This is a genomic window from Thalassobacillus devorans MSP14, assembly GCF_000496835.1.
Classification (GTDB): domain Bacteria; phylum Bacillota; class Bacilli; order Bacillales; family Halobacillaceae; genus Thalassobacillus; species Thalassobacillus devorans_B.
Genome location: NZ_KI543236.1, coordinates 158052 through 215590, shown reverse-complemented (window position 1 = coordinate 215590; position 57539 = coordinate 158052). Strand labels below are relative to the sequence as shown.

Here is a 57539-nt window from a genome sequence, read left to right as displayed (position 1 = left end):
TTATTAACTAAGTGAAATAAATCACACCAAACAGGATTATTGGTTAAAAATGTTTCTACTGTAACAAAGTTGTCAAACTTATCAAGCTGCCACCATCTTTTTGTACACGTAAAAAAGCCTGGATTTTATTAATCCAGGCGTGAAAATTTCATTCACCTGTGGTTCTTAAAGCCACAGACAACATACTCCGTTATTTCCATACACAATTATGGGTTTAAAAACACGGCTGATTTAATTTTGTATTTAAACCTATCCTTCTCAAATGAAAATATCAGATGTCACTTGATACTAACAATCTTTTTTTGCCCCCAGGGAGCCACAACCACTTCAACTACCATATCGTCTCTTTGCTGCTCATATTTTCCCCCGGTATTTTCCTCGACATAATAACGATTGATGCCGTAGGTTACCTGATGGACAGACTGGCCTTCATTATGCCATTGGTACTTCCCCCTCATGCGGACCTGATCAGCCTCTGTTTCCATTTTATCGCGGGAAGCAGTCACAACTTGAAAGACACCATTATCCGATTCTTCTAAAAGAATATAGACTGCCTCGCCATATTCCGGAATGCCTCCAGACCATTTTTCTTCATCTATTCTTTCGATTTCATAGTTCAAAATGACATAGTCCCCATAAAATATATCCCTTGGATCGACAGGAGCAGTTTCCAGCTTGATTGTCTGACCAAATGCATCCATAGCGTAATAAGAGATTGACATGCCTGTTAAAAACAGAACTTGTAGTAACACGACTCCGTAAAAGGCGAAACGCTTCATACGATCCGCCCCCTTTTTGATAGATTTCGGCGCTTTCTTTCCAGGAAGAAGCTTAAGAGGAACAGCAAAATGCCACCGATGAAGAAAAATAATGACTTATCCATGAAATCCCAGGCAAGCTGGGCATAAGCGACAACAGTACTGATAACAAACGCCACCGTGCCTTTGGTGACAATACCTGAGTTCTCAGATTGATAGCCCCGAAGCAGCCATCCCAGCGAATAGATGAACAGGAGAATTAATGCGACCATAGAACCTGTCTCAAGGTAAAATACCGGGAGGAACAAAACCAGATTAAGCAGAAAAATCAAATGATTTCTTTTCCATAACAGAACCATAACACTTAACGATAACACCACCCAGATAGTCAGGAAGAAGAACTCCCCGCCAAGCGATTCCGTAAAGAACTCCATATCTAAAAAGAAGACTTGCCAGATTACCAGTATAAACATAGTGGCGATACTAAGTTTTGTAAATGGTATCTTAAGTGCCTGCTTAGATACCAGGATGCCGAGAAGGTATAATGCCAGAAAATAAACCAGGAGCCAATGGTAAGAATGATGTTCCACAAAGGCCAGGATGACAGCCTGTAGTATATAACTGAGTGTAAACAATGTCGCATACAGCCAATCAGCACGATGGTAGACATAGTAGCTGAATCCGGACACGAATAACAACCCCAGCAGCAGGTTGAATTCAGAAAAATTGCCGGCACTATAGACTTGACCAATGGTGGTAATTACTATCGCTGCCACGAATAAAGTTCGCTCATCATAAATCGCAAAAACCAGCAAAGCAGCCAGTGCCCATACGAAGAACGGAAAGGCGCTGAACGAGGTGTAATTGTACATCTGTCCTGTCAGGAAAATACCAGACCCGAAAATCAAAACTGCGATGAGCAGCAGACTAATCCCGACCGTTTCTGAACGTGTCCGGTACACCTTATCTCCCGCAAAGTAAAAGCTGGTCATAGCTATAATGATAATAGCCATGCGGGCAATATCCGGAATTACTCCCCAATTGGAAGCGATGAAGCTTAAAAAACCGAGCCCGATAAAAATTGCCGCCAACGTCAACAGAATCGGCTTTTGACTTCGTTTTGGATACAGTGCCATAATGTCATCCAATTGCTGACGCTCAATGATCCCTTTTTCCACCCACTTGCTTCCTTCATTTTTAAGTTGATGCCGGTTCATACTTATCCCTCCTGCCTTCTCCGTATCGACTGCTTTTTACCATAGGTCAATGTCCGCCACAGCCATTCTAGCGGACCGAACTGGTAAGTGTTCAGCCACCATTTACTGAGGCTGATTTGTACAATGTAAAAGAATATTACAATTATCACGCTCCAGAGCGGCGGCACTTGCCCATACAGCCCGAAACCTATTGAATAAAACAGCAAGAATGAAAACAGCGATTGCAGAATGTAGTTGGATAGGGACAATCTTCCGACATAACTAAGCCCGTGCAGCGCCCTTTTTCCAAAAGAACGTTGATAAAGCAACGTCACACTGACAACATAGAAGATAGCTGAAGCGCTCCCCCCGATATTATCCTGCATCATTTGGAACCAGGCCGGGTTGTCAAAGAAATACGGTACCGCCTTGAATCCTAAAAATAAAAGTAATGTAACGACCCAAAGCGAAAATAAAGCAGCCTGGTGTGCTGCCGGCTGATGGAGCCATTTTTTCCGGGCAACATACATGCCGAACAAAAACATCGGCAACAGGCTCATAATCAGAAATGGCCAGTTCATCGGCGCATTGGTGTAATACCAGTCATTCCAGTTCTGTGACCAAATATCAAGAAGCGACCCACCGCCATAGTTTGCTTTCGCCTGTTCGATTGCAGACTCATTGACCCAGCCGCCGTAGTCAGGTCCCATACTATATAAGCTGAAAGTAAAAAAGCTGGTGAAAAATAAAAGCAGGGCGAATCCCCAGGCCAGCAATGTTTTACTGCTTCGATTCAAGAAGAATAATAACAATAACCCGATCAGCCCATATGATAGTAATATATCGCCGTGCCATATCAGGAAAGCATGAATGAGACCGAAGCCGATCAATATCATCAGTCTGCGTCCGATCACTCGTTTTTCATTAAATCCTTTAACAGCCAGGCGCTCTCTCATCATTTCTATTCCAAATCCAAATAAAAATGAAAATAAGGTATAAAAACTTGCCTGAAAAAATATATCGATGATCATCTGGATGGAGTGACTTGTGGCAGATGGCCAATAGACCTCTTCACCGCCATACAGAAAATAAGGCGCATTGAAAGCGGGGACGTTGACCATGAAAATGCCAAATATCGCTAAACCACGTGCAGCATCTATCCATTCCAAGCGCTCAGCTTCCCGTAATGGTGTTCCAGTGTCCTTCATTCATCCCCCTCCTTTATCTTTATTTTACTTGTTTGGATGAAAAGTTGATAGATGATAACGGAATAAATTAGGTACATACAAAAAAAGGAGGAAAACCATGCCAGCTCAAGTTGGAGCCGTAAAAGTAATTTCCATCTCGTCATCCAGCATTTTCAATATTGGTGATGTCTTCACCATCGCTCCCACCAGCTCGGCAAAAACGTTTGCCGGCGGAGGTTCATTCAATTCAGGTGACGGTATACGTATCGATTTAGGCCGCTCGGTCACTTATGTCAATGACAGAGATGTCACAGACCAGCCCAAGTAACAACTAGGAGGAAATAGTTATGAGCATTACTATCCATCAATCCATTTGTATCAACATGCTTAAAATTGAAGCTGTCTCCAACTCATCCGTCGTGCAAATCGGAAGCGCCGGATCGATCCAGTCGCGCTCTGAACTATACAATACCGGGGGATTCACGGAACCTGCCCCACCTGCTGAGCCCTTTGAAGGGGATATAACGACTATCGGCAAGGGCGGAGGTCCATTAGTGCCATTGTCTGCTCCCAGCTGAACGAATTACCTGAACGCTACGCACGCCTATGGGCTTTTTGCATAAAGTAGTGATATAGCCTAATTTTAACGGGGGTGAGAGGGATGAATTATTATGGTTCCTGGCAGCAATATATGGAGCAGATGATGAAGCAGCTGCAGGCACAACAACAGGAGATCAAAGCTCTTCATCAAAAACTGGAAACACTGGAACAAAACCATTCCGATCAACCCAGGACAGTGATTGAAAAAATAGAATATAATTTCGACCAATTGAAAATAGAGACCTTGGAAGGAACACTTCATATCGGCTTGACGCCACAGGAATTAAGTAAAATTGATGATGCTTCTCTGTGGGGACAGCAACAGCCTGTGCCTCCCTCCGCTCCAAAACCTGCCAACCAACAGGTTTTAGAGGAGCTTGATCACTACTTGATGAATCAGGGCGGAGCCATAATCCGAAGTCTGGCAGCTAATAATGAGGTAGCCATGGATCATCAAAAAGAACAGAGCATCATCCAGGATATCCGAAAGCAATTACCTGCCCGTATTGCCCATCATGAAAAACAGGATCCAAAACCGGATCCGGAAAAGATTGTTCACCTAATCAAGTCAGAAGTCGAACATTCTATTGCCCAATTCCTTAATCAATCTAAAGGAGAAGATGCCTGATGGCTTTTATCGTTCATAACTGGGGGCTGAACGTCGGCAATGTAGAAATCGCCGGCATAACCTCCTCGTCTGTATTTTTAATCGGGGATAATGAACAAATCCGCTTGAACTCATACTTTGACACTCCCGCTGAATCCCTTATTATCGGTCCATTCGTTCCTTTAGGTAGCAGCGTATCCGGTGACACCGCGGCGTCTGTTGTGGAGACGGACGAGGATGAATAAACGGCTTGTCACCTTGGATAACATCAAAGTTTCTGATGTGGTTTATGGATCGAGCTTTGTGATTGGAGACAGCTGGCGTGCCACACCGTTCGCAAGGGTTTTAGCCGTTCAGAAAGAAGGTGCCTGGTTTGAGGAAGGACGCTACAAATATGAGGACTATCCAATATTCACGAGACAATTCAAACGTCTTCCTTCTACTGATACTGTGGAAGATATTCATTACCACCATAACCCGACGATCAACGTGGAAAGTGTACGAATCAACGGGGTTTCCACTTCTTCTATGATTCAAGTCGGCAGCCTTGGTATCCTGGAAGCAGAATCGCGGGTCAAGCATTTCCGCATCATCCAAGACGAACAGGAAGAAGATTTCAGCATAGACTAAATGAAAGCCTATTGAAGGAGGGGTAAGATGCCATCCATTGTCGGCCCCATTAAAATAAATAGTGTTGGCGGTGGGGTCATTAATTTCGGTGATGCCTTTTACTTGGCCCCGAAAAGCTCATCCAAAACAAATGCCGGCTCCGGTGCTTTGAATACCGGGGACTTCATCAATACGAACAACGGATTCAGTTCGACTAATCCGTTTGACCCTGACGTCAACGACCAGAACGTTGCTGGTAATGCATAAAGAAAAACGCTGCAAGTACTGACTGCAGCGTCTTTCTTTTTGGTGTACCTATTAAAAGTAACGATCATTTTCCATCATGTACGAACGAAATAATATCTTTGCTCATATGAAAAGCAATTATATGACCGAGCCTCCGGCTTCATCGCTGATTTCGCCTTCGATGTGATTTCCTGGTAGTAATCTTCTTTTGGGGGTCCTGCTTTTTCACCCAGCGCAAATACTTTGCCATATCCGGATGATCTGCAAGCCGCTCCACCGTATGGTAAAATCCTGCCAGCTCTTCATTAGTGAACAGAGCATGGATCTGCCGGTGGCAGGCACTGCATAGTTGTGCCGTCGGTCCATCTGCACCTCCGTACTCTTTAGGAATCAGATGGTGCACTGTCGTCAACACCGGTGACCTTAAGCATAAATCACACATCTCATCATGGATGCGTTCATTCAATCTTCTTCTAACTCCGTTGTCAGCAGCAATGGGCCATCAAAAAAGTAAAGACACTTTTTCACAACAGCTTCTTTCCATATCTTTTCCAGCGCTGTCTGATACAAACTAAGCTGTACCTCATAGCGGCTTGCAAGCTTCTGTTTCAGCTCTTCCGTAACTTCATCGTTAATTGAATCCGTTTTATAATCGAGAATCAGCCAGCCATCATCATAGGGTACAACACAGTCGATGACCCCTTGGACGAATACTTGCTCTTCGGTTTCGCCTTCCCAATTGCGGTACACCTGATGAGCAGGAAGCGTCAGACTGAATGGCACTTCCTTTTCCAAATGTTCCGCCTGTAGTACAAACTCACCGATATTTGTATCAAAAAATGACGAGACGGCTGCTGTATCGATTACATCCGCCTCTTCGGGGCGAAGCACTTCCCGTTCTACTAAACCAAGGACAAATTCACGGACTTCTGCTTTACTATATTTCCGGGTGAACGGCAAATGCTGCATGACAGTATGCATGGCTGTACCGCGTTCAGCAGCCGTCAGCTCCTGCTCTTCCTGCATGAAACGCGGGCGCTTGATGATCGGTGCTTTGAACGGAAGCACGATATCATTACTGCTGTATTCATCCAGTTCTTCGCGCTGCCGCTTCAGCTCGGTCACCGATTGCTTAGCCCGTGAATTTGCTGCCTGGCGGTAGGCATATTGGAAATTCAATCGCTTGTCGACTCTTTCAGCTTCTTCATTGCCATCGACCTGTATCCATTGATATACGGCCTCCTGCAGCCGTTCATCACGATTTTTTTCCAATTCATCCAGCTGGTTATAGGCACTGCCGTGCTTTATTTCCACCCGCCATTCTGAATCATCCTGCCAGATCTCTTCTGACGTTTTGACTTCGACATCTGGATGGCGCAATGGTTCGGTTTTATGGTGACGGACCAGGGCAGGACCGACCCAATCTAAATAACTTTTCGATTCAAGCCGGTAATGCGGTGGAAGTACCCAGCTCGGATGCTCGAGGAACTCCAGCCACTTTTCCTGTTTTTTCTCAAATGACGCCACATTGCCGACCATGACAAGCTTCTCTTTCGCTCTCGTCAATGCTACATATAAGACGCGCATTTCTTCTGCCAGCAATTCGCGCAATTTCTCCCGCTTCAAAGCATGGTAAGCAAGCGTGGGATACATGATCCGTTTCTCGGGATTGATATACCGCGTCCCAAACCCATAGTCTTTATGGAGTAAATACTTAGAGCGGAGGTCCTGCTGATTGAATTGTTTATCCATGCCGCCAAGAATGACGACAGGAAATTCAAGTCCTTTACTTTTGTGAATCGTCATGATCCGGACGACATCCTCCTGTTCCCCGAGGGCACGGGCCGCACCGAGATCATCACCTCGTTCTTCGATCCGCTCAATGAACCGTAAGAAACGGAACAAACCGCGGAAAGAGGTAGCTTCATAGGAACGGGCACGATCATACAAAGCCCGCAAGTTAGCCTGCCTCTGTCGTCCACCTGGAATCCCGCCGACGAAGTCGTAGTAACCCGTTTCCCGGTAAATTTCCCAAATCAGCTCGGATAACGCACCCTGTCGCGCACGGACCCGCCAGGAATGCAGCTGGTCCAGGAAACGATCAATCTTCTCTTGTATTTCCTGATCGCCGCTGAATACCTTCATCGCTTCATAATAGGTAGACCGCTGTTTTGCCAGCCTGATCTGTGCCAGCTGCTCTTCATTCAGCCCGACAATCGGCGAATGGAGAACGGAAGCGAGCGGAATGTCCTGCTGGGGGTTATCGATCACTTTCAATAGACTGAGCATGATTTTAATTTCAATCGCTTCAAAATAGCCGGAGGAAAGTTCGGCATAAACCGGAATCCCCTGCTGCTTCAATTCATCGACAATGGTAGGTGCCCATGTCATGGAACGCATCAAAATCACGATATCGCGGTATTGGACAGGACGCTGGAATTCCGTCTCTTTGTCGATGACTTGCAACGGCTCCTGTTCATATTGTCCAATCCACGTTTTGATCATCTGGCCGTATGCACGCGCTTCGAGCTGGGCCTTTTCTAAATCACGATAATCCTCGCCTTCTCCTGCCGGCTGTTCTTCATCGGCTTCCCGGTCAATGACCAGTAACTCGGCATCGGTATCAGAAGAAGTGAGTTCATCATATATCGTATTACTGTAGATCAGCTCAGCGTCCGGTTCATAATTCATCTCGCCGACTTCCTCATCCAGTATCTGGCGGAAAATATAGTTCGTCGCAGCCAGTACCTGCTTCCGGCTCCTGAAGTTACGGGCCAGGTCGATCCGCTCACCGGGATGGTTGTCATATTTGAACTGCTGATACTTATTCAAAAACAACGTCGGTTCGGCATGGCGGAAACGGTAAATGCTTTGTTTCACATCACCGACCATAAACAGATTTCCTCCCCGGTCTCCGCCTGTTAAAAGCAGTAAGAGTGTTTCCTGGACCAGGTTTGTATCCTGATACTCATCAACCAGCACTTCCGAGAATTTTTCCTGAAAATCAAATGCGACATTTGATGGCACCAGGTTGTCTGCAGTCGAGGAGTCATCACGCAACACATCCAGACAATAATGTTCCAGGTCAGAAAAATCGACTATCGCTTTTTCCCGTTTCAAGCGGGTGTAGCGATCTCGGAAATCTCTAACCAATTTCACCAGTTGCACAATGACCGGGTGCAGTTCTTTCATATCATCCAGGTGACCGGTCAGTGAACGGGTGAACCATTCCCCCGCCATATCATTCCAGCGCTTCTTATAGCTATCCCGTATCGCTTTCACCTGTTCCTTCTTTGCTTCATCGCAGTCCGCTTTTTTGCCCGACAGACGTGCGAACTTGCTCGTCTGCATGAATGTTTGCAGCTCTGTCCATGAAATAGCGGCAAGTCCTTTCGCTTCCTGGACCATGGCTATATCTGCGTCGATCGTATCGGCATAGTGATATGGCCCATCCGCTTCCCTGGTAACTTCCAGCGCTTTCTCCGCTTCCACCAGTATGGCGTCTAGCTGGCTGGCTACTTCCCGCTTTAACATTCTCAGCCATGGCAGGTCTGCTTCCTCCGTGTTTTCATCTACACCATACATCTCCGCCATCTGATCCAGCCACGCTTCAGGAGATGGGTTCTGCATCGCAAAAGTATAGAGGTCAATAATCAATGATTCTACCTCGAGGTCACTGCGGTCATTAGAAAAACGATCGACGACAGCAAAAAACACATCCCTCTCTTCTCCCTCTTTGCCATACCAGTCCTCAAACAATTCTTCCAGTACTTCCTGCTGCAGGAGGTCGGCTTCGATATCATCAGCAATCCGGAAGTTAGGATCGATATCAAGCAAATAAGCATACCGGCGCACCACCTCCATACAGAAGGAGTGCAGCGTGGAAATAGATGCTGTCTGCAAAAGTGACAATTGTTTTTTCAGATGGCTGGAGCCAGGATTCTCTTCCAGCGCTTTACTTAGCGCGAGCCCGACACGGCTCCTCATTTCCTGCGCTGCCGCATTGGTGAAGGTCACGACAAGCAGCGAATCGATATCGACCGGGTCTGTCGGATGCAGTAGTTTCTGGATGATCCGTTCAACCAAAACAGCGGTCTTACCTGAGCCTGCCGCTGCTGAGACAAGGACATCCCTGCCGCTCGTATGGATTGCACGTTCTTGTTCTTTTGTCCAGCGTACCATCAGACATCCCCCTCTCTTTCCTGTTTGGCAATCCGCTCTAAGACTTCCTCATCTTTCATATCCTGCAGCTTGCGGAAGCTGTTCTCTTCCAGGGTCGGATCGAACTGGCAGACTGAACGGAACGGACAGAATGTACAAGCGGCCTGCTGACCATGCTGGTAGGGATTGAGCTTCACTTCTCCATTGGTGATCATTGTACCGGCCTGGACCATGACGTCGCGAATGTAGCCCTGGAGACGTTCGAACATATCTAAGTCCGCCGTTTTGGAACTTTTATAAAAGCCGCCTTTCGCAGTCAGTCCAGCGGGAACCATGTTGCTGGTGCCTTTCTCAAGACTTGTATCCATCATTTGAACAATCTGTTGATTTTCCAACAACAAGCCCTGCATCTTGAATTTCTTTAAAATCTCATCTTCGATTTTTTTATCATCGATTTTCTGCTTACCGGAAATCATCGGGTTATGGACATGGAAGTACAATACCCCTGCAGGCGATGCTTTGGCACCAAGCCACTGCTCGGCATAAGTAAGTACAACGTCCAGGTAGGACAGCATCTGAAGCGCCAGCCCATAATAGACTTCAATCAAATTTAACCCTTTGGCACTTGATTTATAATCGATGATACGAAGGAACAGATCATCCTGATTGAGTGCTTTATCGACTCGGTCGATGCGTCCTCGCAGCATCAATTCAAAACCATTCGGTAAATCGAGCGTAAGCGGAGGAAGCTGCTCTTTCGGACCGAAGCCCAGCTCCATTCCAACTGGTGAAAACTTCGAGTTTCGCGCCTGCTCACTCAATACGAATGCCGCGCGGGCAATGACATTCTGTAATTTATGCTGCAAATACTGATAGCGGTTCGAGCTGTGAAGGATTTGATGCTGTAAAATCGGCGCCAATTCCTGGACTGCCCGGGAGGCATACTGCGTACTTGCCTGTTTATCCAGCTGGGAGAAGTCTTTTCCTTCCCCCTGAATCCATTCGGTGATTTTTTTCAATGCTTCATGGAATAACTGGCCAATATCAGGGGCATCCAGCTTATAGGTCTTCCGTTCTTCCAGCTGCAGGCTATACCTCGCAAAGTGCTGGTAAGAACAGCGGTTATGCATCTCAAGCCTGGAGACACTTGCTTTCACCTGTTTCGGGTACAGCTGCCCGGTCGTCTGTTTGCTGAGGTTCACTGGCTTGTTCTGATAAAAGAGACTCTCGAGAATCCGATTGGTCAGCCCGCCTTTTTGCTCGTTACGTACATACCAATTGAAGACATCCCACCAGACCGGACGCATACTGTAACCTTTCAAATAGCGGGAAAGCTGTGCCGTGAGCGCCCCCCTCGTCTTCGTCTTTGTCGTGATGAAACGATCGGCATCTTCCAGGTCATCCGGATCTTGCAGCAGGATATGATCCTGACAGCACGGAAATAGCTCCTCCACTCTGCGGACAATCGGGGAAGGTGTCTTTGATTTCCCCTCTTCATTACTGAGCGGGTAGCTGATCCATAACCTGTCCCGTGGCATCGTCATTGCCAGGTATACGTAGAAGCGGTCATCCAGAAGCTGTCGTTTGCTGCCATCAGCCAGCCTCAGGCCGTGGGTAGCAAGTAAATCACGCTCTTCTTCACTGATCATCCCATCCCCTGATGGCTTCATCGGCCAGATTCCTTCGGTCACTCCCAGTAAAAATGCCGCTTTGATACCGGAAATCCTCGACCGATCCACTGTGCCGACAATGACATGGTCCATGCTGGGCGGCACATGAGAAAACTTTAAGGATTCCAATCCGCTTTCCATGGTATTGCGGAACACCTGCAGGGACATTTTTTCTTCGCCTGCCATCTCGACGACTTCATCGAGCAATTGCAGGACAGCGTCCCACACCTGCTCCTGTTCACGACCACGTTCCAGTGCACCAGCGGCATCAAAATCATCCCGCCATGCTTCCAACTGCCCAGGTACGTCCATTGCTTCTAACCAGAGATAGATGACCCGGCACTTTTCCCCGATCGTTTTTGCTTCTCTCAATCCTTCATCGAAGGTTTCGAGAATCTTCGTCACTTGGTGGCGGTACCGATTAATACGAGTCTGTTTCTCACGTTCCTCGTCAGTCTGGGATGCCTGGTCAAAGCCGCGGAACCGCTGGTATACCCATGGTTCGTCACTGCACCAGCGCTCACGGGAACGGATTCCATATTCGAGCACATAATTCTCGAGTTCATCAATAGCATCCTCATCGAGCGGATACCGCTTGTCATCTGCAAGACTGAATCCGCTTTTCAACAAACGAAAAACCGCGTCATAGCGCCAGTTTCCTTCGACGACATCCAGACCCGAGCGAATCAATTCAATCAACGGATGGTTAAGCATGGTCCGTTTTTCATCCAGGAATACAGGTATCTCATAATCTTTGAAAACGGTCGTAATCAAGTCGTGGTATGTCTCGGGTTCACGCATCAGGATAGCCAGGTCTTTATAACGGTACCCTTCATCACGGACTAAACGGAGAATTTCCTGTGCGACACCTTCGACTTCTGCCCGTGGATGGACCGCTTCGGCAATCTGAATCGGTGCTTCCCCTTCATAGGGAGGAGCCGGCCGCTCATCAAAATACCGCTCCATATGCAAAAAGTGCGGGCGGTTCTCAAACCGGCCCTGCTTGTTATCTAAGATGGTCGTTCCATCGAATCCTATCCCTTGCTCTTCTGCCATCGCAGCCAAAGTTTCGTAGGTTTCTCCGGACTCGTGAAACAAATCCAGCTCCGGGCGATCTCCTGATGAAGGCTTGTCTAAAGTCAGTGCCACATGGACACACTTCGTCCGCTTCAACAGCGCTTCGATGACCATGATTTCCTGGGGCGTGAAACTATGGAAACCATCGATATAAATCTCCGCTCCATCCAGGAAGCGTGCGGTAGGGATTTTATCTGCCAGCATCTGCAGTTGATCCTCCCCGTCCATATACTGATCGCGGAGCGCATGATCGAGCCGGTCATAAATATAGCTGAGATCCTCGAGCTTGTTACGAAGCGCGATTTCACTGGCATACTGGTGTGTATATTGATCGATTGCTGTCATTTGCTCATGTAGTACCTCCGGCGTAATCCGGTACCGTTTGAACTCCGTAATCATCCCTTCCAGTTGTTCCATGAACCCCTGTTTCTCGATTGCTTTTTGGAACACCAGCCAATCAGATGTCCGTTCTTCGGTGATTTTCCGGAGCATCATCTGAATCCCCGTCGAGCTTATGTACTTCCGGGTATTCCCACCCGTCTCCTGAAGTACCCGCCAGGCCAGCCTTGAAAAGCTGAACACCTGGGCCCGGATCGACCCTTCAATACCGTCTCTTTTCAACAGGGCGTACTCCTGCTGGAACGTCATCTGGTCGGGTACGAGATAGATGAGTGGCGGTCCTTTTGGATCCTCTTTTAGCTTTGCTTCTATTTCTTCCATGACGGCGGAGCTTTTTCCAGCACCAGACCGTCCAAGTATGAATCGGATACCCATCGATCGGTTTCCTCCTTCTTCATGCACACTGTGGTCTCCATTACATATCGTGAATTATATTATCGCAACGAGAGGATGACCCGCTATGAAGCAAGCCTCCCAGGCGATGGTTCTGATAGCTTCCGGAATATTCATCGCAAGCAACCTGTATACCATGCTCCCGCTCCATCCTGCTCTCGCTGAACATTTTGGAACCAGTCCGGCCTGGACTTCTCTGACCAGCACGTTGTTCATCATTTGCTATGCAGTCGGCCTATTATGCTTCGGCATCCTTTCCGATATCTATTCCAATGCCCGCATTCTGCAGATTGGTATGGCTGCTGTCATGGCTGTGACAGGAATCATTGCTTTGACCGATTCTTTTGGTATGCTGTTGTTTCTGCGGGCAGTGCAGGGGTTTTTAGCAGCAAGCTTTGCACCGCCCGCCTTCAGCTTTACCTTTAAACAATTCTCAGGATCCCGGCAGTCCTTTGTCATCGCCATGATCAATACCGGATTTTTGTTTGCCGGAATTTTCGGTCAGCTGGTTTCCGGCTATTTCGGATCCTTTTACAGTTATCAAATGGTATTTGTCGTTTTCAGCCTTTGTTACTTAAGCTGTGCTGTCCTGATGGTCGCATCTTTACGCCCTCCTGACATGGTAGACAGAAGGAAAGCGTCGATTTCGCTTACTACCATTCTATCATTTTTCAAGCAATCTTCCTTGCAAAAACTCTACCTGATCAGCTTCTTTCTACTTTTTACCATCATGCTGTTCTACAGCAGCTTCGAATGGTTTATTGAAAAGCATCCAGAAGGGCTGCCACTGACCCTGCAGCAATTTCGCATGCTCGGTTTGATCGGAGTGATCCCTGCTTTTTTCGTGAGTCACATCCAAAAACGTTTGTCCCCTGCTATTCTGTTATGTTTGTTTTTAAGTCTGATGATGGTCGCATTCATTCCTGCCATGGTCGGAATTTCTACAGGGACATTGATATGGGCATCGATCATGATGATAGCTTCGACCTCGGTCACTATTCCGATGGTCATCGTTCTGATTGGAAGTTCGGCAATCCAAAATAGAGGCAGCGCACTATCCATCTATTCTTTTGTACTGCTTAACGGTGCAGGTGCCGGCTCTTTCCTGGCATCATTTTTACCATTGGAAACTGCTGTGTATGCCATTGCAGTTTTATTTGCCTGTCTAACCTTGATTGCGTACCGCTTGATTTCTGAAAAAAGTCGCACGTCATAATCATTACCATCCGCTTCCCAAAAAAAGAAAACCCTGGTGGAAAATATCTCCACCAGGGGTTTTCGCATACTCTTTTTCAATTAAAACTGAATCGCCAGCTGGGACATCGGCCAGTAGCGGACATCGACTTTTCCGACCACACTATCCATTGAAACGAATCCGAAGTAGCGACTGTCCAGGCTGTCCCGGCGGTTATCGCCCATTACGAACAAATGACCTTCCGGAACCTCACTTTTCCCTGTCACTTCTTCCAATGTGAAGTCTTTGGTGAATAGCTTTCCGTCGTTTGGACGCAGCGCATCCAGATATTTTTCCGGCTGGGCTTCGCCATTTATATACAACGTATCATTTTTGAACTCGATGTGATCTCCCGGTACACCGATCACCCGCTTCACATAATCTTCTTTTTCATTAGCATGGAAAACGATCACGTCTTCCCGATCGATTCCCTGCCAGTCGTAAATCACTTTATTGACCATCAACAAGTTTCCGTCATACAGTGTCGGTTCCATTGATTCCCCGTCTACAATGTAGCTGGCAAACAGATAATTCCGGAACAAAAATGCTATCAATAATGCAAACAGCACTGTACGGAAAACACGCCAAAATTTCTTCTTTTTCATAACTATGCCTCCAGGGTGTGTGCTAACAACATCTTACCCTGTTTTGACAAAGTCTAATCGTTTTGATAACGTTTCCGCTCCGCTTTTTTCTGGAGCCACTTCTCAAGGAATTTTCCGAGCACCCAGAATAATGTGATACAGACCGCGACCACAATTGTTTTTACGGGGTTCTGTGCGAAGGAAGTAATGCTTTCCCCGACATAAGCTATGGTAAAAATCATCACCGATTTCCCTAAAAGCACGGCCAGGACGAACTGCTGCCTGCTGACATCAGATAATCCAGCTACCACATTGATGATCGCTGATGGTGAAAAAGGAAAGCACATTAATAGAAACAACGGACCGAAACCATGGCTCTCGACCCAGCGGGTTACCTTCCTCACCTGCTTTTGGTCGGCGATGTATTTCATAAAGCGTTTTTTACGGAGCCTCCGAATAATGGTAAATACGATGACTGCTCCGACACTTGAACCAATCCAGGAGTAAAGAAATCCTTTCAGCAACCCATAAGCCACAGAATTGGCTAAAACAAACATTACTAACGGAAGGATAGGCAAAAAAGCTTCAAACATCGGCAGCAGGATCCCAGGCAAAGGACCGAGTGCCTCGTATCTTTCCAATTGCGCCATAATATATTCATAAAGCCTGTCATTTTCATACATTTGCTGGAATTTATCGAAATTCAGGGTATAGATATACATCAAAGTAGCTCCTTAGCTTGTGCAATTCATTCCTCTGATTCCATTTTAATCAAAAAAAGCCGGTTTGACTATTAATTGATGCCATGGATTCTTTCATCTATAGCTTACCCTAATTTCACCGTCCTCAGTGGCGGGCTTCCAAATTTTCCAGAAAAAAACTTGCATACTTTTTTTCCGTTCGTGCTATAATACCTATATCAGAACATACGTTCGCAACGGAGGGAAATGTCATGCGCTATTTGAAAGAAGAAGAGCTGGAGGTCACCTCCCGCTATCTATTCCTTTCGATGGCTCTTGTGGTCATCCAGCAGGACCGCCGGCATATCGAAAAGGGGCAATTTAAAATCAAGGAGCATTATTTGGAGTTATTAGGAAAAATGGAATACGAAGCCCGCACCGAGCGCAGAGAACTGCGCGCCCGTATGGACAGGGAAAAACTACAGGTCGTCCAGATCAGCAAAAATGATTCCTTCACTTCATTCCTGTTCCTCGCTCATGGCTATGAAGAAAAACGCAATTATTTCAACCCGGCAATCCGGAAAAAAGTTGAAAATATCCTGTATGAGCTTATGCAAAAGGCTCTGCGATCTGCTCCGCAGTATACACAGAAGAATGCTTGATACGGTTTTCCAGCAGGAAGCGGAACTGAGCTGTACGCTGGATTTGATTGGCGATCATACCGGGAGAAACAGGAACAACAACTGAAGTCCCGTTGGTGAAATGGATAGCGGTATTGTAGCCATCGTTACTATCAAAGGAATGAATATGACTGTGGGCAATCCAGGAACAGTCCTTTCGTTTTGGGGAAATAGTAGGAAAGAAGTAGATTCCCATCGACTGGGAAATGACGATCGGCGGCTTATGGGAGAAACCGGCAACTTGTTTCGTGCCAGCTAAACGTCCTGGCAGACTTGCAGCGAAATAGCGGCACGCTTCATCGACAAGCCGGCTGGGATGGACTGGAATTTCACGTCTCGAATGGGTTTCGAGCACCTCTGTCGTCACTTTTCCGTAAGAATTAGTTGTGGCGATCAGCGCCAGGGTTTGGGCGGTAATTTCAAAATTACCTTTTTTTGTTGGATTCATTCATGTTCTCTTCCTTTCATTATCGAAAATAATTCGTGCCCTTTAAATGTACCAGAAAACATGAATAAAGTCCTAATTATTCACAAAAATTTTTCAATTTATCACGGAAACTTTTAACCTTCTGCTATAATTGTGCTAAAGGATTCTGTCTTGCCTCCATTTCTTCCCTGTGGCCATCATGCCAGCAGTCATCATCCGGCCAGCCAAATTCAGGGTTGATACAGGTATAGATATCAAGCTCACGATCACGATTTTGCCCATTGTCCATTTTACACACACCTCCCCTGTTAGTGTGTGCATGACGGACGGATTCTAAACAAGGAGGGATGTTGGATGTGGAAGAAAAAGAAGAAAACAAAAAACTCTTCACAGCCGACAGAAGTTTATGAACAGCGCAGCATTTCGATCCATGAATTACGGAAAGCGGTCAATGCCTACGCCAGCCAGCTTCCAAAAGGTGTCGAACTAAGCGTCATCATAAAAGAAGACTTGACGATTGATTATGACTTGGTCGCCCCTTTTCTGAAAGGGATTCCGATAGAAACTTACTATATGTCACGGGAAACTTATGAGATTTTTCCCGAGGAAGAAAAGCAGCTGGCCATTGACCTTGATACTGTACAGCGTGCTGTCGATCAGTATATGAAAGCAACGAAGGAACTTCCGATTATCGAAAACGATCCTTATAAACGGGTGAGCTATTATAAGCTCGAGACATTGAAACTGCTTCCTTACCGGCCTGACCGGAATTTTTATATCACGGACGAAGAGTTCCTCATCACTTATCAATCCCCCTCAAAAAAATAAACCACAACTCCTCGCAAGCATATCGAGGAGTTTTTTATGCAAAGGCTTCGTTAAGCGTTGTTGGTATTTCCTTAGAGGCTTATTCAACAAAAGGACCGGATTATGGAAGACTCAGTTTCAAAGTAATTCGGGTTCGTTACCGAGACAGGGGAAAGGGGGGCTGGGAAACGATTCGCTTTCCAGCTTCATCGCCTAGACACTCGCGACATAAGCAGCCCATCAACGGGAAGAAAGAACACTTCCCTTTTGCTGTTCTGCTTATGCGTGTCGTGTCTCCCAAGGCGATTACGCATTCATTTCTTTCCTGTGGGGGAGGCTGGCAAGCCTCCTCGGTCGTTTCACGACCTGTGGGGTCTCGCCTAGCCCCTTCTCCCACGGGAGTCTCACCGTTTCCCCGCCACCTTATTCATATTTTGACGAACGAACCCTACGTTGTAAGAAAATATCTTCCACCTTTTCTGCATGAAAAGGCCTAGTGATTCAGGAAATAAGCCCTCTTTGTAACTGTTATAATGTTGATTCTGCTTGCAGGTGTTTCCGTTTTTCTCATAAACGTAAGGAGGGCCGGGAAATTGCGAGACTCCAATGGGAGGATAGGACATGGTGAGATCCCGCAAGGCTTTAGCCTGAGGAAGCTCACCGTCCACCCATGGAAAGCGAGTGATTTCCCGGACCTCCAAACGCCCATCACCATAACGGAAAACAGTTTCTCTCGAAACTGAGTATTCTATAAAAGGGAGCATAAACGGAATAAAAAAAGGACCAATATCCAACGGTGGATATTGGCCAAGAGACGACTGGTTAAACTTTTGAGTGAGGGAATTAAATCCATGAAAAAGCTTGGGAAAAGCTTTTTCATTGCAGTTGTCGATCGCCATCGGGTGATCAACAACTAACTCATGTGTTTATTTTAATATATCATCCGTGTTCCTTCACCGAAAAAATATTGCGGTACACCGCAAATGCGATTGCGCTATTTCTAGTTTTTGTCATAAAATTCATATTTATTTGAATTTATTATTAATGCAAGCATATTTTGCGAATTTAGTTTTCAATCTTTTGTCATCAGTTCGTCACGAGTTTCTCCTATATCCCCTGCTATAACATTGTATGATAAGAATATAATCTATTCGTAAATGCAGGGGGATTTATTATGAAAAAAAGATATTATGCAATGTTTGCAGGAATCATTGCCATCGGTATCACCCTTGGCATCTTGTATCTCGAAGTTTGGCGTGATTCAGGGGTTCAGCTGCCAGAAGATATTCTGCTTGAAACGGTATCAGCAGAAAGCTATGATTTTGAAAACATGGAGCCAAAGGTACGTTTAATCGAGTTTTACTACACCCAGTGTCCAGACGTCTGCCCGCTGACTACCCAACGGATGATGCATTTAAGAGAAATGCTGAAAGAAGAAGGTGTCTATGGCAAGGAAGTGGAATTCATTTCTGTCTCCATTGATCCTGAAAACGATACACCGGAACGGATTAAAAAATATATGGATACGTATGCTATCAGTCCTGAAGAAGAGGGATGGACTTTCCTGCGTGGCTCACTTAAAGATACTAAAGCCTTTGCAGAACCCTTCCGCTTCCGTTTTCAGGACCGCGGGACAGATTATATTGTCCACGATTCCTTCACTTACTTGATTGATCAGGATAACTATCTGATTGAGAAGTTTTCCATGGGCGAAGGGTTCGATAAAGAAAAAGTGTTTAAGCGGATCATGCGTACAGTCGATTGATTCCTTCCAATAGGGGAAAAATAGAAAGAAACAGAGTTACACAAAAGGGACCCGTCACAGTTAACGGGCCCTCTTTTATTATTGTGTGATTTTGTCACGCAAATTCTTACGAAGAATCTTGCCTGTCGTATTTTTAGGAAGCTCGTCTAAGAATTCGACGCTGGAGGGAACTTTGTATTTTGCGAGATGTTCACGGCAATGATCAATCACTTGTTCTTCATTTAAATCAGGATCATCAGAAACGATAAAGCTGATAACCGTTTCCCCGGAGTCAGGGTGCGGTGCCCCAACTACTGCTACCTCAGAAATATTTGGATGCTCATACAACACTTCTTCCACTTCACGCGGATAGACGTTATAGCCTCCGACCAGAATCATGTCCTTCTTGCGGTCGACGATATAGAAGTAGCCTTCGTCATCCATTCTGGCCATGTCGCCGGTATATAACCAGCCGTGCTGAATTGCTACCGATGTTTCTTCTGGCATTTTATAGTAGCCTTTCATGACATTCGGACCTTTGACGACCAGCTCACCGACTTCTCCTGGTGGTACTTCCTCGCCAAGCTCGTCGACAACTCTGTTTTCGACATTCTTGATATTCGTTCCAATTGAACCTGGCTTCCTTGGGCGGTCAAGCGGGTTGAAACAGGTGACAGGGCTTGCCTCGGACAATCCATAGCCTTCCGAAACGATGACATCGAATTTTTTCTCAAACGCTTTTAGGAGCGCGACCGGCATGGAAGCGCCACCGGAAATACAAAGTCGGTTGTACTGGAACGTATCTTCCAAGTCATCACCTGTCTGCAAAAGGTAATTATACATCGTAGGCACCCCTGCAAAGACCGTGGCCTGAGATTCCTTTGATATTTTGAAGACGTCCTGGGGGGAAAACTTTGGGACAATCAGTACAGTTCCTCCATTCATCAAAGGGCCATTCAAAGCCACGGTCAAACAGAACACATGAAACATAGGCAGCGCTGCGATCACACGATCTTCACTGGTAAACTCCAGGTAATCAGCGACATCTTTGGCATTGGTATATATATTCTTGTGCGTAAGCATAGCTCCTTTCGGCTTCCCTGTAGTACCTGAGGTATACAGAATAACAGCGGTTTCGTCATCATCCAGCTGCGGCCGGTCCAATTCCAGTCCGCCTGCTTCCACCGTTTTTGTAAACGATTTCATTTTTTCGCCAAGGGAAGATTGCTGCCAATCCGGTTTCCCGCCTGTTTCCCCTACAAAGTAATGCTCAATTCCAGGAACCGCAGCATCCATATGCTCAAATTTCTCAAGCAGGACATCCATGGTGATCACACCTTTTACATCCCCATTTTTCAAAATGTAGCTCATCTCATCAACGGTATAAATCGGATTTATCGGGATGACGGTCGCTCCGATTCTTAATGCCCCGTACAAACCTATGATGAAATACGGACTGTTGCCTGCCACTAATGCCAGGTGATCCCCTTTTCCATAGCCAAGCCCCTTCAGACTGGAAGCAAATTTCGTAACGGCTCCTTCTAATTCCCGGTAGCTGGATTCTTTGTCCTGGAATATGTATGCTGCTTTATCCGGTTGCTGCTTGGCCGTCAACGACAACTGATCACTAATATTCAAGCATGATTCCCCCTTTTTTTATTAAATGAATGAATAGTCATTCATCATATTGTAAAAAAATATTCATTTTTATTATAAAATACTGAAAACTTTCCTGCAACCACGGATGCTTCATCCCACTGAACAAAAGCGAAAGCGCTGCTCACCCCCGACAAAATCCCGTCGTGCCGTTTTTTGTATTTTATAATTTCCTGGACAGTCAAAAAAGACCCCTCCACAAGGGGTCTTCCAAGCTATTAATAAATAATATTTAAAAAGTCTTCTTTGCTGATTTTACCGAGATAATGGGGAATATCGACACCTGTCAGCGCCTGATCGATGGCATTTTTCTCGTATTTTGTCTCAATTAACCGCTCTTCGATTTCGCTGATATCGCCGACACCGAAAAAGTCGCCGTATATCTTCGCATTTTTTATGATCCCTTTTGCGACATCCAGCCGGACATCATAGTTGCCTGCTCCCTCAATTCGCTTTGTATGCTGAATATTGAACTTAGGCGATTTCCCGTAATTCCATTCCCAATTTTGGTAGCGTTCTTCGGACAGTTGATGGATTGCTTTCCAATCTTCATCTGTCAGTTTGTATTGCGGGACATCTTTGATATCTTCCACATCAAAGATATAGCGAAGGATCATGCGCTTGAACTCGTCCATCGAAATTTTGTCTTCCAGGTACTCAGAAATATTGGCAACCCGGCTGCGAATCGACTTGATACCTTTGGATCTAATCTTTTCCGTTTTGACATTCAACGATCTTACCACATGTTCGACTTCCGAATCGAACATCAGGGTGCCGTGGCTGAACATTCTTCCTCGTGTCGAAAACTGGGCATTCCCGGAGATTTTTCGCCCATCAACAGTGATATCGTTCCGGCCGGAAAGCTCTGCTTCCACACCCAGTTTCTTGAGTGCTGCCGTAACCGGCTCTGTGAACTTAGCAAAATCATGAAAGCTGTCGCCATCATCTTTTGTGATGAAACTGAAATTCAAATTACCGAGATCATGATAGACTGCACCGCCACCAGACAGACGGCGAACTACATGGATCCCATTTTCTTCTACATAATCGGTATTGATTTCTTCCACTGTATTCTGGTTCTTTCCGATGATAATCGACGGCTTATTGATATAAAACAGTAAGTATGTCTCATTGATATCCAGATTTTTCAGTGCATATTCTTCTATAGCGAGATTGATCCGTGGGTCATTAATCCCTTCATTATCGATAAAAAGCATTACACTCAGCCCCTTTTTTTATTCTGCCACCTTCCATTGTAATGAAATCCCGCTAAAGAAACAATTCATTGGAATCAGAATCAATGGGAGCTCCATGTCCACCCTTCATGCGCGAGGGAGACTGGACCAGCGTATCTTTCACTTGCTTCTTTGAGCAATTGACGGTGCTCTCCGAAATGAGGCAGGTGGCTCAGCAGCAGTTCTTTCGCTCTAGCCCCACTTGCCAGTTTGCCTGCCTCCTCGCTGGTCATATGTCCAGGATCTGTTCCATCCATCCCTTTGTAAAAATTCGTATCGGTAATCAGAAGGTCTGCCCCATGTGCAAAAGAAATCCAGCTCTTTGAAAAGCTGGTATCAGCGGTATAAACAATTTGACTTGCTCCATTTGTAATTCGTGTGCCATAACAAGGGACAGGGTGATTACTTTTATGAAAATTTATCGTAAACGGTCCAACCTCCAGGGTACGGCTCGGATCGTATGGAACTCCTTCTGTATACTGATGGTTTAAAGTCTCGAACTTACCTGTATCGTAAGGATGCCCGTAAATGGGCAGCTTCTTTTCGGTGCTTTTCAGCGTATTCTGTACCAGCCAGGCATATTGTAAAACACCAATATCTGCTACATGATCGTTATGATAGTGGGAAATAAGTACCGCATCCAGACTGGTGGGATCCATAAATTTTTGCAGTCTGGACAAACAACCGCTGCCACAATCCACCAGTAACCGGAAACCATCTTGTTCATATAAATAGCATGAGGTCGCACTTTCTGTGGCGGGATAAGCTCCCCAATAACCGATAACAGTCATCTTCATTGCCCTTCCTCCTATTACCAACATTTTTACTATTTTTGCATTGTTTTATAACAGCCTATTGATTTATCAGTTTTGTTATAATACAATATGGGTATACCAATTCTAAACACATTTTCAGGAGGCGATTCTTCATGATGAGTATTGTTGAATTCTTTAAAAATCTACCACGTAAACAGTGTGTAAGCTGCGGTAATGCCATTGATGAGAAAGCGGATTGCTACGGAAATCTTTGCGATGAGTGTGATCACCCAGCACGCTAAGTGCTGTTATATCAATAACCCTTTGCTTTGAGATCCTTCCTGCCGGGACAGCTGTTATATAGCTGTCCCACTTTTTTGTGTATTAATAGGACTATAACAAATATGTTGTATGAACAAAAGCGCAAGCGTCTTGCTCACCCCCGACAAGCTTAAGACAAGCCTCGCCGTGACGTTCTTTGTACTTTTAGTCAAATCAAGTTTAATCAAGGTTTAAAGTATAAGTAAAACTAAGGCTTTCGCCATACACCCTTGGCGATAAGCCAAGTTTTTCTAATCACAGAGAGGATTGACTTAAGACCTCGAGGGGGTAGGCGCTGGAGCTGGATGACAACCACTAACTGAAGTTATCCACAAAAAGAAAATTTTATAAATTCATAACCATAAAAAAAGAATTCCGTCATTAAAACGGAATTCTTTTTAGTCCACCCTATTTTCTGATAAACATCTGGGTCCAATAGTTTCCATCTTTATCATATCCGACTCCGATATGAGTCAATTGGCCATTCAAAATATTTTTCCTGTGCCCGGCACTGTTCATCCAGCCATCCACGACACTCTCAGGAGTCTGCTGACCGGCTGCGATATTCTCAGCCGCTCTCGTATAATCGACCCCGAAGTCTTTCATCATATCAAATGGGCTTCCGTAGGTGGGAGAGGTGTGGGAAAAATAATCATTTTCCGACATATCCTCTGATTTTTCTTGTGCAACTTCCGTCAATTCCTGATCGATTTTCAGTGGTTTCAACCCATTCTTTTTTCGTTCCTGGTTTGTCAACTCAACAACCTGCCGCTGGATATTGTTAATATCTCCTTGAGGCTGGTTCTGCTTCGGCTGATTCTTCTGTTCTGGCTGCGGTTGATTTTGCTGCGGTGCGTTATCATTACCTCTGTCAGGCGCAGCAGTATCACCACCGTTCCAGTTCGGGTTGTAGTCCCGCTGGGTCCGGTATTCACCTAAATCAAAACCGGTAAAGAAACGATATTCATCACGCTGCATCTCATTCCGGTCAGGAGTAGCATCATCAGGGCCATAGTGCACCCGCTGCATATCATTATTCATATCCTGCATTCCCTGATCATTTTCAGCAGCGCAGGCGATTAAAAATGTCATCAAAAACAGAGACATTACCCCTGTTAAAAGTTTTTTCATAAGATAACCTCTTTCTATTTGTGGATGGTCATCTGTAGTATTTGCTGTGTGATTGTAAATATGCCGGCTGCTGTCTCTCCTATAATTGGAAAACTTCCCACGTGGCTGCAACTGTTGATTGTCCCTGCCCGATAAAATTCAAAAAAAATCGAGTAGAAACCTTTGAGACTTCATACTCGATTTAACTTACTATTAATTTTGAACAATTACGCTAAGTACCAGCGCACTTAATTTTGCAAAAAGCTTAATACGTTTTCAACCGCATCTTTACCTTGGTCGATGCAATCAGGCACGCCAACGCCATGATAAGACCCTCCAGCGAGGAATACACCTGGAAGCGCCTGGGCCATAGCCTGATGGATGTCTTCCAGTCGCTGTTGGTGACCTACCGTATATTGCGGCATAGCATTTTTCCAGCGTGTAATAACGGAAAACTCCGGTTGTGCGGAGATATTCATGGTTTTATTCAAATCCTCCAGGACGATATCGGTGATTTCCTGATCAGATAAATCAACGACCTCCTGATCATCAGGTTTACCGACATAGCAACGCAGCAGCACCTTGCCTTCTGGTGTGGAATGTGGCCACTTTTTATGTGTCCAGGTACATGCAGTGATCCGAAAATCACTATTCCGGGATACAACAAAACCAGTACCATCGATGTCTTTTTTGACAGCCGATTCGTCAAAAGCGAGTGCTACGTTGGCAACAGAGGTTGCGGGCATTTCCTGAAATGGCTTCATGAAATCGTATTTGCTCAGCATACGCTCCACAGCAAAATGTGGGGCAGCTAAAATGATGGATTCTGCTTTCATGACTGTACCATCACTTAGGAGCATATGATAATGGCTGTCTTTTTTCTCGATATGGTCAACGGCTGTATTAGTACGGACCGTATCTTCTTCCAAATGATCGGCCACGGCATCGACTAAAGATTCCAATCCATCCTTCAATGTCAAAAACATACTTGGTTTTTTCCCTTTTTTAGCAGGCTTACGATTCGGCATTGTTTTATTCAAGCCTTTGATCAGGCTGCCATATTCCTGCTCAAGGTGATAGAAGTTAGGGAAGGTAGACATCAAGCTTAAGTTGTCGATATCCCCGGCATAAATACCTGACAGCAACGGTTCAATCAAGTTTTCAACGACCTCATCACCCAGGCGCCCACGGAAGAAACGACCGAGCGATTGATCATCCTGCGGGTCCCCTTTCGACTTTATGAAATCTTTGGCTGCCTTCACTTTTCCAAAAGGAGAAAATAGGCTGGAAAAAAGGAAAGGCCGTACTTTTGTTGGAATTCCCATGAATGAACCGCTTGGCATTTTATGCAGTTTGTTTTTCACTAAAATATAGGATTGGCCGGTGCCATTCGGGACAAGCTGATCTCCAAGTCCTACATCTGAAGCAAGCTCCGAAGCACTTTTTTTCCGGGCCAGAAATGAATCAGGTCCACGCTCTATCGTGAAGCCATCTCTTTGCTCGGTACGGATTTTTCCACCTAATTTGTTACTTGCTTCTATCAGCTTCACTTCATAAGGAAGCTCCTGATGCTTGATTTCTTTTTGTAAATAGTAGGCAGCTGCAAGCCCGGAGATTCCGCCGCCTACTACTGCAATTTGTTTAGTTTCAGACATGTACATCCCCTATTCTTTCACTTTTTCCAAAACTACTTCAGCTAAAGTTTCAATGAACTTAGGGTGGGTATTCGGCATTTCAGGGCGATAGTAATTAGCACCGACTTCATCACAGACGACTTTGCACTCATAATCATTATCATAAAGTACTTCCAGATGATCGGATACAAAACCGACCGGCGCATAGACGAAGGAGCGATAGCCTTTTTCATGGTAAAGATCTCTGGTCAAATCCTGGACGTCCGGGCCAAGCCATGGATCTGGAGTATTCCCTTCACTTTGCCAGCCGATTTCATACTGTGTGATGCCGGCAGCCTCAGCAATCAAGTCGGCTGTTTTTTTCAATTGATCCGGATAAGGATCGCCTCCCTGCAGGATTTTTTCCGGCAGACTGTGCGCGGAAACGATCAGGCACGCTTTTTCCTTTTCTGCTTCATCCATGTTGGCATACACTGCATTGATCTGTTCTTTCCAATAATCGATGAATCCTGGCTTATCATACCAGCTCTCTACAGATTTGATGCTTAAACCATGTTTCGCCGCCTCTTCCTGGGCGCGGCCATTATAGGATTTGACACTGAAAGTAGAGTAATGAGGTGCCAGTACAAGAGAAACGGCTTCTTTGATTCCATCTTCGGCCATGTTCGCTACCGCTTCTTCCACAAACGGCTCGATATGTTTTAGACCCAGGTAAAGTTTGAATTCCACCTCGTCCTGCATGTCGTTCAGCCGGGTTTCAACCGCTTTTCCCTGATCTTCCGTGATACGGGCTAAGGGAGAAATTCCGCCAATCGCATCATAGCGCTCCCGTAAATCCTGAAGCATTTCCTCGGATGGCTTACGGCCACGCCGAATATGTGTATAGTAACGTTCCAGGTCTTCTTCTTTATATGGGGTTCCATAGGCCATCACTAGGAGACCTATCTGTTTTTTAGCCATTGCATTCACCTCTTAATTTTTGCTGGAATAGTCATGGATCAACTGTGTTAATCGTTTCAACGTTTCCGGTTGGATGTCCGGAGTGACCCCATGTCCCAGATTGAAGATATGAGCGGGATGCTCTTTCCCCTCTTCGATGATCCGTTTGGCACGTTCCTCAATGACATGCCAGTCAGATAACAGCAGCGAAGGGTCCAGGTTGCCTTGAAGCGGCTTCGTTATGCCTAGATTTCTTGCTTCCGTAATCGACATTCTCCAATCCAGCCCAAGTACATCCACCGGCAGATCGTTCCATTCTGTAATCAAATGACGTGCTCCGACACCAAACATAATCAATGGCACGCCTTCTTCCTGTAACGTAGAAAAAATCCGGTGCATCACAGGCTTGATGAAGGTGCGGTAATCTTCCTGATTCAAGGCACCTACCCAGGAATCGAAAATCTGGATCGCTTTCGCTCCTGCATTCACTTGACCTCTGACATAATCAATCGTCATATCCGCCAGTTTATCCATCAATAAGAACCACGTTTCGGAGTCGCTGTACATCAATGCCTTTGTTTTATTGTAATTTTTCGAAGGTCCACCCTCTATCATATAACTTGCGAGTGTGAATGGAGCTCCACTGAAACCAATCAACGGGACGTCCAGCTGTTCTTTCGTCAATAGGCGAATCGTGTCCATTACGTAGGGGACGTCGGATTCAGGGTCGATAGTGCCCAAATTCTCCACGTCCGCTTTGGACGTAATCGGGTTATCAATAACAGGGCCAATACCTTTCACGATATCAACATCGACACCAATCGCTGGTAATGGCGACATGATGTCCTTATAAAGAATCGCTGCATCGACGCCGTACTGTTCCACCGGCAGCCTTGTTACATACGCACACAACTCAGGCTGATGGGTGATTTCAAACAAAGAATATTTCTCTTTCAACTGTCGGTACTCGGGCTGGGAACGCCCTGCCTGACGCATATACCAGACCGGTGTGTAATCGGTCGTTTCCCCGCGGAAAGCTTTCAAAATTGTATCGTTGATCTGTCTTGTCATGCGAAATAACCCCTTTATTATATGTTCAACTAAGCGGGACAACCAGAAGCATCGAACTTCCGCCTGAGCCACTTCCTCGATCATCGATCATACTTTTTATCCGTATTCCACTATAACACTTTTTTACTATCTACATAGTACTTGAAGATTTTTGTCACCATTTTGTACTTTTTATGCTGTTACCATTCCAGTACTGCTTTATTGGAAGGTTCTCCCTCCATTTTTGTCAGTGGATTATAAGGAACGACATAATAGGTATTTCGTTTAAACACATCACTCGTATTCACGGTATAGGATCCCTGGCCAGTCACTTCGCCAATTCGGGTATCAATTCCAGGTTCATCGCGATAGATCCGATACACCACCCGATCATCCTGTGCAGGGGTCCAGGACAGTCTTCCTCTTACCAGCGATACACCTCCGACTTCAAAATTCACCTTTAGATCGTTTATTACAGGGAGCTTCATCGGCGGCGGTACATCTTTTACATTCTCTGGTTTTTGAAAACTTGCACTCAATCCTTTTTGTTGATCGATTTCAGTCAATATCGCCTTCATCATGGCTGTCGGATAGCTGCTTCCCCCTTCCAGGTAGTGCTCTTTACCTGAAGAATCATAGCCCATCCAGACACTGCCGACATATTCAGGAGTGTAACCGGCAAACCACACGTCCTTATTTTTACCTGGTACGGAATCATGCTGCTGGGTACCTGTTTTTCCGGCTAATGCTTTTCCATAATCTCCAGCTGTTCCAGTTCCATGGGTAACGACTCGCTGGAGCATCTCGGTGATATTCCAGGCCACTTGAGCAGAAAAAACAGTTCTCTCTTCCGGTTTCATCTCTTCTATAACTTTACCGTTGCGATCTTCAATCTTCTTGATGGTATAGGCATCAACGGCCTTGCCGCCTCTTGCAAATGCCCGATAAGCTTCGACCATCTGGACTGGCGTATACCCATGCTTAAGACCACCGAGAGCAAGGGAAAGCCCGCTATCATTCGTTTTAAGGCCGAGCTTTTTCAAGTACTCTTTGGATGTGCCGACACCAATCTGGTCAAGCAGCCAGACGGCAGAGACGTTTTTAGACTCGACCAGCGCCTGGTATAGGGAAACGATCCCTTCGTAATTATCATCATAGTTCTTTGGCTGATACTTGCCGAATTTCATTGGACGATCCACCAATAAGGAATAGGGATGATACCCGGCTTCCATCATGGCAGGACCATATACTGACAACGGTTTGATCGTCGAGCCGGGAGCGCGCCGGACATTCGCACGATTCATGCCGCCATGTTCAAAATCACGTCCGCCAATGGCAGCTACGACCGCTCCGCTGTCAGCATCCATCAACGTGAACGCTCCTTGCACACCCTCCACAGAACCAGGGGCATATTCTCCATTTTGCATCTGGTCATAGGCTATTTTCTGAATTTCGGGATCCATTCCGGTTACGATGCGGTAGCCTCCCCGTTTCAGCTCATCACGGCTGATATTGTAGCGGGCCGCCGCTTCCCGGATCACAAGATCCACATAACTATTCGACCATTTCTGGTCCTCCTGTTCCTGGTGATTCACTTCTAACGTCTTGCCCTGCAGCTGCAGCATCTGTTCGGATGTAATCATGCCGACATCATGCATCCGGCTCAATACGACATTCCGGCGTTTCACCGCTTCTTCCGGATTATCTATCGGGGAATACGTGTTTGGAGCTTTCGGCATCCCTGCCAGCGTTGCCCCTTCAGATATAGTCAATTCAGAGGCAGGCTTGCTGTAATATGTCCGCGCGGCCTGTTCGATTCCATAAATTCCTTTTCCAAAATAAATGCGGTTCAAATAAAGCTCCAGTATTTCTTTTTTGGTATAATTACGCTCTAAATAAAGAGCAGCCATCACTTCTTTTGTTTTTCTCATCCACGTTTTATCATTCGTCAAAAATAAATTTTTGGCAAGCTGCATGGTAATCGTACTGCCGCCCTCCACCTTTTTCATCGCAATCAAGTCCTTGTACAGCGCACGGAAAATTGCCCTGGGATCAATACCGCCATGCTCATAAAAGCGGGCGTCCTCGACGGCAATAAAAGCGTCTTCGACATGATCGGGAACTTCATCAATGGATATCATGGTACGGTTTTCGGTATATATCCGCTCAATCACTTCTCCGTTTTCCAACTCGACTGTCGTAGCGTCATTCAATACAATTTTTTCTTTATCAGCAACCAAAATCCCGCCAAACAGGATAGTCAAATAACCCAGTACCGCTAACAATACTGCACTGAGAGCGACGATCGCTGCCCACTTATAACGTTTCCTCTTGAGACGTTTCATCCTGGTAGGTGGTCTTTTGTTGTCATTCCATATCTTCAAGATTTGTGCATCCTTTCTTCTATCTTTGCTTTACGAGGCTATAACTTGTTTTTTCAATTCTTTCATTGCTAAACTGAATTTATAATGGAAAGGGGATATGTGCAAATGAAAGTTTCTATGACAAATGGTACACCAAACTATTTAGCAAAGCTAGATAAGAAGCACCCAGAAACCACACTCTTTTTCATGCAAGACCAGGACAAGACAGTTGCTTACCAGGAAGGTGAGCCCTCCATATTCGAAGAAGGCCGGGAATATGAAACGGTGGATGCTGTAGGTGAAATGAAGCCGGACGGGTTCGTGGTAATGAACAACATCCCTGTCAGCGATGAAGGACGTCCTGTTTTCGAAGATCGTTTTAAAAACCGCAAAGGCGGCGTGGAACAAATGGAAGGTTTCCAGGCGCTGCGCATTCTCCGCCCTTTAAAAGGCAACACCTATGTCGTATTGACTCAGTGGCGAAATGAAAATGATTTTGAAGACTGGAAGAATTCCCAGTCCTTTGAAAAAGCACACCAGAATTCCGGACCAAGTCACAGCAAAAAGCCTTCCTTCATTGATGGGAATGCTTATATTACGCAGTATCAGATGGTGCAATTTGCAGATGAATGAAAAAAGTGAGCGGCCTCATGCCCGCTCACTTTTTTATATTAACTAGATATTTCATTCGTACTTTACAGTAAAAGCTTTTTTTTCGTTCCCCCGTGACATCGACTTCTTTTTAGTTAAATCTTTTTCAATAAATGATTTTTATGAGCATACACAGCTGCCTGGGTCCGGTCGTGAACGCCAAGTTTGCTTAGGATATTGCTGACATGGGTTTTGACTGTCTTGATACCAATATAAAGAGAATCACTGATTTCCTGATTTGTCATTCCTTCTCCGATACATAGCAAAACTTCCAGTTCTCTTTGTGTCAACTCATCATGGGGTTTCTTTTCGGAAGACCGAAAGCGGTTCATCATTTTGCTCGCTACTTTCGGTTCGATGGTGTTCTCGCCCTGGGATGCTTTTTTGATGGCATCCGCTATTTCATCTGCGGATGATGTCTTCAGCATATAGCTGAACGCGCCTGCTTCTAACGCCGGAAATACCTTTTCATCGTCATAATAGCTTGTCAATATAATCACTTTGCATTCCGGATGGTCGGCCATGATTTTTTCAGTAGCCTCAATACCGGTCCCATTCTCCATGATCAGATCCATTAAGACTACATCCGGCTTCATTTCTGCCACAAGTGCTGCTCCTTCATAGCCGCTTGAGGCTTCACCTATGATATCGAGCTCTTCCTCGGTATTTAAATATGCAATGATCCCTTTTCGTACGATATCGTGATCATCAATCACCACTACCCGTATCATCCAATCTCTCCCTTCACTTCCCGTAATGGCACACGTATATCAATATGAGTTCCTTCCCCTTCCCGTGAGCGGATGGCAAATGCGCCTCCGATTTCTTCCGTCCTTTCTTTCATCGTTTTCAATCCATAGGAAGCAACAATCATTTCTTTTTCAGCGGTATCGAAACCATCTCCGTTATCTCCAATATGTAAAAATAGCTCCTTGTTTTTCTTATTGATTGTAACATTTACCTCTGTTGCATTTGAGTGACGGAGGATATTGGTGAGTGCTTCCTGGACTATCCTGAATAAATGCTCCTCAATGGTTTGAGAAAAGGGCTCCATTTTTTTCAGGTGAAGATGGAAATCGATGGGGCACTTCTGTTTCAACTCCTCTACCAGTCGCTCAATCCCTGTTGTCAATGGTTCTCCTGATAAATGCACCGGACGCAAGTGCAATAATAATGCACGCATCTCGGTTTGAGCCTGCAGCGCCATGGATGTGATTTCTTCTATCTGCTGTTTCGCTTTTTCCGGCTTTTTATCAAACATTCTTACCGCAGCCTGCGACATCATGGTCAAAGCAAATAACTGCTGGCTTACCGCATCATGTAAATCGCGCGCCAGCCGATGTCGTTCTTCCATAGTCGCAGCACTATGTGCTTTCTTTGCCAACTCTGCTTTTTCATCCGCCAATCTTACCAATGACTCCTTCTGCTCCTGCAGTTTTCCGCCAAGCTCATTCAATTCTCCGGCAATCCTGGCAATTTCATCTTCTTCACTGAATAAAATCTTTGTTTTGAAGTTGCCTCTGGCAAGATGGGTGATTACTGTAGATAAACTGTCAATTCTATCCTTCAGATCCCCACTTGAACGGAAGCCAGCATAAAAAGACATAAACAAACCCAGCAAAATATATACAGCTATGAACAACAGAATAGCGCCCGCAGACAGCCAGGACGGTGAAAACCAGACATGGATGGACAATAGCACAGCAAGGAGGACGAATATGTTCAATACCAAACCGAATAAATGTGATCTTATAAAGCTATACCGGATACTGCTCAACCGCTTCAACATATTAATCCACTCCTATACCCGATCGACGCGTATATCGCCGGCCTTTAATTCAATAGCGACTGTCAGTCTACGTGTCGCTTCCCGGTAGCCAGGCGTTTCATATGATACCGTCCGGTTGATGCCATCTGTCTTTTTCCCCAGAATGGATATATTCCCTGCTTTCACGAATGCTTCCATACGGAACTCAAGGTTCTCCGGCATCAGCATCTTGATATCTCCCGCCCATCCCTTCACGGATATCGGAGTATCCTCTTCAGGAATGAAAGCTTTCGTAAAATCGAAATGATAGTCACCCACCACATTACGTAAATCCATGGGCTCTACTTTCCAGTTATCTGCATTATATTGATGGTCACCGATGCCCATGTGTTGTTTTTTATGTTTCTTTTTAGCAGCTTTTTGATCCCCGCCATCAGTATCAACTTCTACCCGGAACCTGGGTTTATTGCCTCCAGGAAAAATTCCAAAGCCGATATAGATAAACAGCAATGGCCACAATCTAACCACATCGCCGAAAGTAAACGTCATTACCTCTGCCTCTCCCAGCAGCACCAATGCTCCATAAATGAACAGGAACGAGCCGAACATCCAGGAGCCGCCGTTCCCTGTAATCCTCTCCCACCATAGCTTAAGGCCTATAATAGTCAAGGCTGACGCCATAATGACACCCCAGGAAAAATATATAGTTTCGTCGATTACACCAAGGTTTTCAAGTACCAGTACCAAGCCGATTGCTATCAGCAGAAAAGCAAGCAGGAATTGTAGCCATCCTTTTTTCATTTTCGCTCATCCTTTTTATCTCTATCTTTTTATAAATTAGACAAATACGTCTATAATCCCTTTTTTCCGAACTTCCTGTCTAAATTATCACAAAATAATCCCCGGAACAGAACGCCCCGGGGGATGGTTTCATCTCCGCCTTAAGACGGAGATGATTGCTTTCTTTTTTTGAGCCAATGATAGAAAGATAGCCAGATGACCAGCACAATGATACCGAAGCTGAATCCAGCTACGACATCTGTCAAATAATGTACCCGCAGGATGTAACGACTGAATCCGATGAATAAAATCAATACTACACCTGCAGCAATCATCCAAATTGCGGTTTTCGTATTGTTGATTTTTCCTATTAAAAAATAAATCAAAAGTCCATAAGTAATCAACGACACCATGGCGTGCCCACTGGGGAAACTCAACCCTGTTCCATCCACACTCTCCAGTATGCGTGGACGTTCCCGGTCCACCACATGCTTGATTGCAAAGTTGGCACTATAACCGGCTGCTACCCCGAGCACAAGCATAATTCCTGCCACCAGGTCTTTATAATGCAGCCACAATATCAGGCCAAATATTATGGCTATTGTATATAAGGTGATGCTTGACCCTAATTCTGTCACCCAGCGGAAAACGGTCTCGACACTTGATCCTTCAATATCAGCAACGAACTGATTCGCCCAGCGATCGATGGCCGGTTTCCCTTCTCCTGTCACTTCCACGGTGAAAATGATAACAGACAGCAATGCCAGGATTACCATGGCAGCCACAAAGTAACGTTGCTTTTTCGTCAACAAACCTACCACCTCTATTCTTCATTACGATACCCACTATCACGTTTATTAAAAACAATCCAGGGAATATTACCTGTGGATGAAGAATAATCGAAAGGATGATAATCAATGGATGAAAAAATGAAAGAATTAATTGATGGACTGAACGAAGATTTAGCTCATGAATATGCTGCTTCCATCATGTATACGTACAATGCAGCTACGGTAGATGGGCTATACTATTCTGTCCTGAAGCCGTTTTTTGAAGGTGAAATCGCCGATGAACAAGGACACGCCCTGTATCTATCAGAAAAAATCAAGATTTTAGGTGGAACACCGACAACTACTCCCGCTGAAGTCAAGCAATTGACCAATGTCAAAGAAATGCTGGAAGAAGCACGCAAGTCGGAAGAAGACACAATCAGCCGTTATGAAACGCGTAAAAAGCAGGCAGACGAACTTGGTCTAACCGAACTGGTCGTCAAACTGGAAGACATGATTGCTGATGAAACGCAGCACATGGAAGAAATGGAACGCCTGCTGGCAGACCCTCGTTTATCATAAAATGATTGCAATCGCTCTGGCGGATAAAACCGTCAGAGCGATTTTCTTTTTTTGCTGAACTATTCTGACAACGACTGGGGATGTGGTAGAATGGGGACACGCAAACATGTAGAGGAGGAGCTAAACCGATGTGGAAAGATATATTTGCCGCCATTGACCATGCTTACGAAGAAATGGTAGAGATCCGCCGATATTTACACCAATACCCAGAAGTATCATTTAAAGAAGAAAAGACAGCTAAGTACATTGCAAATACATATGAACAGCTCGGCATCCCTTATCAGACGCAGGTAGGCGGAAACGGAGTCATCGCCAGGCTAGAAGGTGGAAAGCCAGGGAAGACAGTCGCCCTTAGAGCAGATTTTGATGCATTGCCGATACAGGAAGAAAATGATGTACCGTATAAATCCAAAAATGACGGTGCCATGCATGCATGCGGCCATGATGGTCATACAGCCACCCTTCTGACGCTAGCCAGGATACTGTCAGATTATCAAAAAGACCTGACAGGCACGGTTGTGTTTTTGCATCAGCATGCAGAAGAATACGCCCCGGGTGGAGCGAAACCGATCATCGAAACCGGAGCATTGGAAGATGTCGATGCTGTTTTCGGCACTCACCTATGGGCTACGACCCCTCTTGGTACCATCGAAACTGCAAAAGGTCCCTTTATGGCAGGAGCAGACCGATTTGAAATCATCATCAAAGGGAAAGGCGGGCACGGAGCACAGCCCCATTTGACGAAGGATGCGCTGGTCATTGGTTCCCAGCTGGTCACCTCTTTGCAACAGATTGTCAGCCGGCGTCTTGACCCGCTAAAGACTGCTGTGGTCACCGTCGCGCAATTTGAATCGGGTACAGCGTTCAATGTCATTGCAGACACCGCTAAATTGACAGGAACCGTACGTACCTTCGATGCGGAAGTACAGGACACAATCATCAAAGAGATGGAGAAGATCATCAAATCCTCCTGCCTCTCTTATGATGCAGACTATCAATTCGATTATTACAAAGGCTATCCCCCGGTCATCAACCATGCGGATGAAGCAGAACTTATCCTGAAACATGCTCCAGAAGCAGATGAAACCTTAACTGCCAGAGAAACAGCACCAAGCATGGCCGGTGAGGATTTTGCTTATTATCTGCAGGAAAAACCGGGCGCCTTTTACTTTACAGGAGCAAGGATTGAAGGACACGCTTATCCCCACCATCACCCGAAATTCGATATTGATGAAAGAGCGCTCCCACATGCGGCGAAAACGCTGTTACAGGCGTATCGTTCCTATCAGGAAAAGCATCCTTCTTAATTTGGGAGTAATCGGAGACGGTAGCAGTTCATCGCCGTCTCCCCTAATTGCTCCAGCAATCTTGTATTAGCTACTGCTCCGACTACAGCACCGATGCCAGGCAGCAACTGTAACATTTTAGCAAAATCGATTGCATCCCTGTATTCCAGCTGCAACGACTTCCAATTCACTTCTTTCCACTTCTCTTGTTCCCCTTCCCAGTTGCAGATGATTTGCCACACTTCTTTTTGCTTCTTGTCGCTGGAAAAAGCGAGCATGAATACATGGAGGATGTACATCCGCTCCCTGTAATCCCGGACATCATAGCCATATATTTGACCGACATCAAACAAGAATTTCATTTTAATACTAAGTAAAAGAGGAAAGTCAGCCATCCCTAGCCATAGACCTCCTGCTCCTGTACCAGCACCTTCCATGGCAGCGGTCCGCTTATACTTTTTCAATCGTTTGTGTACCATTTCTTCCCTCTCCCTGAAAGAAGCTTCTGGTGATATTTCCACTTGATCAATATAATCGGAGCTGGTTAATGCAAGCTCAATCATTTTCCGGATGCTCTCCGTCACAATACGGTGGATACGCTCCGGTATTTTATGATTGATTTTGGTCTGAAGCCGTTTCGAGGAACGCTGCAGCAGCGATGCTCGTTTGCTGAGAGACTTCTCCCATCTTTTCGCTTCCTTAAGTACAGTCTCTTCATAAGCCGTCAACATACGCATCTCTCCTAAAAGTTCCGTTTGTATGACTCTATGTTACTATTGGAGGCGAAGAAATTCACTCCCTTCCCCTAAAAAAAATCTCTGTTAAGTCTCCGTATTGATTTTACAGATAAGCTCCCTATTGCTGAAGACTCAGTTTCAAGATAATTGGGTCCGTTACCAAGATGGGACTGGGATGGGCTGGGAAACAACTCGCTTTCCAGCTGCATCGCATAGACACTCGCGACATAAGCAGTCCATCAACGGGAAGAAAGAACACTTCCCTTTTGCTGTTCTGCTTATGCGTGTCGTGTCTCCCAAGGCGATTACGCATTTATTTCTTTCCTGCGGGGGACCTGGCAAGCTTCCTCGGGCTATGCCCTGTGGGATCTCGCCTAGCCCCTTCTCCCGCGGGAGTCTCGTCATTTCCCTGCCCATCCAGCCAATTTAGTAATTAACAAACCCTTCATGTGTTTAGCTGAAATCTTCATCTTGAGCCATTTATAAAGGATATAAAGAGTGAAAAGTCTTCTTTCAAAATTATCATAGTGAGGTTTCGTCAAGCATGATTTCGAGTGTTTTTTATGGCAAAGGGCGTAGGGAAACGGTGAGACTCCTGTGGGAGCTGAGTGATAGGTGAGGCCCCGCAAGGCGAAGCCTGAGGAGACTCAGCACACGCCCACGGAAAGCGAATCGTTTCCCGGAGCCCCTAATTTCCAACATTATCTCGAAATCAAGTCTTCGACTTTTCGGCCCAATTGTTGAATAAACCTATTGAAAATCAACAATGTCCCAAAAAGAAAAAAGAGGCTTGATTTTCAAGCCCCCTTTCCTTTATGTCAATCTCGGTTTTATATAACTTTGGGTAAACAGCCAGCTGAAGACCGCACCGCCACCCCAGACGAGGACAAGACCGAGCAGATTCCACTGAATTATGAACAGCAGACCGAACAAAAATGTCTGGAATAACATCAGCATAAGCAGCCATTTCAGGACAGCCTGCTGCCTCCATTCCTGTTTCAATGGATACAAATCCATCCAGGCAACCGTGCGGTGATGATTCCACAGCGTCATCATCTGAAAAGCACTCAGATAGAGAAACAGAATGGCGAATGCAATCTTCACCCAAACGTTCGGCACGTAATAAATCGCCAGTCCTCCGATGACAACCAGTCTGAAATACATCCCCACATAATCGCTGCTCCGAGCAAATGTAATCCGGTATAGATAATCAAACGACTCGGATTGTTTGTAAGGTACGGGCTTCACCAGCAACCCGACAAGCCAGTGACGCTTTTTGATCGTATTTTTTAAATGCGGGACATCGGTGAACATATTGGCGATCCTGTAGAAAGCCCGCATCCGTGCCTGGTCTTTTTCTACGAGAACATCCCAGACGAGACCAGGCTTTTTCCTGGCGAGTGTATAATTGTACATGGTAACACCGAACAGCAAGACGGTGACTATACCTGCGAACAACAATTCGCCAGCCGCGAAAAAGTAAAAAACGGAAATATTCAGTATAATACGGGTGAATAAATCCCAAAGCCTGATGTTAGCATTCCGCTCTTTCAACATCCACCAGTTGGCGAGCATATTCCATACTTTAAAAATCAAAACCACTAGCAGCATCAATAAATAAAAATTCGTCCCCTGCTCCGGATAGCTCGCGAAATAGAGCGGACCTAATGCTGCTCCCACCAGCAACACCAAATATAATTGGACGACGTAGCTGTAAAATAAACAGCGTTTGAAGTAGTCATCCAGTTGATGTTCTGCCGGCAGCAGAAACACGAGATCGGGCTCTTTTAATAAGGTTCGCACGGGACTATAACTGGCAATCAAACCAAATGCGATGCCCACAATCAAAGCTGTTGGGAAGTTTTCCGGTAAATCGGCAAGCCACTGCTGATAATAGAAAGCCAGGGCAGAAATGAAAAAGATCATGGCCACCGCGATATGACCATTGAATATATATCTTAAGTACCTTCCTGTTTCTTTGATATGTTCATTGAACCGTTTCAGCCAAAACGCTTTTGCATCAATCATGGTTCTCTTCCTTTGTCAATTGGACATATAAATCATCCAGTGATGAACCCGGCATCCGGAACGATTCCCGAAGCTCCTCCAGTGTACCTTTGGCACGAATTTTACCATCATGCAAAATGACGAAACGATCGCAGTAGCGTTCGGCTGTCGCTAAAATGTGAGTAGACATCAACACACCCGCACCTGCCTGTTTCATTTCCTCCATCAACTGAAGATAGGACTGGATACCAAGCGGATCAAGACCAACAAACGGCTCGTCTACAATATACAAAGATGGCTCGATCAAAAAGGCGCACATGATCATCACTTTCTGTCGCATCCCCTTGGAAAAATGAACAGGAAACCAGTTCAATTTCTTTTCCAGACGGAATTCTTTTAAAAGCGGCTCCAGCCGCTTCTTGAACTGTTGTTCTTCTATCCCATAAGCCATTGCAGTTAAATGCAGGTGTTCGTACAACGTCAGCTCATCATAGAGTATCGGCATTTCCGGAATGTAAGCCATCTGCTGACGATAAGCTTCAGGGTTTTCTTCAAACCGTTGTCCGTTGACCGCTACTTGTCCTTTTTTTGCCTGCATCATCCCGATGATATGTTTGATTGTCGTACTTTTACCGGCACCATTCAAGCCAATCAGCCCGACGATTTCATTTGGATAGACATCAAAAGAAATTCCATGCAATACATTTTTATGCGTATATCCTCCATGGAGGTTTTCGATATGTAGTAAAGGTTCCATAAAACCATCCTCTCTCCATTGCAATCCTTCATTATAGAATTTTACCATTCCCCACATCCTATGCCAAAATATTCTTGTGCATATTTTTTTCACATTTCGCCAAACTACGTAGTAAGGAGTGAGGCAGTACCCCGTTTCACAAAGACAATTTCAACTAGTGGTTCAACCACGAAATGAGGTGTCAGTGAAAGATCATTCATGAGCCAGATTCAGATTACCCATGCAAATGAGGTGTTGACAGAAGGCTTATAAACGGTTTCCTATCCGAAATTCCGGAAGCCTTTCCAAATTGAATGGCTTCCCTTTTTGAAAGTAGGCAACAAGTTCGATCTATTAGCTTCACTCCTTTATGGCAGAGTACCGGCTTCGGTGCTCTGTTTTCTATTTGCAAGGTGACTGGAATAATTAAATTTCCACGTCCTTTCTGTCAGTTACTTCTTACATAAAGAAGGATTATGGTACAATACAATCAACTATTTTAAAGGAGTGAGTGCGATGAGCCATAAGGAAGATTGTATCTTTTGCAAAATCGTGGCAGGTGATATCCCTTCTGCTAAAGTATATGAGGATGAAGATGTTTATGCTTTCCTTGACATCAGCCAGGTGACCAAAGGGCATACACTTATCATTCCAAAAACACACAAAAAAAACATTTACGAAACAGATGCAGAAACGGCTGGGAAGTTGTTTGCGCGCGTACCACAGGTGGCAGCAGCAATCAAAGAAACGTATCAGCCGATCGGGATGAACTTATTGAACAACAATGAGAAACCTGCAGACCAATCCGTTTTCCATTTACATATCCATCTTATTCCCCGTTATGGTCAGGGGGATGGATACCGTTCCAACTGGGAAGTACATTCGGACGAATACAGTACGGAGGATCTTCAGAAAATCGCCGGTGAAATCAACAAGCACATACCTTCCTGAACAGATGCTTTGCGGTTGGACAATGTTTTGATATAATGTACCTATACTTTTGCAGACGGTCATGAGGACACGTTTGAAAAGTAAATGTAGAAGAGATCAGTTGAGAAGAGGAGAGAGTAAAGTGAATATTCGTATTTTAGTCATGCTTTCATTACTTGTTGGTATCGGTGCCGTTTTACATGCAATCATGCCGCCATTCTTTTTAGGGATGCGACCTGATATGCTGTTAGCGATGATGTTTCTGGGAATCATTTTATTTCCTAAAATCAAATATGTGATGATCCTTTCCCTGGCGACAGGATTCATCTCTGCACTTACAACAACAGTACCTGGAGGTCAGATTGCGAACATTATTGATAAACCGTTGACCGCATTAGCTTTCTTCGGGTTATTCATCGCAGGGCGCAACGTTGTGAAACAAAACATTTTTGCACCTTTGTTGACAGCTTTAGGCACCATGGTCAGTGGAACCATTTTCCTTAGCGTCATTCTATTCATCATCGGTATGATGGAAGGAAGCTTCCCTGTCATGTTTGCTACTATCGTACTGCCAACAGCTGCGATCAATGCCTTTGCAATGATGGTCATATATCCTGTAACCCAGGGGATTATGAAACGGTCACAACTAAGCGCTAGTTATCAATAACATTCCTAAACCTCTGGCTGTCAGGCTGGAGGTTTTTTTACCACTGAAAGACATATATTCCGGGAACTTCTGATATTCTGTTAAAAAGGGTTTCATTTTTACATATAAAGAGAAAATAATCACAAGAAGATGTTTTGAAAGGGGTTTTGTTCATGGCAAACGGTAAATCGTTATTTTTAGGCTTCGTTGTTGGAGGAGTAGCAGGTGCAGCCTACACGTTAATGAATACGAAAACATCAGGGAAAGAATTCCGTGAAAATGCGAAAGCGAAAAGCGCACAACTGAAAGATACTGTATTCAAATTGAAAGATGACGGCGTGCAACTGAAAGATCAGATCATGCAAACTTCCAAAGAAGGCGCTGAACTGATCAAAGACCTTTCGGAAGATGTGAAATCATCGATCGAAAGCTGGAAGAAAACCGTTGAACCGCACCAGAAGAACATCCAAAAATACCTTGAGCAAATTGAAGAAAGTCTGAAAGAATTAGAAGAAAAAGCTAAATCAGAACAAAACACTTCCCGTCAAACTCCACCAATGGAAGATCCTGATAAGCAAGAATAAATCACATGCAACAAACTCCGTTTCCCGATGGAAGCGGAGTTTTTTTACGCACGTAACAGAGCTGCTTTGCCATTTAAACTCCCAATTGCTTAAGACTCAGTTTCGAGAGAAACTGTTTCCGTTATGGCGATAAGCATTTGGAGGTCCGGGAAATCACTCGCTTTCCATGGGCGGACGGTGAGCTTCCTCAGGCTCCGCCTTGCGGGATCTCACCATGTCCTATCCTCCCATCGGAGTCTCGCAATTTCCCGGCCCTCCTTGCGTTTGTAAGACTAACGGAAACATCGATATGCGGAACCACCATCTTAACAGCTGAAAAGAGCTTATGTCCTGAATCATTGAGCTTTTCATGCAGAAAATGTGGAAGATATCTTCTCACAATGTAGGGTTCGTTCGTCAAAATATGGATAAGGTGGCGGGGAAACGGTGAGACTCCCGTGGGAGAAGGGGCTAGGCGAGACCCCACAGGTCGTGAAACGACCGAGGAGGCTTGCCAGCCTCCCCCACAGGAAAAAAACGAATGCGTAATCGCCTTGGGAGACACGACACGCATAAGCAGAACAGCAAAAGGGAAGTGTTCTTTCTTCCCGTTGATGGACTGCTTATGTCGCGAGTGTCTCCCAAGGCGATGAAGCTGGAAAGCGAATCGTTTCCCAGCCACCCCTTCCCCTGTCTCGGTAACGAACCCAAATTACTTTGAAACTGAGTCTTCCACAATTCGGCCATTTTGTGGAAGAAGCAGATTATTGCAAAAACCCCGCTCTTTTAATGAGAGCGGGGTTAAAAACATTGCATTATTCAGCTGGTTGAAGATCTTTGATAGAATCAACATCCATATATTTCGGAACAACAAGACCGATTTTAGCACCAGTCAAGTTAGCACCAAGATCTACAAGGTCACCCTTATGGTCTTTATACTGGGCACCGTGAGTCGCTGGCAGCCATGCAGCAACCATACCATCTGCTTCACCAGATGCAACTGCTTCCCACATCGGACCATTATCCAGAGCAGTCATGGTCACCTCGAAACCTTGTTGTTTAAGGACGTGGCCAATAACGTTTGTGGATGCAATTTCAGAGTCCCAGTTGACATAAACCAATTGGATTTCTTTACCATCAACTTTTTCTGCGCCTTTTGTCCAGGCTGCTACTTTATCAGAATTGCTTTCTACCCATTTTTTTGCAGCTTCCTCTGGGGAAGCCCCTTCAGAGATATCAAGCATAACCTTTTCCATGTCAGCTGTTTCCCATTTAAATTGATCTAAAATCTTATAGGCATTCGGCATATCTTCTTTTAAACCTTTACGTACCATAGTTTTGATTTCTTCTTCACCGCCGAACACTTTTTTTGGATCTTCAAGATATTTCAGGTCAAATTTAGCAAACTTCCAATGCGGTGTCCAGCCAGTTACCACAATCGGCTCTTCATTTTCATAAGCACTGGATAGTTCCTGTGCCATGGCACCACTTGAAGAAGTTGAAACTTCCCAGCCGCTCAGGTTGTCATATTCTTTTACAGCTGTTTGAGCTGCGTTGACTACTCCAGCACCTGCTTCAATACCTGTGATAGTGTAATCCATTTCTTCACCATAATTAGGTGCTCCATTATCTCCGTTGTTTCCTTCGTTGCTGCTGCCGCTTTCTTCCTCTCCGGATCCACAACCCGCAGCTACTAGTGACAATGATAAACCTGCAGCAAGACCAAGCCGCTTCCAGTTTAGATTAAACATAATGATTCGCCCCTTATAATAGAATTTTTTATGAGAAGACCAGTCGAAACTGGTCTTTTCGACCTTTCAGACCTTATTGACCCTTTTGAGTATTTAAGTTCTGTGTGAAGCGATCAATAATGATTGCAAGAATAACAATACCAAGACCGGCCACAAATCCAGTACCCACGTCCGCACGCTGTAGACCGGTAATTACCGTTTGCCCGAGTCCTTTTGCACCGATCATGGAAGCAATAACAACCATGGAAAGTGCGAGCATGACTGTCTGGTTGATACCGGCCATTATCGTTGTTTTGGCCATTGGCAGCTGAACTTTGAATAGCTTTTGCATGCCTGTTGTACCAAATGAATCGGATGCTTCAATCAAATCTTTTGAGACTTGCCGGATTCCTAAATTCGTGAATCGGACTGTTGGAGGGGTCGCAAAAATAACTGATGCGAACACCCCTGGAACCATCCCGATACTGAAAAAGGCAACTGCAGGAATCAAATAAACGAACGCCGGCATCGTCTGCATAAAGTCAAGTATCGGTGTAAGAATAGCCTGCACTGTCTTACTTTTTGCCATCCAGATACCAAACGGCACTCCAATGATTACCGAAATCAGACTGGCAAAAATGACCAGGGTGAAGGTGTTCATCAACTCTTCCCATAATTCCTGGTTGCTGATAAACCATAATCCGACTACGGAAAAGGCTACCAAGCCAAAGCGTTTTCCGGACGCAAAAAATGCCAGCACGGCAATGACAGCGATAAATAACCAGATAGGTATCGCCATTAAAAGGTCTTCTGCGAAAAATTCGATAAAATCTCCAAAATCTTCTTTAATGAAATCAAATAAAAACTCAAATGTATCTGTTGTCCATTCTGTGGCTTTGTCGATCCACTCGGCAACAGGGAGCTTAGGAATGATCTCCATTGATTGACACCTCGCTTCCTGCTAATGCTGCAATGACAGCTCCCCTGACTATGATACCTTTCAACTTATCACCTTCAACTACTGCGATCGGCACAGGAGAGTCATGAATCATGTTGAAAATTTCATGCATACTCGTATGCATCTCTGCTTTTGGAACATCCGTATGAAGTATGTCATGTAAATTTTTCTTATCTTGTTTTGCTGCAGCAGAGACATCATCTGCCGTTACATAGCCATATAATTTTCGTTTTCTATCAACGACATAAATACTGGATAGGCCTTCTTTACGCATTCTTTCGAGAGCAGCACGCGGACCATGTTTTTCAATATCAACGGTTTCCGGACGTTTCATAATATGCTGGGCTTCCAATACCTTAGAGCGATCCACATCTTCGACGAACTTTTCGACATAATCGTTAGCCGGGTTGACGAGGATTTCTTCCGGTGTACCAATCTGAACGATTTTTCCGTCTTTCATCAAAGCGATACGATCGCCGATTCGAAGTGCTTCGTCCAGGTCATGTGTGATGAAAAGAATGGTTTTCTTCATATTATCCTGAAGCTCTAACAGTTCATCCTGCATTTCTTTACGGATTAATGGATCCAATGCTGAGAATGCTTCATCCATGAGCAATACTTCCGGGTCATTTGCCAACGCACGAGCCAGACCGACACGTTGCTGCATCCCCCCGGATAATTGGGATGGGAACTGATGAATGTATTCACCAAGCCCTACCATATCCAATGATTCCCTGGCACGCTTACTCCGCTCTTCTTTATCGATCCCTTGTACTTCCAGACCGAATTCTGCATTCTGCAAAATTGTCCTATGAGGGAAGAGCGCGAACTTCTGAAAAACCATACTCAATTTTTCACGCCGTACGCCTCGTAAATCCTGTTTGTTCATTTTAGCCAAATCTTCCCCATCGATCATGACGCTGCCTTCTGTCGGTTCGATCAGACGATTGATCAGACGGACAAGCGTGGATTTACCACTTCCGGATAAACCCATTATGACGAAGATTTCTCCTTCTTCCACTTCAAATGAAGCACGGTTTACCCCTACCGTGTTTCCTGTCTTTTTCAGTATTTCCTCTTTGGTTAGCCCTTCATCAAGCAACTTAGTTGCCTGCTTGGCATTTTTACCAAAGATTTTTGATAAATTTTTCACTTTAATTACGGGCACGAAATTCACCTCACTAAAACTTTTTGTCTAATTTTTATGATTAGTATTGCCCATTCCTTATCTTTCACCCTACATACTGTAACGCACTTGTAATAAAAAGTACAAACAATAAACTCAGATAAAAAAGTATAAAAATAACGTACAGTTTAAACTGTATGAAATTTAAACCGTAGAATACGTACTTTTCCTTTAAATTTCAAGAAAATGCATGGTCATCTGCTATTTTAAATTTTTCACACCTTGCTATAACGTGTTAAGTGGTCAATATTTGAAAAAGGAGGATTTTATGGCTCCTAACTCCCAATTTTTAGAAGAACTCCACACCAAAGTGATTCATGAATTCTCTAAGACACTGGAAATGTTCGCATTATCACCAGGGGAAGCCCGCTTGTTTGTCACCCTCTATCTTAACGGGGAACCGATGACACTCGATGAAATGAGCAAAGCATTAGGAAAAAGCAAAACCGCTATGAGTAATGGAATCAAAAGTCTGGTCGATTTGAACCTTGTCGAACGTGTATGGAAAAAAGGAGTAAGAAAAGACCTTTACCAGGCTGACGAAAATTTGTATCGAAAGTTCATGACTTCCTATATACAAAAATGGCTGGATGCCGCTCAACAGCAGGAACATTCCTTGAAGCAGATCGAATCAACATTAGAACATGAAGTAGACAAAATAAGAGAACCCAGTGAGATAGAAGAAATTGAGGAACTATATAACCGGCTGGGAGATATGATTCGCTTTCATCGTTTGATCACTAAAAAATTCAGCGAAATGAAACCTGCCAGTCCTGAAGCTTCAGTAAAATAAAAAAGATGAATCCCCCTTAAGGGAAGGGATTCATCTCGTTCACGCTCATTCTATATTGCCACTTGCTGACATGCCCTCACATAATTCCAAGCCAATCCCGGCCGCATTGTTTCCTATTGCTAAAGCATTGCTAGTGCATGCAGCAGTATAGATGGCGCATGACATTTGAAAACCCGGTTCACGATTGCTGAAGATGTTACCAATGATAGATATCCTGTTACAGGATGATGTGACACGTATCCCTTGGTTTTCTGACTCAAAGTCAGCTCCTATCCCGGTCAAACGGTTATTGCTGATATTCGTGGTGTCATTTCCGGTAATCCAGATTCCGTGACCACCGACATGGGACAAAGCATTATTGGCAATCGTCAAGTCCCGGTTACCCGTGAATGCCTCAATGCCTGTTTCCGTAATTGATTGAATTATATTACCTGTTACATTTACCATTGTAGTTGCCGTCAGCTTGATTCCCTTCCCGGCTCCCACAATGATATTATCCGCCAGGCTTGATTGAGCCACGTGGGCAAGAAAAATTGCATTCGTTGAGGCAGAACCTTCGATGGTATTCCCGGTGATACTTACTTCGAGCATATCATGCCGCTTGTCTCCGGTAATACTCATCACTGAGCCATGCGTACCAGGCTTGATAAAATGGTTGCCCTGTATCGTGACCCTTTTCACCTGGTTACTGTCATTTGTTTGATTTCCAAACATATCTTCGCTGTCCACTTCATTTTTGCCGTAGTAGTTCGGATCGATAGAAAGTCCTGCACCGCAGCCATCGAAGATATTGTCAGTAATCGTAACATCTTTCCAGGAATAGGCACGTATTCCCCACTGTAAGGTAGCACTGATAATATTATTCGCTATGATAATCCGCTTATGCCACCGATCTGCGGTTGCTGAATGTGATCCAACCGCTCTCCCCCAGCTCCCCAGCCGTTCACTGGGACCGAAATAACAATTGGTAATCATTACATCCTGGCAGGGGGTGTGGTCGAAGTGTGATTTTTTCCAGGGAAATACTCCGTTGCTTTTCATTAAATCCAACTGGACGGCTTCTGAATATAGCTTCCGTTTTTTAGGAGCCATACCAATAAACTTACAGCCATCAATTACCACATTACAGGAAGAATTGATCTCCATTCCATGTCCCGGTGATACATCCTTGATGGTCAAGTCCCTGAACACCAGGTTCTTCGCATGACCAAAGACAAAACTTGTCCCTCCTAAATAACGGTGGCCATTATTATCCCAGACTCCGCCAATAATGGTAATATTGCCGTTTCCTTCGTAACCATTGTCACTGCTGTTTTTCTCGATATTCTTGAGCATCCCGCGATGGTGTACTTTATGGAATACTGCTTTAGGATGACACTCGATCCGCGTCCCTTCGTGAATCATTAATGTTGCGGTAAGCTTATATATACCAGCAGGAAAATAAAGAGAGATTCCGTTCGTTTTTTTCTTCGCTTCATCTAATAATGATTGGATGCCGGAAGTATCATCATGCTTACCATCCCCTTTGATACCGGGCATATTTGACGCTATATGGTGCCTGCTGCCTTTACCGTTTTTTTGTTCGACAGCTCTCAGTCTTTCTCTCAAACGAGCTGCCAATAATGCTTCTACAGGATCATCCTCGTTGGTGCGATCAGGCTTTTTTCGTTTAAGAATGTCGGTGTATTTCCCCATCATCATCTCTCCATTTCTACCTTCTACCGTTTCTCTCAAAAAAACTTATCCCCTACATTTATATTGGCTTTCTCATCTCTTTATCCATAACCTGATTTTCACGTTTCAAACGTTGGATACGTGATCGCTGCAACTACTGTCACAGCAGTTTGTAAACTCTTTTATTTTTTTTGTAAAAACCTATTGCTTTTTCTATCAAAACATACTATTATTCCATTTGTGCTACTCAATACATAACGGTTCACCCCAAATATCATAGAAACATTCCCTGACGAATGTTTCAGTCATTTTTGTAGTAAAGGGGGATTCTGAGATGAATTGCTGGAAAACAGTAAACATCACTAAGGATTTCGGTAATAATCGCATTTATCTCACATCCTTTCTTACAGGGTTGTTAGCATTTTTGGTTTTGTATCTGCCTTTTTCGTTGTTGCATCTGACGCATGATGTAAAAGATCATGGATTCATTCCATTACTGGTCATTCTTTTCTTTCTGCCGTCACTTCATCGAATGATGCATATCCTGCCTTTAGTGCTTGCTAACAAACGTGTGAGGGTGAAATGGAAATTCAGAAGACGATTGATTCCAACATTCGATTACCGGTGTCAATCAAAATTATCTAAAAAAACATCTATTTTCATGGCGCTGGCACCAACCTTATTCATCACATTCCCAGGCTTGGCGATGAGTTATGTATTTCCTGGATACTTTGCTTATTTTGTTCTGTTTTCAGCGGTGAATATCGGGTTATCGTTTTCCGATTTCCTATACTTGAACCAATTCATCCGGGCTCCTCGCAGCTGTGTCATCGAAAATGCCAAAGATGGCTATGATATATTAATCAAACGTAAAAGCTCATAAATAAAGCATAGGAAGGGTGCTGACTCAGCGCCCTTCTCTTATTTTTTGATTGTAAATTCTGTTCAAGAAGATCATTTTTTGATAAAGTAATGAAATAAGGAATAAAAGGAGGTATTTCAGCTGTGGCATTCGTATTTATTCTCTACGCCCTAATTATTCTATTCATCATCAATTCTCTGACACATTCCTTATGTATGAAGACTAACATGTCCAAAGAGAAACAGCCGCGCGTATTCCGCACCATCAATGTTCTGATTACAATCTTATTGATATCCTCTTATGTAGAAGTATTGAACGCGGCGGCTTAATATGGTGATTCTACCTATAAAAACATCGAAGAAAAAAGCCAGACGCCGATTCAGCGTCTGGCTTTCTTATTAAATCCTGTCAGGGATTACAGCCATGCTGCCCCTACAATAATGAGCAAAATGAATAACACGACGATCAAAGCGAAACCGCCACCATATCCTCGACTCATAACCTCACCCCCTTATCTGATACGTACAGTATCCTATGCAGCGGGTAGTGAAGATGGATAGGCGTTTGCCCTCTATCCTTTATCTTTTAAAATATAGACTAGTCTTTGTTAATGTGGATATGTTATATTATGTCATAGGTTGTTTGCCTTACGTCTAGAATTTAATTACATAATAGGGGTGTATGAGAAATGAATAAGTTTGCAGTTGCAGCTACACTGGCAGCAGGAGTGTTAACCTTATCTGCTTGCAGTTCAGATTCAAAAGATACCAGCGAAGCAGTAGTGGAAACAAAGAGTGGAGAAGTGACAAAAGAAGAGTTTTATGAAGCATTGAAAGATCAGAATGGTGAAGCGGTTCTTCAGCAATTAGTCATGAAAGAAGTGCTTTCAGATAACTATGAAGTAACCGAAAAAGAAGTCAATAAAGAATTAGAGAATATGAAAGAGAAGTATGGAAAACAATTCGATATGATTCTGAAGCAGAATAATTTCAAAAGCGAAGAGGACTTCAAAGATATGCTTCGTCTCAGCCTGCTCCAGGAAAAAGCAGCTATGGAAGATGTAGAAATCTCGGAGAAAGAAATGAAAGATTACTACGAAAAAATGAAAACCCAGGTCAAAGCGAGTCATATTCTTGTCGATAATAAAGATACGGCTAAAAAGGTAAAGCAGCAGCTGGAAGATGGAGCAGATTTCCAAGAGCTGGCTAAAAAATTCTCAACCGATAAAGCATCACTGAAAAATGGTGGAGATCTTGGATTTTTTGGTCCTGGAGAAATGACTGCCAAATTCGAGGATGCAGCTTATGCGCTTGAAAAAGGGGAAATCAGTGAACCGATCAAAACAGAATTCGGCTATCACATCATTAAGAAAACCGGTGAAAAGAAAGCAGAAGATGTAGGTTCTTTCGAAGAAGAAAAAGATACCATCAAGCGTCAGTTGGCTTCTAAGAAAATCGACCAGACAAAACTACAGGCTAAAATGGATAAAATGATCGAAAATGCAAATATCAAAGTCAAAGACGAACAGTTCAAAGGATTATTCGATAAACCAGAACAGCCGGCCCAAGGGGACAGCGGTTCTAAAGAAGACGCCAAAGGATAAATTTCGCTGTATTTTAGTTCAGAGCTAATGCTCTGAACTTTTCTTTTTCTAAGGTGGCGTTTCTCTGCTTTATCTGAGAGATCCGCTGGTCAGTGGTAAAAAAAAGCTGTCTGCAAAAAATTCGCTTTTGCAGACAGCATCATCATTAGGAGGAAATAACATTATATTAACCTGAAGCAACTGACTTCTTATGCTTTCTTTGCTCCTTCTCTTCTTCCATCCGCCTGATATAGACCTGGCCTTCGCGTTCAATGAACTGACGCTCGAGTTTTTGCTCAGCACGCATCGCCTTATAAGCCATATACCCGCTGAGAAAGATGAACAGGATGCAAAAGAATACCCAAATTGGAATTCCGAATAACATGGCATGATCCTCCCTGTCGGCTTTGTTCTATATTTATGCGGACAAGCGGACGGATATGCCAATGGGTTAATTATCTTCAAATAATGGTTTATAAAAGTTCCGCTGTTCCATCGAAAATAACCGTTCGGTAAATTCTCCAGGCTCTACTTTATCCAGGGCACGGTCCAGCATATTCATTTTGGCATCCATTAAATCAATCAAATGAAGCACTTCCGCTTCCCGGACAAGCGGCGGTTTTGGGCTTCCCCATTCGCTTTTTCCATGATGGGAAAGGACAAGGTGCTGCACGACCGTGACTTCCTCGCCATTAATCTTCAACTCTTCTGCAGCCTGGCCGATTTCCTGGACCATCATAGGAATATGGCCAATCAGTTTCCCTTCTATCGTATAATTAGGAGCTGCAGCACCTGACAGTTCTTTCAATTTCCCTAAATCGTGAAGAATAACTCCCGCGTATAACAAATCTTTATTCAAGGAAGGGTAAAGCTCCTTCAACTGGCGAGCGAGATTCAACATCGATACGATATGATGCGCCAATCCAGACACATAAGCATGGTGATTTTTAGTTGCAGCAGGATAAGTCAATAATGCTTCCTGATACTTTTGGACAAAATATCTAACCAGCCGCTGAATATTAGGATTTTTCATTTCAAAAATCGCTTCCGTTATGCGCTCCATCAATTCTTCTTTTTTGACCGGTGCTTTTTCTACAAAGTCTTCCGGCTTTACCCCATCTGTTGCCTGAATGGGGCGGATCGACTGGATTTTCAGTTGCTGTCGTCCGCGGAAACTTGTTACTTCTCCACTTAGTTTTACCAGTTCCTCTGCCTGGAATAATGCCTCATCTTCTGGCGTGGCTTCCCAAAGCTTGGACTCGATCTCCCCAGTGGCATCTTTCAACATCAACGTAAGAAATGGCTTGCCATTACTTGCCACCCCTTTGCTGGCAGACTTGATCATCATGAAGCTGTCAAAACCATCCCCTACACTATAATAGGCAATTCCTTTTTTCATCGAATCTCCTCCCCAGTTTCCAACAAAAAAGGGATCATACCTTATATTTACGACTACCTTTATATGAAAAAGCCTCTGTAAATTAAACTATGATCATACTATCTGTAATCCTCGCGTTATATCGTTGAATTATATTTTTCGTAATCAATATTCTTCTGACTGATCGACTTTCGGCACGTACTGGAAAATTTCCCCTGATTCCACGACACGTATGAATTTCATCAGCCAGCGATAATAATTTTGCGCATAACGAAGGCGCTCAATATCCGATTGAATTTTTTCTTTCAGCTGCTCATCCTCTGCGGCACCGGCAATCTTCTCCAGTTTATCGATCGTTTCTTCCGCTTCCTCAATATTAGTCTCTGTATGATGCCGCCAACGGCTACCGAATAGGGTGGTGAATGATTTATACCAATCTTCTTCTGATTTATATAAGTCCTTACGCACACCCCGTTTAAACGCAGGTTCTACCATCTTCATATCTGACAACGCCCGGACGCCGGTAGACATACTTGTCTTACTCATCTCGAGCGCATCCCTCATCTCATCCAGGGTCATCGGATCCTCCGCAAAATAAAGGACACCATATAAGCGGCCAATTGATGGTGTGACCCCATAAAGACTCATGTTTTTCGCGATAACCTGGATGAATTTTTCCAGGGTTTCTTCATATTTACTCCATTCTGTTTGTTGATCTTTTTTTGCCAAAGGAAAACCCTCCATTATCCATCACAATCTGACCCTATAATCTGAACACATTTTACCATTAATATTTTTATTAAGCGAATTCTCCTGCTATTTGGTCTTCCAATTTAATTGCACGACTTTCATTCGTTCCCTCAGCTAATTCTTTTCTGGTAGTAAATAAGAAAACCTGATGTTGCTTTGACATTTCATCCAGTATTTCCATCATGACACTTGTCCGTGTATGGTCAAAGTGCACAAAAGCATCATCGATGAAAAACGGAAGCCGTTCCTTTCGGGAGAGAACCGCACTCAATGAAAGGCGAAGGGCGATATATAGTTGGTCTGCTGTTCCCCGGGAAAGTTCGGAAGCATCAAATTTCCATCCAGATGCAGCTTCAATTTGAAGCTTTCCTTCTTCGGGATGAAAATAAACCCGTTTGTATTGTCCATTAGTCAGCTTATCAAACCATCCGGTTGCACGATTCAATACCTCTGGCAGATATGAATGCTGGTATATTTCTTTTGTTCTTGATAGCAACTGATAAGCCGTCTGAAGTACGGCCCATTCCCTTGCTTCCTCATGCAGTTCATCACGCTCTGCCTGTAACCGGTAGCGTTTATGGGAAAATTGTTCGGCATCTTCTAATTGTGCAAGCCTGCTATGAATATCAGCCAGCTGCTGCCGCACACCTTCCTGTTCTGCTTCCAGTGCTTCCTGCATCTTTTGTTGCTCTATTGTATCCCTTTCCAGCTGCTGATAATCAGGAACAGCTTCAAACACGTGATATTCCTGTACATCCTCCTGCTTTAACGTGGCAGACAACTGTCGCTGCAATTCTTTCTGCTTTTGAGAGTGGTCTCTTGCTTTTGCCACAAAGTGATCGAGTTGGAGGAATTCCTGCTCTGTTTCCACTCCCCCTTGCTCCAACAGGATTTGTCGTTCCCTCTGATAAGGAATCATACGTGTGTCAACACGCTTCAACCTATCCTCCAGCTCTTCCTTTTGTTTCTCATACTGGCGTAGATTCGTTATGATTTCTTTACTTTGATCACTTATATAAGACAACTCAGATAATTGGGCAGAAATCTGATTACCTTTCCATTCCCATCCTATTTCTGTTAAAAACCTCTCGACTTGATTGCCATACGAATGCAATTCCTGCTCAACTGCATCCATTTCCTTTACAGCTTCCTGATACTCTCTGTATTTTTCTTTTAACGGCTTGAGAGCATGGTAAAGTTTAAACCAATGACCGGATTCCATGTCCTTTAAAAATGGATAATTCCTACGATGTTCCTCCAGCATCCAGTCCAATCGTTCTCTCCTGGAGGTGAACGCCTGTTTTTGTTCCTCTGTTTTCATTCTCTCCACAGCAAGACGCTGGAGTTCCTCATTCAGGTGCTTCAACTGATATAAAGCTTCTTCGTGGCGATCAACCTTATTTCTCACGCTCTGATATTGTTCGTGTGAAAGAAGGCTTCCGGCAGGATTTTTTCCCGATTCAGGTATGTCACCAGATGACTGCTTATAAATATAAAAACCGCCAAGAAGCATCAATCCTGCGAAAATAGCAATGGGGACCGATGATAACAGCCATGCTGCTAATATCCCTGCAGCAGACAAGCCTATTGTCAGTACAAACATCTTTTTTGCCTGCTGGCTGCGATTTTCCATTATCGCAGATAAAATATCACTGTCATCCTGACCTTCATAACGCTGCCTTTGTTCATATGCTTCCAAATCCCCGGTGTAATCCCTGTACACCTGCTCCGGTAGCAGCGCTTCTTCAAGTGCTGTATGACGCTGCTTCGCATGTGTTTCCTCTGCTGTCAGCCGGCTTTCCTTTGTGATGAGACGTTCTTCCTCCTGCTCCAGGCTCTCTTCCTGCTTAGCTGCCTGGTTCCACTCCTCTTCTAAATAAAACGGAAAGTCATAAGCCTCCAATTCGTCCATAGTTAGATCGATTGCTAAATCTTCTAATCCATGGTCAATTCTTGTCTCTATTTGCCGAACACGACTCTTGAGACTTTCATTGTTCCGCATCAGGTCCTCTACTGGAGGCATTTTTTCTATTAATTCATCCAGTTTTAAGCGTGATTCTTCCGGAAGCTGTCGGGATTGAAGTTCATCAAGCTTCTGCTCTGTTTCATGTAGCGACTCTATGATTAATTGCCGTTCGCTCTCCAAAGGAAGCAGCTGTTCTTTTATAGCCGTCAGCCTTTCCTTCCCTTCGATTGGAAAATTTTCCGGATATACTTCCGCTGCATTAGCGTGCTGGTGGTAGGATGTCACTAAGCCCTTCACTTGAAGCAAACGCTGCTGCCGGAATAACACTTCCTGAATCGAAGTTTTCTCTTTCCGCAGCTCCTCCATCTTCGCTTTTAATTCTCGCTGTTCTTCCTTCAGCTGCTGGTAAGAGGCTTCTTCCTGCTCCATTTCTCGTAACTGTTTGGCTGACTTGTCGATCTTCTCGAGCCGGCGATTGATGGCAGGTTTCTTACCGTGTGGTTTAAAACGTTCTGCCAACTTCTGTTCCAGTTTCTTTTCGGTCTCATTGATTTGTGTCGAGCCAGTCAAACCGACATTAAGCAACGTCTCTCCCAAATCCTGCTTTTCTATATGATGAATATCGGTAAGGTCACTCGCTTCAAAGGAAAATATCGCTTCGTAAGAACCACGTTCCATCCCTATCAATGACTGTAAGAAGCTCTCATCCTTCACTTCCCCATTCGACATCCGACAGACGGCAGCACCATTATGACGATCATGGACACGCTCAACCATCACTTTTTCTCCTTCTTCTAAGAGTAGTGCTATTCTTCCGCCGATCGGGCCACCTGTTTTGGGCTGGTAATATTCCCGCTGTTTCGGTGGCAAGCCAAACAGCATAAATAACAGAAACTTACGCAGTGTCGATTTTCCCGCCTCATTATCTCCAACCATCACCGGAAAATTACCATTCTCGAGATGAAGCTCCAAATGCTGCCATTTTCCAAAACCATAGATATGTAAATAGGTTATCTTCACAGCTTTCCCTCCCCTCTCATTTCAGCAATTCCCTCAATACTAAATCTTTCGCTTCTTTCCATACTTGCTCTTTATCATCATCTGACAGCTGCTCAAGGTATTTTCTGGCGGTTCGGTGGCGGTATAAGGGTTCCAGCCAGGCTTCCATATCTCCTGAAGCTTCATATTGTCTTAGTACCTCCCCGACAAAATGTTTTTCGCACCTCAATTCTTCCTCATTCCAGGCAGGAGTGGCATCAAATGTGATATCACGGATCCATACCCAATGTCTTTCTGCCTGTTCCTGCTCATTAAGCCATTCCAGCAATGCCGTGATGTCCCTGCTATTATGCCTGAGGGCGGCCAGTTCCTCCCCGCAGGTAAGGTGAAGATAAATAATGACCGGTCCGTGATGACGCCATTGTTCTTTTTTCATTGCAAGAAACCTTTCCAGCTCATCGAAACTGGCTGCTGTGGTTTCAAGTGTATACCTTTGAAATTGGAACGTATGTAAAGGGAGGAACGTCAATGATGTGCTTGCAGGGTCCATTTCCACTAAGTAACACCCTTTTTCGCCATTCTCTTTGATGGAACGTCCCTGAATATTACCTGGATAAACGATCCAGGGTGATTCCGTCAAAACTTCACGCTTATGAATATGCCCGAGGGCCCAGTAATCCATATCCTGCTCTTGAAGCTCCCTCAGACGGAAGGGAGCATATACATCATGGTCGGTATTGGTTTCGATACTACCGTGCAGCATCGCGATATGATATTTTCCTTCCTTTATACGTTTATACTCTGCAGCTTTTCTATCCTTCACGGCCCGGTGATGATAACTGAATCCGTAAATAACAGCGGCCGCCTCGCCATTTTTATAATAAACATGATTGGTGACATGAGGCTCCGTGAACAGATGGACATTCTCCGGATATTCAACCGGATGAAAATCTGCTGATAAATAATCATGATTTCCATGGCTTACGTAAACTTCGATACCATGCTCGTCAAGCTTTTGAAAAGCATCACGCAGCCTGATTTGTGCCTTAAGGCTTCTTACTTCATGATCGAATAAGTCTCCTGCTATCACGACAAAGTCTACCTGATGGACAATGGCCTGCTCTGCCAGAGAATGCAAGGCGGTAAACGTACTATCTTTTATTTGCTGCTCTATCATGGATGGAAGTTCCCCAATCCCCTTAAATGGACTGTCGATATGCAAATCGGCACAATGGAGGAATTTGATTTGGCCGGTCATACGCTCATCCCCTTCTCCTTGTTTCCTTTCATTGTAGCAAAGCAAAAAAACGAATGCACGTTCGATAGGAATTTTTCTGAAGGATAGGAAATGCTAAGTCTGAGGAGGTGTTTGAACGATGCCAAAACAAAAGAAAAACCCATCCGAACGCGCAAAAAGCGCCGCGAGCGTCAAAGGGAAGAAAAACCAGGGCCCTGTCGATCCGTTTGTCGACGAACCTGAACATCAGACGACCAATATGCAATATGGCAAAAAAAACATGGGAGAATGAGCATGATAACCGCAAGCAGCTGCTACGCCAATGCTTGCGGTTATGTTGTATTGTATTCTATTCTTTTTTGGATAGCTGCATAGCTGCTTTTATATCTTTGAGTGACGATGATTTTCCATACATGAGTACACCACCGCTGTATATCCGCGCCCCGATAATTGCCAATATTATAATAGTTAAAATCAAAATCCCGATAGATAAACCGACTTCCCAAAAAGGAATGTCCAGCATCCCAACCCGTAAAAACATCAGCATCGGTGTAAAGAAAGGGATATAGGAGGTTACTGTGACAAAACCGGAATCAGGGGCATTCAGACCAAACATGGCAATCATGAAAGCTGCGACAATCACCAGGGTCATTGGTGCGATCAGCTGCTGCGCATCCTCAATCCTGCTGACCAGCGATCCCAACATGGCTGCAAGTGTTGCATATAGTAGATAGCCGAGAATGAAAAATACAACCAAGTAGACAAATAAACTGATCTTCAAATTATCCAGCCCGAAATATTCAAATATTCCACCTGTCAGTGCATCCTGGTTCATTTTTACTGCCT

Annotated in this window: 59 protein-coding genes (1 of these 59 only partly in view); 22 read left to right on the top strand and 37 right to left on the bottom strand. The window is 44.5% G+C overall.

Features of this window, described 5'->3' with window-relative positions; genetic code table 11:
• Nucleotides 1–278: 278 nt before the first annotated feature.
• From P855_RS0101875 to P855_RS0101865, 3 genes are read right to left on the bottom strand one after another with little or no spacing between them, the layout of a single operon-like run.
• A complete protein-coding gene (locus P855_RS0101875) occupies nt 279–779 on the bottom strand; it encodes a GDYXXLXY domain-containing protein (RefSeq protein ID WP_028782000.1) in 501 nt (166 codons plus the stop codon).
• Nucleotides 776–1975, bottom strand: a complete 1200-nt coding sequence (locus P855_RS0101870) for a DUF2157 domain-containing protein (RefSeq protein WP_028781999.1) — start codon at nt 1973–1975, stop codon at nt 776–778. Before P855_RS0101870 ends, P855_RS0101875 begins: the two co-directional genes overlap by 4 nt.
• A 2-nt stretch (nt 1976–1977) precedes the next feature.
• Entirely contained in the window at nt 1978–3162 is a 1185-nt protein-coding gene (locus tag P855_RS0101865; protein ID WP_028781998.1) for a DUF418 domain-containing protein, read from the bottom strand.
• Nucleotides 3163–3259: 97 nt separating this feature from the next.
• On the opposite strand from P855_RS0101865, the gene P855_RS0101860 reads away from it, so the two are divergent.
• From P855_RS0101860 to P855_RS0101835, 6 genes are all read left to right on the top strand, one after another.
• A complete protein-coding gene (locus P855_RS0101860; protein WP_028781997.1) occupies nt 3260–3469 on the top strand; it encodes a spore germination protein in 210 nt (69 codons plus the stop codon).
• Between the two features lie 19 nt (nt 3470–3488).
• Complete coding sequence (locus P855_RS0101855) at nt 3489–3719, top strand: spore germination protein GerPB (protein ID WP_028781996.1); 231 nt, start codon at nt 3489–3491, stop codon at nt 3717–3719.
• Nucleotides 3720–3802: 83 nt separating this feature from the next.
• Nucleotides 3803–4369 (top strand): spore germination protein GerPC, encoded by a 567-nt coding sequence (gerPC, locus tag P855_RS0101850; protein ID WP_037985567.1) that lies wholly within the window; start codon nt 3803–3805, stop codon nt 4367–4369.
• Nucleotides 4369–4593 (top strand): hypothetical protein, encoded by a 225-nt coding sequence (locus P855_RS20245; protein ID WP_051353043.1) that lies wholly within the window; start codon nt 4369–4371, stop codon nt 4591–4593. Before gerPC ends, P855_RS20245 begins: the two co-directional genes overlap by 1 nt.
• Nucleotides 4586–4978, top strand: a complete 393-nt coding sequence (locus P855_RS0101840) for a spore germination protein GerPE (protein ID WP_037985566.1) — start codon at nt 4586–4588, stop codon at nt 4976–4978. Before P855_RS20245 ends, P855_RS0101840 begins: the two co-directional genes overlap by 8 nt.
• 27 nt (nt 4979–5005) lie before the next feature.
• The gene (locus P855_RS0101835) at nt 5006–5224 is read left to right on the top strand and encodes a spore germination protein (protein ID WP_028781993.1); all 219 of its coding nucleotides are present in this window, start codon (nt 5006–5008) and stop codon (nt 5222–5224) included.
• Between the two features lie 139 nt (nt 5225–5363).
• On the opposite strand, the gene P855_RS0101830 is transcribed toward P855_RS0101835, so the two are convergent.
• Genes P855_RS0101830 through addB form a run of 3 tightly spaced genes read right to left on the bottom strand, consistent with a single transcriptional unit; the run spans nt 5364 to nt 12885 of the window.
• The gene (locus tag P855_RS0101830) at nt 5364–5669 is read right to left on the bottom strand and encodes an HNH endonuclease (protein WP_028781992.1); all 306 of its coding nucleotides are present in this window, start codon (nt 5667–5669) and stop codon (nt 5364–5366) included.
• Nucleotides 5666–9385: a helicase-exonuclease AddAB subunit AddA gene (gene addA, locus P855_RS0101825; RefSeq protein WP_028781991.1), complete on the bottom strand. Its 3720-nt coding sequence runs from the start codon at nt 9383–9385 to the stop codon at nt 5666–5668. Before addA ends, P855_RS0101830 begins: the two co-directional genes overlap by 4 nt.
• Nucleotides 9385–12885: a helicase-exonuclease AddAB subunit AddB gene (addB, locus tag P855_RS0101820; RefSeq protein ID WP_028781990.1), complete on the bottom strand. Its 3501-nt coding sequence runs from the start codon at nt 12883–12885 to the stop codon at nt 9385–9387. Before addB ends, addA begins: the two co-directional genes overlap by 1 nt.
• Nucleotides 12886–12970: 85 nt before the next feature.
• Between addB and P855_RS0101815 the strand changes: the two genes are divergently transcribed.
• The gene (locus P855_RS0101815; RefSeq protein ID WP_028781989.1) at nt 12971–14119 is read left to right on the top strand and encodes an MFS transporter; all 1149 of its coding nucleotides are present in this window, start codon (nt 12971–12973) and stop codon (nt 14117–14119) included.
• 80 nt (nt 14120–14199) lie between these two features.
• On the opposite strand, the gene lepB is transcribed toward P855_RS0101815, so the two are convergent.
• The gene (gene lepB / locus P855_RS0101810; protein WP_028781988.1) at nt 14200–14742 is read right to left on the bottom strand and encodes a signal peptidase I; all 543 of its coding nucleotides are present in this window, start codon (nt 14740–14742) and stop codon (nt 14200–14202) included.
• A 53-nt stretch (nt 14743–14795) separates the two neighbouring features.
• Entirely contained in the window at nt 14796–15443 is a 648-nt protein-coding gene (locus P855_RS0101805) for a TVP38/TMEM64 family protein (protein ID WP_028781987.1), read from the bottom strand.
• 230 nt (nt 15444–15673) lie between these two features.
• On the opposite strand from P855_RS0101805, the gene P855_RS0101795 reads away from it, so the two are divergent.
• Nucleotides 15674–16063, top strand: coding sequence for a hypothetical protein (locus P855_RS0101795; protein ID WP_028781986.1), 390 nt, complete (start codon nt 15674–15676; stop codon nt 16061–16063).
• Here P855_RS0101795 and P855_RS20240 read toward each other — a convergent pair.
• Nucleotides 16011–16529, bottom strand: a complete 519-nt coding sequence (locus tag P855_RS20240; RefSeq protein WP_037985565.1) for a competence protein ComK — start codon at nt 16527–16529, stop codon at nt 16011–16013. The genes P855_RS0101795 and P855_RS20240 overlap by 53 nt on opposite strands.
• A gap of 124 nt (nt 16530–16653) precedes the next feature.
• Nucleotides 16654–16797 carry a hypothetical protein gene (locus P855_RS22205; protein WP_161628798.1) on the bottom strand — a complete coding sequence of 48 codons (144 nt, stop codon included), beginning with the start codon at nt 16795–16797 and terminating at the stop codon, nt 16654–16656.
• Between the two features lie 65 nt (nt 16798–16862).
• Here P855_RS22205 and P855_RS0101780 point away from each other — a divergent pair, with 65 nt between their 5' ends.
• On the top strand, nt 16863–17336 hold the full coding sequence (locus P855_RS0101780; protein WP_028781985.1) for a DUF3939 domain-containing protein: 474 nt from the start codon (nt 16863–16865) through the stop codon (nt 17334–17336).
• A 383-nt stretch (nt 17337–17719) separates the two neighbouring features.
• Here the strand turns inward: P855_RS0101780 and P855_RS0101775 are convergent, their stop codons facing one another.
• Complete coding sequence (locus tag P855_RS0101775; protein ID WP_028781984.1) at nt 17720–18214, bottom strand: hypothetical protein; 495 nt, start codon at nt 18212–18214, stop codon at nt 17720–17722.
• Between the two features lie 275 nt (nt 18215–18489).
• Between P855_RS0101775 and P855_RS0101770 the strand changes: the two genes are divergently transcribed.
• On the top strand, nt 18490–19080 hold the full coding sequence (locus tag P855_RS0101770; protein ID WP_028781983.1) for an SCO family protein: 591 nt from the start codon (nt 18490–18492) through the stop codon (nt 19078–19080).
• Between the two features lie 78 nt (nt 19081–19158).
• Here the strand turns inward: P855_RS0101770 and P855_RS0101765 are convergent, their stop codons facing one another.
• The 3 genes from P855_RS0101765 to P855_RS0101750 form a co-directional block, all read right to left on the bottom strand.
• Nucleotides 19159–20697, bottom strand: a complete 1539-nt coding sequence (locus tag P855_RS0101765; protein WP_028781982.1) for a fatty acid--CoA ligase family protein — start codon at nt 20695–20697, stop codon at nt 19159–19161.
• Nucleotides 20698–20933: 236 nt separating this feature from the next.
• Nucleotides 20934–21932 carry a lipoate--protein ligase gene (locus P855_RS0101755; RefSeq protein ID WP_028781981.1) on the bottom strand — a complete coding sequence of 333 codons (999 nt, stop codon included), beginning with the start codon at nt 21930–21932 and terminating at the stop codon, nt 20934–20936.
• 80 nt (nt 21933–22012) lie between these two features.
• Nucleotides 22013–22747, bottom strand: coding sequence for an MBL fold metallo-hydrolase (locus tag P855_RS0101750; protein ID WP_028781980.1), 735 nt, complete (start codon nt 22745–22747; stop codon nt 22013–22015).
• 131 nt (nt 22748–22878) lie between these two features.
• Between P855_RS0101750 and yhfH the strand changes: the two genes are divergently transcribed.
• Nucleotides 22879–23007, top strand: coding sequence for a protein YhfH (yhfH, locus tag P855_RS21670; RefSeq protein ID WP_084315598.1), 129 nt, complete (start codon nt 22879–22881; stop codon nt 23005–23007).
• A gap of 427 nt (nt 23008–23434) precedes the next feature.
• Here the strand turns inward: yhfH and P855_RS21665 are convergent, their stop codons facing one another.
• From P855_RS21665 to P855_RS0101720, 5 genes are all read right to left on the bottom strand, one after another.
• Nucleotides 23435–24157, bottom strand: a complete 723-nt coding sequence (locus P855_RS21665; RefSeq protein WP_028781979.1) for a CAP domain-containing protein — start codon at nt 24155–24157, stop codon at nt 23435–23437.
• A 227-nt stretch (nt 24158–24384) separates the two neighbouring features.
• Nucleotides 24385–25791, bottom strand: coding sequence for a protoporphyrinogen oxidase (gene hemY / locus P855_RS0101735; RefSeq protein WP_028781978.1), 1407 nt, complete (start codon nt 25789–25791; stop codon nt 24385–24387).
• A 9-nt stretch (nt 25792–25800) separates the two neighbouring features.
• Entirely contained in the window at nt 25801–26730 is a 930-nt protein-coding gene (gene hemH, locus P855_RS0101730; protein WP_028781977.1) for a ferrochelatase, read from the bottom strand.
• A 12-nt stretch (nt 26731–26742) separates the two neighbouring features.
• Nucleotides 26743–27780, bottom strand: a complete 1038-nt coding sequence (hemE, locus tag P855_RS0101725; protein WP_028781976.1) for a uroporphyrinogen decarboxylase — start codon at nt 27778–27780, stop codon at nt 26743–26745.
• Nucleotides 27781–27959: 179 nt separating this feature from the next.
• Nucleotides 27960–30143, bottom strand: coding sequence for a transglycosylase domain-containing protein (locus P855_RS0101720; protein ID WP_235062597.1), 2184 nt, complete (start codon nt 30141–30143; stop codon nt 27960–27962).
• 105 nt (nt 30144–30248) lie between these two features.
• On the opposite strand from P855_RS0101720, the gene P855_RS0101715 reads away from it, so the two are divergent.
• A complete protein-coding gene (locus P855_RS0101715) occupies nt 30249–30755 on the top strand; it encodes an antibiotic biosynthesis monooxygenase family protein (RefSeq protein WP_028781974.1) in 507 nt (168 codons plus the stop codon).
• 113 nt (nt 30756–30868) lie between these two features.
• On the opposite strand, the gene P855_RS0101710 is transcribed toward P855_RS0101715, so the two are convergent.
• The 4 genes from P855_RS0101710 to P855_RS0101695 all read right to left on the bottom strand — a co-directional run bounded on the left by P855_RS0101710 (nt 30869) and on the right by P855_RS0101695 (nt 34130).
• Nucleotides 30869–31504: a response regulator transcription factor gene (locus P855_RS0101710; protein ID WP_028781973.1), complete on the bottom strand. Its 636-nt coding sequence runs from the start codon at nt 31502–31504 to the stop codon at nt 30869–30871.
• Nucleotides 31501–32562: a HAMP domain-containing sensor histidine kinase gene (locus P855_RS0101705; protein WP_037985563.1), complete on the bottom strand. Its 1062-nt coding sequence runs from the start codon at nt 32560–32562 to the stop codon at nt 31501–31503. Before P855_RS0101705 ends, P855_RS0101710 begins: the two co-directional genes overlap by 4 nt.
• Nucleotides 32563–32574: 12 nt before the next feature.
• Complete coding sequence (gene liaF / locus P855_RS0101700) at nt 32575–33342, bottom strand: cell wall-active antibiotics response protein LiaF (protein ID WP_028781971.1); 768 nt, start codon at nt 33340–33342, stop codon at nt 32575–32577.
• Nucleotides 33343–33482: 140 nt separating this feature from the next.
• Nucleotides 33483–34130 carry a phosphatase PAP2 family protein gene (locus tag P855_RS0101695; RefSeq protein ID WP_051353042.1) on the bottom strand — a complete coding sequence of 216 codons (648 nt, stop codon included), beginning with the start codon at nt 34128–34130 and terminating at the stop codon, nt 33483–33485.
• A gap of 108 nt (nt 34131–34238) precedes the next feature.
• Between P855_RS0101695 and P855_RS0101690 the strand changes: the two genes are divergently transcribed.
• A complete protein-coding gene (locus P855_RS0101690; RefSeq protein WP_028781969.1) occupies nt 34239–34673 on the top strand; it encodes a ferritin-like domain-containing protein in 435 nt (144 codons plus the stop codon).
• Between the two features lie 128 nt (nt 34674–34801).
• Entirely contained in the window at nt 34802–35980 is a 1179-nt protein-coding gene (locus P855_RS0101685) for a M20 metallopeptidase family protein (protein WP_028781968.1), read from the top strand.
• Here the strand turns inward: P855_RS0101685 and P855_RS0101680 are convergent.
• The 3 genes from P855_RS0101680 to P855_RS0101670 all read right to left on the bottom strand — a co-directional run bounded on the left by P855_RS0101680 (nt 35977) and on the right by P855_RS0101670 (nt 39460).
• Entirely contained in the window at nt 35977–36690 is a 714-nt protein-coding gene (locus P855_RS0101680) for an EcsC family protein (RefSeq protein WP_037985561.1), read from the bottom strand. The two genes, P855_RS0101685 and P855_RS0101680, sit on opposite strands and share 4 nt — an antisense overlap.
• 819 nt (nt 36691–37509) lie before the next feature.
• Entirely contained in the window at nt 37510–38724 is a 1215-nt protein-coding gene (locus tag P855_RS0101675) for an ABC transporter permease (protein ID WP_028781966.1), read from the bottom strand.
• Nucleotides 38717–39460, bottom strand: coding sequence for an ABC transporter ATP-binding protein (locus P855_RS0101670; protein WP_028781965.1), 744 nt, complete (start codon nt 39458–39460; stop codon nt 38717–38719). The genes P855_RS0101675 and P855_RS0101670 overlap by 8 nt, the downstream gene beginning before the upstream one ends.
• 495 nt (nt 39461–39955) lie before the next feature.
• Here P855_RS0101670 and P855_RS0101665 point away from each other — a divergent pair, with 495 nt between their 5' ends.
• The 3 genes from P855_RS0101665 (at nt 39956) to P855_RS20235 (ending at nt 41599) form a co-directional block, all read left to right on the top strand.
• Nucleotides 39956–40390 (top strand): HIT family protein, encoded by a 435-nt coding sequence (locus P855_RS0101665; protein WP_028781964.1) that lies wholly within the window; start codon nt 39956–39958, stop codon nt 40388–40390.
• A gap of 121 nt (nt 40391–40511) precedes the next feature.
• A complete protein-coding gene (locus P855_RS0101660) occupies nt 40512–41036 on the top strand; it encodes a tryptophan transporter (protein WP_028781963.1) in 525 nt (174 codons plus the stop codon).
• A gap of 152 nt (nt 41037–41188) precedes the next feature.
• Nucleotides 41189–41599: a YtxH domain-containing protein gene (locus P855_RS20235; RefSeq protein WP_051353041.1), complete on the top strand. Its 411-nt coding sequence runs from the start codon at nt 41189–41191 to the stop codon at nt 41597–41599.
• Nucleotides 41600–42393: 794 nt separating this feature from the next.
• Here P855_RS20235 and P855_RS0101645 read toward each other — a convergent pair.
• The 3 genes from P855_RS0101645 to P855_RS0101635 all read right to left on the bottom strand — a co-directional run bounded on the left by P855_RS0101645 (nt 42394) and on the right by P855_RS0101635 (nt 45434).
• Nucleotides 42394–43329, bottom strand: a complete 936-nt coding sequence (locus P855_RS0101645; protein WP_028781961.1) for a glycine betaine ABC transporter substrate-binding protein — start codon at nt 43327–43329, stop codon at nt 42394–42396.
• 73 nt (nt 43330–43402) lie between these two features.
• Nucleotides 43403–44248: an ABC transporter permease gene (locus P855_RS0101640; protein ID WP_028781960.1), complete on the bottom strand. Its 846-nt coding sequence runs from the start codon at nt 44246–44248 to the stop codon at nt 43403–43405.
• Complete coding sequence (locus P855_RS0101635) at nt 44232–45434, bottom strand: quaternary amine ABC transporter ATP-binding protein (RefSeq protein ID WP_028781959.1); 1203 nt, start codon at nt 45432–45434, stop codon at nt 44232–44234. Before P855_RS0101635 ends, P855_RS0101640 begins: the two co-directional genes overlap by 17 nt.
• A gap of 286 nt (nt 45435–45720) precedes the next feature.
• On the opposite strand from P855_RS0101635, the gene P855_RS0101630 reads away from it, so the two are divergent.
• Nucleotides 45721–46245 carry a GbsR/MarR family transcriptional regulator gene (locus P855_RS0101630; RefSeq protein WP_028781958.1) on the top strand — a complete coding sequence of 175 codons (525 nt, stop codon included), beginning with the start codon at nt 45721–45723 and terminating at the stop codon, nt 46243–46245.
• Nucleotides 46246–46290: 45 nt separating this feature from the next.
• On the opposite strand, the gene P855_RS20230 is transcribed toward P855_RS0101630, so the two are convergent.
• Nucleotides 46291–47979, bottom strand: a complete 1689-nt coding sequence (locus P855_RS20230) for a right-handed parallel beta-helix repeat-containing protein (protein ID WP_051353040.1) — start codon at nt 47977–47979, stop codon at nt 46291–46293.
• Between the two features lie 274 nt (nt 47980–48253).
• On the opposite strand from P855_RS20230, the gene P855_RS0101620 reads away from it, so the two are divergent.
• Nucleotides 48254–48802: a DUF3267 domain-containing protein gene (locus P855_RS0101620; RefSeq protein ID WP_028781957.1), complete on the top strand. Its 549-nt coding sequence runs from the start codon at nt 48254–48256 to the stop codon at nt 48800–48802.
• A gap of 122 nt (nt 48803–48924) precedes the next feature.
• The gene (locus tag P855_RS0101615) at nt 48925–49110 is read left to right on the top strand and encodes a hypothetical protein (RefSeq protein WP_028781956.1); all 186 of its coding nucleotides are present in this window, start codon (nt 48925–48927) and stop codon (nt 49108–49110) included.
• An 86-nt stretch (nt 49111–49196) separates the two neighbouring features.
• Here the strand turns inward: P855_RS0101615 and P855_RS20225 are convergent, their stop codons facing one another.
• Nucleotides 49197–49280: a YjcZ family sporulation protein gene (locus P855_RS20225; RefSeq protein WP_037985558.1), complete on the bottom strand. Its 84-nt coding sequence runs from the start codon at nt 49278–49280 to the stop codon at nt 49197–49199.
• 189 nt (nt 49281–49469) lie between these two features.
• Between P855_RS20225 and P855_RS0101605 the strand changes: the two genes are divergently transcribed.
• On the top strand, nt 49470–50384 hold the full coding sequence (locus P855_RS0101605) for a peptidylprolyl isomerase (RefSeq protein ID WP_028781955.1): 915 nt from the start codon (nt 49470–49472) through the stop codon (nt 50382–50384).
• 166 nt (nt 50385–50550) lie between these two features.
• Here the strand turns inward: P855_RS0101605 and P855_RS0101600 are convergent, their stop codons facing one another.
• The 5 genes from P855_RS0101600 to P855_RS0101580 form a co-directional block, all read right to left on the bottom strand.
• Nucleotides 50551–50748, bottom strand: coding sequence for a sporulation YhaL family protein (locus P855_RS0101600; RefSeq protein ID WP_028781954.1), 198 nt, complete (start codon nt 50746–50748; stop codon nt 50551–50553).
• 66 nt (nt 50749–50814) lie between these two features.
• Nucleotides 50815–51762 (bottom strand): 3'-5' exoribonuclease YhaM, encoded by a 948-nt coding sequence (gene yhaM / locus P855_RS0101595; RefSeq protein ID WP_028781953.1) that lies wholly within the window; start codon nt 51760–51762, stop codon nt 50815–50817.
• 144 nt (nt 51763–51906) lie between these two features.
• On the bottom strand, nt 51907–52470 hold the full coding sequence (locus tag P855_RS0101590; RefSeq protein WP_028781952.1) for a GbsR/MarR family transcriptional regulator: 564 nt from the start codon (nt 52468–52470) through the stop codon (nt 51907–51909).
• A gap of 70 nt (nt 52471–52540) precedes the next feature.
• Nucleotides 52541–55477 carry an ATP-binding protein gene (locus P855_RS0101585; RefSeq protein ID WP_028781951.1) on the bottom strand — a complete coding sequence of 979 codons (2937 nt, stop codon included), beginning with the start codon at nt 55475–55477 and terminating at the stop codon, nt 52541–52543.
• A gap of 16 nt (nt 55478–55493) precedes the next feature.
• Nucleotides 55494–56714, bottom strand: coding sequence for a metallophosphoesterase family protein (locus tag P855_RS0101580; RefSeq protein ID WP_028781950.1), 1221 nt, complete (start codon nt 56712–56714; stop codon nt 55494–55496).
• Nucleotides 56715–56832: 118 nt separating this feature from the next.
• Here P855_RS0101580 and P855_RS21980 point away from each other — a divergent pair, with 118 nt between their 5' ends.
• Nucleotides 56833–56985 (top strand): YuzL family protein, encoded by a 153-nt coding sequence (locus tag P855_RS21980; protein WP_139823792.1) that lies wholly within the window; start codon nt 56833–56835, stop codon nt 56983–56985.
• Nucleotides 56986–57042: 57 nt separating this feature from the next.
• On the opposite strand, the gene P855_RS0101570 is transcribed toward P855_RS21980, so the two are convergent.
• Nucleotides 57043–57539, bottom strand: the end of a protein-coding gene (locus P855_RS0101570) for an ABC transporter permease (RefSeq protein ID WP_028781949.1). Its footprint extends 760 nt past the window's final position; 497 of the gene's 1257 nt are visible here — the last part of the coding sequence; its start codon lies off the right edge, out of view; the stop codon is at nt 57043–57045.

What these genes read in the sequence shown, in the direction of transcription:
- P855_RS0101750 (WP_028781980.1), bottom strand. Translation starts at nt 22,747, where the DNA reads ATGAAGATGACTGTTATCGGTTATTGGGGAGCTTATCCCGCCACAGAA.
- P855_RS0101670 (WP_028781965.1), bottom strand. Translation starts at nt 39,460, where the DNA reads ATGGAACCTTTACTACATATCGAAAACCTCCATGGAGGATATACGCAT.
- P855_RS0101665 (WP_028781964.1), top strand. Translation starts at nt 39,956, where the DNA reads ATGAGCCATAAGGAAGATTGTATCTTTTGCAAAATCGTGGCAGGTGAT.
- P855_RS0101855 (WP_028781996.1), top strand. Translation starts at nt 3,489, where the DNA reads ATGAGCATTACTATCCATCAATCCATTTGTATCAACATGCTTAAAATT.
- hemE (WP_028781976.1), bottom strand. Translation starts at nt 27,780, where the DNA reads ATGACAAGACAGATCAACGATACAATTTTGAAAGCTTTCCGCGGGGAA.
- P855_RS0101780 (WP_028781985.1), top strand. Translation starts at nt 16,863, where the DNA reads ATGTGGAAGAAAAAGAAGAAAACAAAAAACTCTTCACAGCCGACAGAA.
- P855_RS20235 (WP_051353041.1), top strand. Translation starts at nt 41,189, where the DNA reads ATGGCAAACGGTAAATCGTTATTTTTAGGCTTCGTTGTTGGAGGAGTA.
- P855_RS20225 (WP_037985558.1), bottom strand. Translation starts at nt 49,280, where the DNA reads ATGAGTCGAGGATATGGTGGCGGTTTCGCTTTGATCGTCGTGTTATTC.
- hemH (WP_028781977.1), bottom strand. Translation starts at nt 26,730, where the DNA reads ATGGCTAAAAAACAGATAGGTCTCCTAGTGATGGCCTATGGAACCCCA.
- P855_RS0101620 (WP_028781957.1), top strand. Translation starts at nt 48,254, where the DNA reads ATGAATTGCTGGAAAACAGTAAACATCACTAAGGATTTCGGTAATAAT.
- gerPC (WP_037985567.1), top strand. Translation starts at nt 3,803, where the DNA reads ATGAATTATTATGGTTCCTGGCAGCAATATATGGAGCAGATGATGAAG.
- P855_RS0101835 (WP_028781993.1), top strand. Translation starts at nt 5,006, where the DNA reads ATGCCATCCATTGTCGGCCCCATTAAAATAAATAGTGTTGGCGGTGGG.
- P855_RS0101805 (WP_028781987.1), bottom strand. Translation starts at nt 15,443, where the DNA reads ATGTATATCTATACCCTGAATTTCGATAAATTCCAGCAAATGTATGAA.
- addB (WP_028781990.1), bottom strand. Translation starts at nt 12,885, where the DNA reads ATGGGTATCCGATTCATACTTGGACGGTCTGGTGCTGGAAAAAGCTCC.
- P855_RS20245 (WP_051353043.1), top strand. Translation starts at nt 4,369, where the DNA reads ATGGCTTTTATCGTTCATAACTGGGGGCTGAACGTCGGCAATGTAGAA.
- P855_RS0101630 (WP_028781958.1), top strand. Translation starts at nt 45,721, where the DNA reads ATGGCTCCTAACTCCCAATTTTTAGAAGAACTCCACACCAAAGTGATT.
- P855_RS0101865 (WP_028781998.1), bottom strand. Translation starts at nt 3,162, where the DNA reads ATGAAGGACACTGGAACACCATTACGGGAAGCTGAGCGCTTGGAATGG.
- P855_RS0101580 (WP_028781950.1), bottom strand. Translation starts at nt 56,714, where the DNA reads ATGACCGGCCAAATCAAATTCCTCCATTGTGCCGATTTGCATATCGAC.
- lepB (WP_028781988.1), bottom strand. Translation starts at nt 14,742, where the DNA reads ATGAAAAAGAAGAAATTTTGGCGTGTTTTCCGTACAGTGCTGTTTGCA.
- P855_RS0101680 (WP_037985561.1), bottom strand. Translation starts at nt 36,690, where the DNA reads ATGTTGACGGCTTATGAAGAGACTGTACTTAAGGAAGCGAAAAGATGG.
- P855_RS0101690 (WP_028781969.1), top strand. Translation starts at nt 34,239, where the DNA reads ATGGATGAAAAAATGAAAGAATTAATTGATGGACTGAACGAAGATTTA.
- P855_RS21980 (WP_139823792.1), top strand. Translation starts at nt 56,833, where the DNA reads ATGCCAAAACAAAAGAAAAACCCATCCGAACGCGCAAAAAGCGCCGCG.
- P855_RS0101840 (WP_037985566.1), top strand. Translation starts at nt 4,586, where the DNA reads ATGAATAAACGGCTTGTCACCTTGGATAACATCAAAGTTTCTGATGTG.
- P855_RS0101640 (WP_028781960.1), bottom strand. Translation starts at nt 44,248, where the DNA reads ATGGAGATCATTCCTAAGCTCCCTGTTGCCGAGTGGATCGACAAAGCC.
- P855_RS0101685 (WP_028781968.1), top strand. Translation starts at nt 34,802, where the DNA reads ATGTGGAAAGATATATTTGCCGCCATTGACCATGCTTACGAAGAAATG.
- P855_RS0101705 (WP_037985563.1), bottom strand. Translation starts at nt 32,562, where the DNA reads ATGTTGAAGCGGTTGAGCAGTATCCGGTATAGCTTTATAAGATCACAT.
- P855_RS22205 (WP_161628798.1), bottom strand. Translation starts at nt 16,797, where the DNA reads ATGGACAATGGGCAAAATCGTGATCGTGAGCTTGATATCTATACCTGT.
- P855_RS21665 (WP_028781979.1), bottom strand. Translation starts at nt 24,157, where the DNA reads ATGAAAAAACTTTTAACAGGGGTAATGTCTCTGTTTTTGATGACATTT.
- hemY (WP_028781978.1), bottom strand. Translation starts at nt 25,791, where the DNA reads ATGTCTGAAACTAAACAAATTGCAGTAGTAGGCGGCGGAATCTCCGGG.
- P855_RS0101770 (WP_028781983.1), top strand. Translation starts at nt 18,490, where the DNA reads ATGAAAAAAAGATATTATGCAATGTTTGCAGGAATCATTGCCATCGGT.
- P855_RS0101605 (WP_028781955.1), top strand. Translation starts at nt 49,470, where the DNA reads ATGAATAAGTTTGCAGTTGCAGCTACACTGGCAGCAGGAGTGTTAACC.
- P855_RS0101875 (WP_028782000.1), bottom strand. Translation starts at nt 779, where the DNA reads ATGAAGCGTTTCGCCTTTTACGGAGTCGTGTTACTACAAGTTCTGTTT.
- P855_RS0101675 (WP_028781966.1), bottom strand. Translation starts at nt 38,724, where the DNA reads ATGATTGATGCAAAAGCGTTTTGGCTGAAACGGTTCAATGAACATATC.
- P855_RS0101775 (WP_028781984.1), bottom strand. Translation starts at nt 18,214, where the DNA reads ATGGCGATCGACAACTGCAATGAAAAAGCTTTTCCCAAGCTTTTTCAT.
- P855_RS0101710 (WP_028781973.1), bottom strand. Translation starts at nt 31,504, where the DNA reads ATGATACGGGTAGTGGTGATTGATGATCACGATATCGTACGAAAAGGG.
- P855_RS20240 (WP_037985565.1), bottom strand. Translation starts at nt 16,529, where the DNA reads ATGAATCCAACAAAAAAAGGTAATTTTGAAATTACCGCCCAAACCCTG.
- P855_RS0101795 (WP_028781986.1), top strand. Translation starts at nt 15,674, where the DNA reads ATGCGCTATTTGAAAGAAGAAGAGCTGGAGGTCACCTCCCGCTATCTA.
- P855_RS0101870 (WP_028781999.1), bottom strand. Translation starts at nt 1,975, where the DNA reads ATGAACCGGCATCAACTTAAAAATGAAGGAAGCAAGTGGGTGGAAAAA.
- addA (WP_028781991.1), bottom strand. Translation starts at nt 9,385, where the DNA reads ATGGTACGCTGGACAAAAGAACAAGAACGTGCAATCCATACGAGCGGC.
- P855_RS0101815 (WP_028781989.1), top strand. Translation starts at nt 12,971, where the DNA reads ATGAAGCAAGCCTCCCAGGCGATGGTTCTGATAGCTTCCGGAATATTC.
- P855_RS0101600 (WP_028781954.1), bottom strand. Translation starts at nt 50,748, where the DNA reads ATGTTATTCGGAATTCCAATTTGGGTATTCTTTTGCATCCTGTTCATC.
- liaF (WP_028781971.1), bottom strand. Translation starts at nt 33,342, where the DNA reads ATGAAAAAAGGATGGCTACAATTCCTGCTTGCTTTTCTGCTGATAGCA.
- P855_RS0101715 (WP_028781974.1), top strand. Translation starts at nt 30,249, where the DNA reads ATGAAAGTTTCTATGACAAATGGTACACCAAACTATTTAGCAAAGCTA.
- P855_RS0101755 (WP_028781981.1), bottom strand. Translation starts at nt 21,932, where the DNA reads ATGCTTTTTATCGATAATGAAGGGATTAATGACCCACGGATCAATCTC.
- yhaM (WP_028781953.1), bottom strand. Translation starts at nt 51,762, where the DNA reads ATGAAAAAAGGAATTGCCTATTATAGTGTAGGGGATGGTTTTGACAGC.
- P855_RS0101645 (WP_028781961.1), bottom strand. Translation starts at nt 43,329, where the DNA reads ATGTTTAATCTAAACTGGAAGCGGCTTGGTCTTGCTGCAGGTTTATCA.
- yhfH (WP_084315598.1), top strand. Translation starts at nt 22,879, where the DNA reads ATGATGAGTATTGTTGAATTCTTTAAAAATCTACCACGTAAACAGTGT.
- P855_RS0101860 (WP_028781997.1), top strand. Translation starts at nt 3,260, where the DNA reads ATGCCAGCTCAAGTTGGAGCCGTAAAAGTAATTTCCATCTCGTCATCC.